Origin of the sequence: Maribacter sp. 1_MG-2023 (genome assembly GCF_030547005.1) — a bacterium.
Lineage (GTDB): Bacteria > Bacteroidota > Bacteroidia > Flavobacteriales > Flavobacteriaceae > Maribacter.
This window is the reverse complement of record NZ_JAUOPN010000011.1, coordinates 1-57,671: the sequence shown is the minus strand read 5'-3', so window position 1 is coordinate 57,671 and position 57,671 is coordinate 1. Positions and strand designations below refer to the sequence as shown.

Here is a 57,671-nt window from a genome sequence, read left to right as displayed (position 1 = left end):
TCTGTATAATCACTTAACCTTAAACTCAGTAAACTTTCTTCACCAACAATTAACGTGTCGTTGATAAAAAATTCCCAACCACCATTATCAATTTGGTATTGTGGTGTTAATATAGTTGCGGTACAGTCCGTTTCTGTCATTACCGTAATTTTCAGAGTAGCGGTACACCCATCTTGCGTTTGGAATTCGTAAATACCTTCTTGACCTTTATCTATTTCGCCTAAAGAATAGTCGCCGTTAACCACTGTACCATTTGGCAGTTTTATCGAAAATTGTTCTCCATTAGGTAAAATACTAAGCACAACCTTGTCTCCTTCATTAATTTCTATAGCACTTTTTCCACTTGCCCAAGTACCGTTAATTTGATATTCCTGGATTATTCCGCTGTTAGAACAATTAAATTTCTCTGACCATTTTGCTATATAATTAGAGGTCACATTGCCAACCGAAGTAAAATTACCTGCAACAAAAAGTGTTTCGCTGTCTGAAGTTAAACTAATAGCATTTACAATGTTATTTGAGCCAACTTGTAATTTTTCACCTAGTGGTTGCCATCCTACATCAAGACTCCAGCGCGCTAAATTGTTAACGATTACCGATTTTGAAACCTCATTACTGGCAAAAACAAAATTACCTCCTACATATACATTATCATTATCAATAGTAATATCATTAACATTACCACTTAGTCCATTCCCTAATTTCTCCCATTGAGATGATGACTTATTCCATCTTGCAATTCTATTAACCGTTTGTCCTGATGCTAAATTGAAATTACCTCCTACATAAACATAGTTATCCTTTATAGCTATGGCTTCTACAAATCCACTTGTACCTGAACCCAATGTACCCCAAGTGGTACCGTCCCAATGTGCAATTCTTGGAGCACTCTTACCACCAGCAGTATCAAAATTACCGCCAACATACACAATTCCTGTATCTGAAATTACAATCTCACGAACTTCATTATTAACACCTAATTGGGTAGAAGTTTGTTCTTTTAGAGATTTCCACCCATTGTTCCAAACCGCAATATTGTTTGCCAAAATACCATTTGCACTGGTAAAAGCGCCACCTACATATATTTTATTATTGTCAATAGCTATTTTTGCGACTGACCCATTTGTACCCGAACCCAAAGCTGACCAAGATGTACCGTTTAAAATGGCAATATTATTTGCATTAACTCCACTAACCTGACTAAAAGACCCACCGATTACCAGTTGGTTAGTTGTTGTAGTTGCAATTGTTTTCACCTCGCCATTTACCGAACCTAAGGAAGTTTCCCACCCAGATATTTTATTATAAACAGCAAAATTATTAGCTGCTGCATTTCCAGCTCTTGAAAATAATCCGCCAATGTAAATATTATCACCATCCTCTAAAAGACAGTTTATTACGCCATTAGTGCCGTTGGCAATTTCATCCCAATAGCCAATACCATTAATCTGTGTAGGCTCTGGAATAATTGGTTCTTGCCCTCCAGATATTTTATAAATTTTTGCAGTTGTACCATACCCGCTAAAATATAGCTCGCCAGACTCATCAAGACCAAAACTAGAAACATATTCACCTGACGTTCGAAATAACAGAGTGCTTGTTGCACTTTTGTTTGCATTATTATAATTAAGCGACCATACTCGACCTGACACATAATCCGCATAAATATATCTTCCTTTTAATAGCGTATTATTACTCAACCCATTGTAAACGTAACCGCCAGTTATGGATAAATCTCCGTTGGTATGTCCATATTCAAAAACTGGTTTTATATCTGGGTTGGTTATCAATGCAGTAGAACCGCTATAGGTGGCATTACCTTCAATCCTATTCCAACCATAATTACCTCCTTTTACTATATGGTTAATTTCCTCTACTTTATCTTGCCCAACATCAGCGCCCCACATAATATCGTTATCAAAAGAAAATTTCCATGTGTTTCTAATACCCCAAGCATACAATTCATCTAATCCACTAATACCAACTCGTGGGTTATCGCTAGGGATTTCATAATTACCATTTGGTAAATCTGGATTTGTCTCTAAAGGATTGCTACCATCCAAATCCACATCAATACGTAAAATACTCCCAAAAACATTATCTAGATTCTGAGCATTACGCATTGGGTCTCCACCACCACCACCATCACCTAAAGAGGCATATAAATAGCCATCTGGACCAAATCCTATTTTTCCGCCATTATGGTTAGAGGTACTTTGGTTCTTATCAAAACTGAAGACCTCAACTCTACTATTTTTATTAGCACGGTTTTTATTGACAGCATCAACAGTATATTTTGCCAGTACTATTTCAACACCTACATTGGCAACAGTACTTGCTTTGGTATGGTATACGAAAAAAGTTCCATTAGTTTTAAATTTTGGATGAAATGCCAAACCTAAAAGTCCTATTTCTTGACCAGATGAGAAGCTAACGATATCCTGAATGTCAAGAAATATATCTGCCTCTATTGTAGATTGATCATTATTAAGAACCTTAATAATTCCTTGCTGCTCTACAACAAAAATTCTATTAGAATCATCTGAAGCATTTTGTATTTCTACTGGAAACTGAAATGATAAATTTGGAAAAGCATCTTGATATGTTACTGCTTCTTGACTGAAACTATAAAAAACAAATATCAATAAAAATGAAAATGAAAGTAATTTTTTATACATAGGTTTTAGGTTAGGATTTGGAAGAAATTGTATTCATTATACGTTTAAGTACATATTAAATACGCCAAAATCATAACTTCAGACTTCGTTACAAGTAAATTCCATTATATATTCGATGAACTACCATTATTATTAACTTACTTAAATATTAAAAAGAATTTGAAATCAATTTTTAGTTAACCATTTAAATTTTGAATAATACTTAGATTATTGTGTTAATTACTCCATTCATTAAGAAAAAAATCCCTTCAACTGTAACAAACCGTAAATTTAATCATCTTTCAATAAAACCAATCACTTTTTGAGCCAACAAAGAGAACATATTGATGAGCTAGTGCAATTGTGCATGGCCGGTAAACAGAGTGCACAGCTAGAAGTGTACAATAGGTATTACAAGGCTATGTTCAATACATCTCTAAGAATCGTAAAAGACACTGCCCAAGCAGAAGACATTATGCAAGAATCGTTTCTAAGCGCATTTACGAAACTGCATACTTTTAAAGGGGAAGTAACTTTTGGATCTTGGTTGAAGCGCATTGTTATTAACAACAGCATACATCAATATAGAAAGCAACAAAAAAAGAATGAAGTTGCTTTAGATGAGGTATTGTACAAGGTCGAGGATAATGACGGAATTGCATCTGACCATGTGTTTACAGAACTAAAGGCTCAAAAAGTGATGGAAACCATGAAAGATTTAAAAGACAATTACAGAATTTCTTTGACCTTACATCTAATCGAAGGGTTCGATTATGATGAAATTAGTGAAATCATGAACATTAGTTATGCCAATTGCAGAACTACTGTTTCACGAGCTAAAGAAAGTCTTAGAAAAAAATTAATACTCGCAGTCTAATGAAGAAAGATAACATAGAAGAGCTTTTTAATGAGCTACAAGACAAAATAGATTATGCGGAACCCACCAGTGGGCACCAACAGCGGTTTTTAGAAAAATTAAACCAAAGTAAAGGTGTTGCAACACTTGCCCCAAAGAAAAAGAGTCCTTGGATGCTCTTTTTGTCTGTTGCCGCTTCTATTGCTATATTATTATCAGTTGGAATATTTCAACTTAATACTACTAGTAGCATTGGAGATCAGGTTGCCGATATTTCACCTGAAGCCTCTAAGACTCAATTTTATTTCGCGAATTTAATCGAACAGCAAATCAATGAACTGAACTCTGAAAAATCACCAGAGACAGAAAGAATAATTAACGATACCATGACTCAATTGAAAAAGCTTCAATTGAACTACACCAAAATGGAACAGGATCTTTTAAACGGTGGTAATAGCAAACTTATATTAAGTGCTATGATTACTAATTTCCAAACCAGAATAGACCTTTTAAACGAGGTAATGATACAAATTGAAAATATTAAATCAATTAAAAAATCGAATGATGAAAACTATACTATATAAATACACGTGGCTACTTTTACTTGCCTTTACCACTGTAACAACTGCAAATGACACTTCTTTTGATGGCAAGCATACTAAAGAAAAAACCATTAAAAAAGAGTTTAATGTTAATGCTAATGCGCTGCTGAAAATCAACAACTCTTACGGTAATTTAAATATTACTTCCTGGAACGAAAATAGGGTCGTTATCGAAGTTCACATTAAAACCAATGGTAATAACGAAGAAAAGGTTCAGAAAAAACTAGATGAAATATCTATCGATTTTGAAGCCAGTAACGAGCGTGTTTCTGCAGAAACTATATTCAATAAAAATAATAATGGCTGGGGATGGAGCTGGGGAAACAACAACAATGTTAACATGCAGATCAACTACACCATTAAAGTTCCTGTAAAAAACAATGTGGACCTAAGTAATGATTACGGCAATATTACCCTCGATAGAATTGATGGTCATGCTAGAATCAATTGTGACTACGGAAGATTGGATTTAGGAGAACTAAGAGGTCGTAATAATCGTTTAAATTTTGACTACACCTCAAAATCTACAATTGGGTATATCAATAGTGGAGAAATAAGAGCCGACTACTCAGGTTTTACCATAGAAAAAGCTGGTAATCTAGCTATAAACGCAGACTACACCAACGCAAGTATTGGTACTATGGATAATCTTGAATATACAAGCGACTATGGCAATATGGATATCGACGAACTAAAAAGCATTGATGGTAATGGCGATTATATTACTGTAAAATTAGGCACCGTACATGGTGATGTTTCTATTGTCGCTGACTATGGATCAATACGTATAAATGAACTTGCAGCTGATGCCGGTAATGTAAATATTAGAACAGATTATACGGGAATCAAAATTGGATACCATAGCGACTATCATTTCGATTTCGATATTTCGACTAGTTATTCTGGAGTTAGTGGAAAAGACGACTTTACTATTAATATCAGCACAGAAAAATCTTCTGATAAACACTATGAAGGCTTTTATGGCTCTAAAGGAAGTGGAAATAAAATGACACTATCAAGTGACTATGGCGGAATCAGTTTTACCAAAAAATAATCAATCAATCAATCAATTAAATATGAAAATCATGAGAAAATTAAGTGTATTAGTATTTGTGGGCCTATTATCTATATCCTGTTCTGCTCAATGGGGAAAGACCATAAAAGGAAATGGAAATAATGTTTCTATTGAAAGAACCACCGAAGATTATGACGGAGTAGCTGTTTCTGGCTGGTTCGATATCGATTTAGTTGCTGGCAGCGAAGGTGAGATTACTCTTGAAGGCGAAGAGAACCTATTAGAATATATCATTACAGAAGTTAAAGATGGCAAATTGATCATTAAAACAGAGAAAGGTGTCAATCTCAAATCTAGTAATTGGAAATCTGGAATTCACATTACGGTACCTGTAGAATCTATAAGTTCTGTGGCTATGTCTGGATCTGGAGATATCGTTGGAAAGACAAAAATTAAAGCGGAAAAATTCAGTACAGCAATGTCAGGATCTGGTGATATTACCTTAGACATTGAAACAAGCTCTATTTCTGCTACAATGTCTGGTTCTGGTGATATTACTTTAAGCGGAAGTACCACTGATTTTGAAGCAACTATTTCTGGCAGCGGCGATATAGAAGCGTATGACCTTGAAGCTGATAATGTTGAAGCCACTGTTTCTGGTTCTGCAGATATTCAGGTAACAGCAAACAAATCAATTAAAGCACGCGTATCTGGATCAGGTGATATCTCATACAGAGGAAACCCAGAAAAGGTGAATACTAAAACTTCAGGTTCTGGAGACATATCTAAAGGATAACATATAAAATCAAAATAGCGAACAATCAATTCAACGAAGCCTCTTTTATAGAGGCTTTTTTGATTCATCTACCCTAAATAACAATACAATACCGCCTAAAAAGAATACAAATAAAAACAAAATGGCATATCGCATATTACTTACCTGATCTATTATAGCAAAGAGTGCCATACCGATAACAATGCCTATTTTCTCAGCAACGTCATAAAAACTAAAATACGACGTAGTATCCTCTGTTTCGGGTAAAAATTTTGAATATGTAGATCTTCCTAAAGATTGCACTCCGCCCATTACCAAACCAACAAATCCTGCTGCGATGTAAAATTGAGTCGGTGTTACCATAAAATAAGCGTAAATACATAATAACATCCAAATAGCATTTACAGCTATTAAGGTTTTTATATTACCATATTTATCAGATGCCTTAGAGGTGATTATAGCACCAGCTATTGCAACCAATTGAATTACCAATACACTTATAATTAACCCTGTAGTTTTTTCACTTTCCGAAACCCAAGCAATTTCCTTTTCTCCGAAATAAACCGCTACTAGCATAATTGTCTGCACCGCCATACTGAATACAAAAAAGGCATACAGATAGCGCTTTAGTCTTTCATTTTCTTTCAATTGACCCCAAACCACCTTTAACTCTTTAAGACCATTAAAGAGAACGTCGCGAGTAATTTTGTGACCTTTACCTACCCCTTTTGGTAGTACCCAAAATGTATATTGACTAAAAAGCAACCACCATACCCCAACCGTTATAAAAGATATTCTCATCGCTTCTACTTTAGCTGCGTTTAGGGTATCTTCTGTTTCACCAATATCAAATCCGAACCATTCTGGTTTCATAACCATGGCTAAATTCAATAACAACAAAAGAACACTACCAAAATACCCTAAAGAAAATCCTTTTGCGCTAATACTATCTTGCTGATCTTCAAAAGCAATATCAGGTAAATAAGAATTATAAAAAACCAGACTTCCCCAATATCCTATTAATCCCATAAAATAGAACAGAAGACTTATATGAATTTGTTCTAAATCGAACCAATATAAACCCATACAGCCTATACTACCTGTGTAGCAGAAAAACTTCATGAACATTTTCTTATTACCAACATAATCTGCGATGCCCGATAATACGGGTGACAAAAATGCAACAACAAGAAAGGTAAAAGCAGTAACTATTGAAATGAGCACGGTTTGTTTCATATCGAAACCGAATGCCGAAACTAACTCATCTTTAGATGTAAAAAGTGAAGAATAATAGATAGGAAAAATAGAAGAGGCTATAGTTAGTGTATACACTGAATTTGCCCAATCATAAAAGGCCCATGCGTTCAATAATTTTTTACTTCCTTTTGCAACTAGTGTCTTCCCCATATATAAAAATAAAAAGCCGTTCATTTCTGAACGGCTTCAATATACAATAATCTTAAAGGTTTTAGTTAAATTTAGTTACTCCAAATTTAGCTGCTTCTGCCGCGGCATCTGGTGCCCAAACTGTTAGGTTATTTATTCTTGTGTCATTAGAAGGGTGTGTACTCATGAATTCTGGTGGCGCTTCTCCTCCACTGTTTGCCTTCATACGTTTCCATAATTCGGCAGCCTCGTAAGGATCGTAACCTGCAATAGCCATAATCTGTAAACCTATTCTATCGGCTTCTGTCTCATGACCTCTACTAAATGGCAACATACCTAAATACTGCGTACCTACACCATAAGCCTGATTGAACAAACCTAATGTTTGTTGATTTTTAATTGCAACATTACCCGCAACAGCACCTACTTGTTGTAACGTACCTGCACTCATACGTTGTGCACCGTGATCAGCAAGAGCATGAGCTACCTCATGACCCATTACCACTGCAACACCAGTTTCTGTCTGAGTAATTGGTAAAATACCTGTATAAAATACAATTTTACCACCCGGCATACACCAAGCGTTTACAGTTTCATCTTTTACCAAGTTATATTCCCACTTATAGTCTGCTAAGTAACCTGGGTGTCCGTTTGCAGTTAACCAGCGTTCTGCAGCAGAAGAAATACGTTGACCCACTCTAGTAATCATTTGAGAATCTGCTGTACCAGTGACAACATTATTCTCAGTTAAAAAAGTGTCGTATTGCGCAAAGGCAGAAGGGAACACCTGACTATTCGGATAAAAATTCAAAGTTTTCTGACCCGTAAACGGGTTTACTTTACAAGCTGAAACGCCTATAAATACAAATACTATTAATACTAATTTTTTCATATTTTTAATTTTAGTTAATGGTAATAAGCTACAAAGTTATTGTTTTCCTGATAAATGCAATAGCGTAAAGTTTTTGTCTATTCGCAAATCACTGTTTTCGTTAACCGCTATACTATCTAATGCTATTTTTTCATTGTCTATCATAACGCTATCAACCTCAAAAGGAAGTCCATGAAAATTAAGCTTTATCATTTCATATTCGGTATCGAAAGTTCCATCTTTAAATAACTGAATAGTCAATGAATTTTCTTTACCTGTTAACTTATAATTACTCAACGAATACCGCCCTTTCTTATAATCATACCCATCGTCTGAATCTTCATATACCTCAGATGCTTCTGTACCTTCTTTGTAATAAACTTCTAAAACTAATTCTTCTATCTTCTTTTCCCCTACGTATTGTTGAATAGGATATTTCGGAATTATAGCTCCGGCTTTTACAAAAATCGGAAGCATATCGATTTCTGCCGCTACCCATTTTTCTTTACCTCCGACAACATGTTCGTTAGTCCAAAAATCGTACCAATCTCCTCTAGGTATATACATTCTACGTCCTTGCGCATTGGGTTCTTGTATAGGGCAAACCAATATTTTTTCTCCAAAAATAAATTCATCAGTTCTAAAATGTGTCTGATTATCTTCTTGATCATAGAACACTAAAGACTGAATCATAGGTATATTCTCTTTCGTGTATTTATAGAACATGGTGTACAAATACGGTAACAATTGATAGCGTAGATTTATGAACTTTCTAACGATATCTGTTATCTCTGAACCAAATGACCATGGTTCTTGATCACCATGATCTCCACTTGAATGTACTCTACAAAATGGATGAAAAATACCTAATTGCACCCATCTGGCAAATAATTCGCCATCTGGTTGTTCGGCAAATCCGCCAATATCAGAACCTACAAAAGAATAGCCGCTTAAACACATACGCTGTACCTGCACGTTGGCTATCCATAGATGCTCCCAAGTAGCTACATTATCGCCTGTCCAAGTAGAAGAATATCGTTGTGTACCTGCAAATGCCGCTCTTGTTATTACAAATGGTCGTTTTGGATATACATACTTTTTAACACCTTCATAAGTTGCCCTTACCATTTGCATACCGTAAACGTTGTGTGCTTTTCGGTGTGTACATGGGTGTCCGTCGTAATTATGACGGGTATCTAAAGGTGCCGTTTTTGTAGGTACCTCCATAACTGCAGGTTCGTTCATATCATTCCAAACGGCATGAACTCCCAATTCTGACATAAATTCTTTATACAATTCTGCCCACCACTCTCGAACCGCAGGATTAGTGAAATCTGGAAAATTACATTCACCAGGCCACACCTTACCATGCATTAACGGCCCATCTCCCCTTTTACAGAAATAATCGTTTTCTAATGCTTCGTTATATATCCAATAATCACGATCCACTTTTATACCTGGATCAATCATCACTACAGTCTTGAAGCCATCTTCTTCCAATTCTGAAATCATTCTCTTTGGATCAGGAAAGTGCTCTTTATTCCAAGTAAAACACCTAAAGCCATCCATATAATCTATATCTAAATAGATGGCATCGCAAGGTATTTGTAGTCTTCTAAATTCGCTAGTAATATCTTTTACATTACTTTCTGGGTAATAGCTCCATTTCGATTGGTGAAAGCCTAATGCCCACATTGGCGGCAATTCGGGCGTACCGGTAAGACTTGAATATGAGCTCACAACTTTTGACATATCTGGCCCGAAAATGAAGTAATAATTCATTTCGCCACCATCTGCCCAAAAGCTCGTTATATTTCTTCGCTCTTGCGAAAAATCGAAACCTGTTCTAAAACTATTGTCAAAATAAATACCATATGCCTTGCCTTTATTTAAGCCAACGTAAAATGGTATCGCCTTGTAAAGCGGATCTTGCTCTTTTGCAAAAGCAAATTGATCGGTTACCCAATTTTCTACTCTTTTACCCTTAAGGTTACTATGCATGGCTTTATCGCCCATGCCATAAAAACTCTCGCCCGACTGGGTAATTTTACTCAATTTTACAGTATTACCACCATATTCATAGTTTTCTTCCCAATGAAAACCTAATTCATCTTCACTAATGATATTTCCCTCTAAATCTGAAATTTGGGTACGTAACGTCTTTTTATCTACTAAAATACTTAACCGCGCAGTAGCTACAACGTATTCTGTATCATTCTCTACAATTTCTAACTTACTATAACCCATGGTTGCATCTGGGTCAATGGCATATGAAAAATCTGGTTCGAAATTATAGTTGGTAGCATACCTAAAACGAATAATGCTACCTCTTAATATTGTTATTTGTAAAACAACACCGTTGTCTGTTGTGAAGTATAATTTATCTGAGTCTTGTGAAAATTCAACGATATGGTTTGGGTATAAATTACCTTTATACTCAAGCTCTGTATTTGTGATCATGAACTAATAAATTAAAAAATATCAATTATTACTCTCAAAGAAATTCTTTAAAGCAGACTAAAACAAAAACTACTTCAAATTATTTCAGTATTACTATACCTAAAGGCGGAATAGTAATTTCTATAGACTTTTTATGTCCGTGAGCCGGTTTGGTAGACGATTTTATTTTACTATTTAAATTTCCGCCGCCACCATATTTGGCATCATCACTATTTAAAACTTCTATTAATTTTCCTTTTTTAGGATTACCGATTCTATAATTCTCTCTTGGTACTGGCGTAAAATTACACGCTATAATTAAATCGTTCTTTTCATCATGACCTTTGCGTACATAGGTCAATACAGAATTTTCGTGATCGCCATAATCTATCCATTGAAAACCTTCTGGACTAAATTGCTTTTCATATAATGCCGGTGCGCTTTTGTATAGATGATTTAAATCTTTTACAAAGTCTTGAATTCCTTTATGACCATCATACTGCAATAAATGCCAATCTAAACTTTGCTCAAAATTCCACTCTGCCGTTTGACCAAATTCGCCACCCATAAACATTAATTTGGTACCTGGGTGGGTAAACATATACCCGAACAACAATCTTAAATTTGCAAACCGTTGCCATTCATCACCTGGCATTCTATATACTAATGACTGCTTGCCATACACTACCTCATCATGCGAAAAAGGCAACATAAAATTCTCGGTAAAAGCATAGGTCATACTAAATGTTAGATCATTCTGGTGGTGCTTTCTATAAATTGGTTCTTTTTGAAAAAACTGTAATGTATCGTGCATCCAGCCCATCATCCATTTCATACCAAAACCTAAGCCACCATGTTCAACTGGTTTTGAAACCCCTGAAAACGCTGTAGATTCTTCGGCAATAGTCTGTACACCATCGAAACTAGAATATACCGCTTCATTCAGTTCTCGAATAAAAGATATGGCTTCTAAATTCTCATTACTACCATATATATTTGGTTCCCACTCACCATCTTCTCTAGAATAATCTAAATATAACATAGATGCAACGGCGTCTACACGAAGACCATCTACATGAAATTGGTCTAACCAAAATATGGCATTACTTATCAGAAATGCTCTAACCTCATTTCTACCATAATTAAATATCAAACTCTTCCAATCGGTATGGTAGCCCTTTCTTCTATCTGGATGTTCATATAAATTAGAACCATCAAAGAAACCAAGACCATGTGCATCTTCTGGAAAATGAGAAGGTACCCAGTCTAAAATTACTCCTATATCGTTTTGATGGAAAGCGTCTACTAAAAACTTAAATTCTTCAGGAGAACCAAATCTTGATGTTGGCGCAAAATAACCTGTTAATTGGTACCCCCAAGAAGGATCATAAGGATACTCCATGATCGGCATAAATTCTACATGGGTATACCCCATTTCTTTTACATAGTTTACAAGATCTATTGCAAACTCTTTATAGGTTAAAAACTTATTCTCTAAATTTTTCTTCCATGACCCTAAATGCACTTCATAAACGGAGTATGGTTTATCTAATCCGTTTTTATCTTTTCTGTATCCCATCCAAGCATCATCTTTCCAATCATGCTCGGCTTTCCAAACAATAGATGCTGTATTTGGTGGGTGTTCGCAGTACCTTGCAAAAGGATCCGCTTTTTCTGTCCAGATGTCATTATTATTGGACTGTATCTTGTATTTATAAACTTCGCCCTTTCTTATTTTAGGAATAAAACCTTCCCAAATTCCGCTAGAATCCCAACGAACATTCAACTTGTGGTCATCTGAATCCCAAGAATTAAAATTACCAACTACAGAAACAGATTTTGCAGACGGTGCCCAAACGGCAAAGTATGTACCCGCTACACCGTCAACTTCTACCAAATGCGAACCCAACTTTTCATATAGTCGATAATGCTTACCTCCTTTAAAAAGGTCTATGTCAAAATCAGTAAAAAGTGAGTGAACTTGTACGTTAGGCATATAGAGTGTTTATTTTTGTAAAGCTAATCATCTTTTAAAGACGGTCGACTTCAATTCATTTATGTTGAAAATATAGCAGTTAATATCCGATTTAAATATCTAAATACCAAAAATGGAACGCTTTTTGAAACAACTATTCAAAATAAAAACTCAAACCGAAAAAATATAACATTATGAGAAAACTGAATTTATTTATTGGAGCACTTGCAACACTATTTTTTATTTCATGTGAAGGACCACAGGGACCTGCTGGTTTTGATGGATTTGATGGTGAAAGAGGTCCTGCCGGACAAGATGGCGTAGATGCAATTCAAGCACAGGTGTTTGAATTAGAAGGGGTTAATTTCACTTATAATGCCACTGATAATCTTTATGATAATTTGATTACATTTTCAGATTTTACCAGTTTTGAGACTTTTAAAGAAGATGTGGTTTTAATTTATCGATATGATGGACCGGTGGAATTTGGTGACGGAGCTGTAGAAGATTCATGGGGACTCTTACCTCAAAATTATTTTTTTGATGAAGGAATAATACAATATGTTTTTTCACATACTTTATTTGACACACAAGTTTTCATTGATGGCAATTTCGACTTAAGTACTTTAGATACAGATTATACGGATAATCAAATTTTACGTGTAGTTATTATTCCTGGAGAAATAGCAACAACCGGTAAGTTAGACACCTCTAACATCAATTCTGTAATGGCACATTTAGGTATCACGGAAGATAGCATTCAAAAAGTAAAATTAGATTAACACCCCATGTAGTTAACCTATTTAATCTAAAGCCTTTGAATGATAATCAAAGGCTTTTTTTATTTACTTTGTTTAGAACTTTAACCTAAAATGTTACGTAGATACAGTACATTGAAAGGAATGTATAATTTTATCGACAGAACTAAAAAATTGAAAAGATGAAAATAAATATTGTAATTGCACTACTCATACTTTTTGTAAGCTGTAAAGGCACTTCTCAAGAAAAAGAGATGGCTACTAGCTCAAAAACTTATGAGAAAAAAGAATTCGCCGTTCAAAAAACGAATAGCGAATGGAAAAAGGAGTTGACCGATTCTCAATATTACGTACTTCGTGAAGCCGCTACTGAAAACCCATTTACTAGCGAACTATTAAAAAATAAAGAAAAAGGTACATACGTTTGTGCTGCATGTGCTACTCCCCTATTTAAAAGTTATACCAAATTCGATTCTGGTACAGGGTGGCCTAGTTTCTATGAAGAAATTGAAGGTAATGTAGCTTATGATGTAGATTATAAAATTGGTTATAAAAGAACCGAAGAGCATTGTGCCACATGTGGCGGACATTTAGGTCATGTTTTTGAAGATGGACCAGACCCAACCGGTTTGCGCCATTGTGTTAACGGTGTTGCACTAAATTTTGTGCCTGCCAAATAACATTTAAATTAGAATTTATAATTGCAAGAGGTCTTTTTAGACCTCTTCTTTTTTTCTATAAGACTCATACTAAAGCAGCTAGGTGAATTTCTTAAATATCACAATTTCATATTAAAGGTCATATTTTAAAAACCTACAATTAATTTCAATAAGGTTTTGTATTTTTGCAGCTCAATTCAATCTACAAAAAATCAAAATATGAGCACTTTCGATATTATTGTTTTAGGTAGTGGTCCTGGTGGATATGTAACCGCTATTAGGGCTGCACAATTAGGGTTTAAGACTGCCATTATTGAAAAAGAAAGTTTAGGAGGTGTTTGCTTAAATTGGGGTTGTATACCTACTAAAGCATTGTTGAAATCTGCACAAGTATTTGAATACTTGAAACATGCAGAAGATTATGGTTTAAAAATTAATGGTGCCGATAAAGATTTTGATGCCGTAGTAAAAAGAAGCCGTGGCGTTGCCGAAGGAATGAGCAAAGGTGTTCAATTCTTGATGAAAAAGAATAAAATAGCAGTTATTAAAGGTTACGGAACATTAAAAGCCGGAAAGAAAGTTTCTGTTAAGGCCGAAGATGGTTCTACCACCGAATACAGTGCAAACAATATTATCATTGCTACAGGTGCAAGAAGTCGCGAACTACCTAGCTTACCACAAGATGGTAAGAAAATTATTGGGTACAGACAAGCAATGACCTTAGAAAAACAACCTAAGAAAATGATTGTTGTTGGTAGTGGTGCCATTGGTATCGAGTTCGCTTACTTCTACAACTCCATGGGAACTGAGGTTACCGTTGTTGAATATTTACCGAATATAGTACCAGTTGAAGATGAAGACGTTTCTAAACAATTAGAAAGAAGCTTCAAAAAAGCGGGTGTTAAAATTATGACATCTGCAGAAGTTACTTCTGTCGACACTTCTGGCGGTGGTGTAAAAGCTACCGTAAAAACCGCTAAAGGCGAACAAGTTTTAGAAGCTGATATCGTATTATCTGCTGTTGGTATTAAAACCAATATTGAAAATATAGGATTAGAAGATGTTGGTATCGCTACCGACAGAGATAAGATTTTGGTTAATGATTATTACCAAACGAACATACCAGGATATTTCGCGATTGGTGATGTTACACCGGGTCCAGCACTTGCCCACGTTGCATCTGCAGAAGGTATTTTATGTGTAGAGAAATTAGCAGAAATGCATGTTGAGCCTCTAGATTATGGTAACATACCAGGTTGTACATACTGTTCTCCTGAAATCGCTTCTGTTGGTTTAACCGAAAAACAAGCTAGAGAAAAAGGTATCGACATTAAAGTTGGTAAATTTCCTTTCTCTGCAAGTGGTAAAGCACAAGCTTCTGGTGCATCTGAAGGATTCGTTAAAGTTATATATGATGCCAAGTACGGCGAATGGTTAGGTTGCCATATGATTGGTGCAGGTGTTACAGATATGATTGCTGAAGCGGTTCTTGGTCGTAAACTAGAAACTACTGGTCATGAAGTATTAAAAGCTATTCACCCACACCCAACCATGAGCGAAGCTGTTATGGAAGCTACTGCAGCAGCTTATGACGAGGTAATTCACTTATAATTAAATACAAAATAGTATAGCATGTTAAAATTATTTCGAGCAACGGCAATTTTAGAAGGAATCTCCTATTTGGCGTTGTTCGGGGTAACCATGCCATTAAAATATTGGGCAGAAATACCAGAACCAAATAAATTGGTCGGCTACGCTCACGGTTTCTTGTTCATCGCCTTTATAGCTCTCACACTTATAGTAGGCTTTAAACACAAATGGAGCTTTAAAAAAGTCTTTATTTTTGGTATAGCCTCCCTTCTACCCTTTGCTACATTTTACGTAGAAGAGAAATATTTAAGAACAGAAGATAACGGTTAAGGCAAATTTATCTCGAACACCTTTAGTTCATAAATATATAAATCAAGAACTTATTCTTAATTAAACACTGGTATTCATACCTAAAAAAGTGTCCTGAGTAAATCAAAATGGTTTTATTTTTTTAAAACAAAAAGCTCGCGATAGCAAGATCATAGCTTTTTAAACCAAAACCAAGTATAACACCATTTGCAGCAGGCGATATATAAGATACATGCCTATATTCTTCGCGCTGGTGGGTATTTGATATATGAACTTCAATTACGGGAGTTTCTACCGCTTTTACAGCATCACCAATACCCACAGAAGTATGTGTATAAGCTGCTGCATTGAGCACAATACCATCATATGAAAAGCCTGTATCTTGAATTTTAGAAATTAGCTCACCCTCAATATTCGATTGAAAATATTCTAATTCAACATCTTTAAATTTGAATTGTAATTTTGAAAAGTAATCTTCAAAAGTTTCAGAACCGTAAACGTCTGGCTCCCTTTTTCCTAATAGATTTAGGTTGGGACCATTTATAATGATAATCTTCATACATCAAAAATAATGAATGTTACTTTACAATGAATTAGAAATGTTTGTCGTTAACAATACTTAAATAAAGTAAAGTCTAGCGACGGGTTCTGTACTTTGGCTCGAAATTATAAACGATACCCAATGTCAAAGTTGACCAAGTAGTTTCTTCGATATCTATACCTGTATAAGAAAAATTAACCTCAACACTTGAACTCATTAAATAAGCAATTGTAGGTCTGTAATACAAACCGCCTTCATTACCATCACTTAAACCCATCGCATAACCTATATTTCCACCAAATGAGAAATCATTTGATGTCCAAAAACGAACGCCTGCAGACAACGGCAAAAACTGAATAGATTCTTGTTCTTCTCTAATAATCGTTGTTTGAAAGGTTTCTGCAAAACCATGTATAAAACCTACTGCCGGCCCCACATCCACTACTTCACCTAAAGGATACATGTATGAGAAATCTGCTCCAAGCACAATACTTACAGCTTCGTTATAATCATCTAGTGGAATACCTCCTTGTATACCAAATTTGAAGCCTTCTTGAGCGAAAATTCCGGTTGAAAGACATAATGCAAATAATAAAATGAAATACTTATTCATGGTTTGGTCGGTTTATTTCTTACAAAAATAGAAGTAAGACTAAGCTTAAAAGCATCTTTGTTGTGAATACCATTAAAGTAGTGGTACAACTAACTTTTAGATAGGTCATATTAATTTACTGCATCTAAATACAACCCACATTACTACATTATCATATTCATAATTAATGGATTCTTTATCTTTAAACCATGAATTGGAAACATGCATTAAAAGATTACACAGTATATCTTAAGCTTGAACGAGGGTTATCAAAAAACTCTATACAGAGTTATACTATGGATATCGAGAAATTGATGACTTTTCTTGATAACCATGCCATTACTACCACCCCAATACTTATTGACAAAAACACGGTTCAGCAATTCATCTATGAAATTGCCAAAGTGGTCAACCCTAGATCACAAGCACGAATTATATCGGGACTCAAAAGTTTTTTCAACTATTTAATATTTGAAGATTACAGAAAAGACAATCCCTTAGATTTAATCGAATCTCCGAAGATTGGACGAAAACTACCTGATACACTTTCTGAAAATGAAATAGACAAATTAATCGGCGCCATAGATTTGAGTTCTGCAGAAGGAGAACGTAACCGCGCTATGCTAGAAACTTTATATGGCTGCGGATTAAGAGTATCTGAACTTATCGGATTAAAAATATCTGATCTTTTTTTTGAGGAAGATTTTATAAAGGTAACCGGCAAAGGAGACAAACAACGCTTTGTACCCATTAGCACTGTAAACAAGACATACATTGATATTTATAGAAATGAAATTAGGGTACATTTAAATATTCAAGAAGGTTTTCAAGATATCCTATTTCTTAATCGACGTGGTAAGCAACTTACCCGAGCTATGATATTTACTATAGTAAAAAACTTAGCTGTAACCATCGGATTGCAGAAAAGTATAAGTCCGCATACATTTAGGCATTCTTTTGCTACTCATTTACTTGAAAATGGTGCTGATTTACGATCTATTCAACAAATGCTTGGGCATGAAAGTATTACTACCACAGAAATATACATGCATGTAGACCGATCTCACTTAGCTGAAGTCATGAATACGTATCACCCTAGAAAGAGTCATTAAAATTTCCACTTACTACCTAATGTAAGTGCAGCGGGCATTACTACGTGCTTTTCACCAAATGCACCCATACTCGGATTATTCATTTGAATATTAGCCTTCAACTCAATCATTAAATTAGGATCGACATCATATCCTATCCCAGTAACAAAACCAATACGATATGGTGTTTGTCCAACACCTGCATTTTCTGTAGCTATCTCTGCTTCTACCCCACCAAGTAAATATAATCGTTCATTCAAGTACACTTTAGCTAATACACTGGATCTAAATCTTTCACTTAAAATATACGTATCATAAAAACCTTGAAGTTCTAATTGTAACGATTTTGAAACTCCGTATTGCACCATAAAAGACTTATGAACATCACCAATTGCAGAAGTAGGATATGCGTGCCCGGTTATAAACAATCCGTTTAATGAAGAAGGTAGGTTTGATACTGGTGGTTCTTCTATTGTCTGCCCTCTAGTAGTAATTACGAAAAAGAAAAGAAAAGAACTTATCAGAACTTTCATAGGTAAAATATCGTTTATTGATATAAATTCCTACAAAAGATATTCTAAAAATAAGAACCACCGAAATACTTTGCAAAAATTTAACTGCCAAGTATTTAGAACGCTTTAATTATAAATACCTAAATTGAAGTATTCTTAATCTTTAAACTGACTGTAATCTCTTTTAAATGGACGGATGATTAATCGTGCTTCACGATCAAATCGAATATAGTTATATACCCAATTGATAAATACTACCATTCTATTTCTAAAACCGATTAAGAAAAACAGGTGTACGAACATCCAAACGAACCAAGCAAAAATACCCTGAAATCTGAATTTCTTAATATCACAGACCGCTTTATTTCTACCAATAGTTGCCATGCTACCTTTATCATTATAGACAAATGGCTTCATGGGCTTATTTTCCAATAAATTTACTAAATTTTCACCCAGTAGTTTACCCTGCTGTATTGCAGGTTGTGCTACCATTGGGTGCCCACGAGGATTATCTGGAGTAGCCATACACGCAATATCGCCTATTGCAAATATAAAAGGATGACCTATTACCTGATTGAATTCATTGACATTTATTCTATTGCCACCAACAATTACGCCTTCAGCATCTAAACCTTTAATACCGGCACCTTTTACCCCGGCAGCCCAAACCACAGTAGCTGCATCGAATTTTAAATCTGTTTTTGTTGTAACCGTTTTACCATTATACCCGGTAACCCGAACTCCTTTCCAAACTTGGACACCTAACTTTTCTAAGAAATCTTCAGCCTTTTTTGATGCTTGCGCACTAAAGCCCGGAAGTAAACAATCGCCACCTTGTACAAGATTAATCTGTGCTCTTCTAGTATCTAAATCTGGGTAATCTTTTGGTAAAATACCTTTCTTAATTTCTGCCAAAGCACCAGACAACTCTACCCCTGTTGGTCCACCACCTACAATTACGAAATTCATCAAAGCATCTCTTTCATGATAATCATCTGTAAGAAGGGCCTGCTCAAAGTTCTCTAAAATTAAACTACGCAGATTTAATGATTGCGGAATCGACTTCATAGACATCGCGTTCTTTTCTATCTCCTCATTTCCAAAGAAATTAGTTTCAGAACCTGTTGCGACTACTAAATAATCAAAACTTATATCTCCAATATTTGTATTCAACTTTTTACCGTTAGTATCTATATGCTCAACTTCAGCTAAGCGGAAATAAAAATTATCATACCCTATTAAAACTTTACGTAGCGGGTATGCTATAGAATCTGGTTCAAGACCACCTGTAGATACTTGATATAATAAGGGTTGAAAAGTATGGTAATTGTTCTTATCGATAAGAACTACCTGTACTTCTTGCTTACTCAATTTTTTAGCCAGAGAGACTCCGCCAAAACCACCACCTATAATTACAATTCTAGGATAGCTCGAAAGTGGTATGTTCATAGTATGAATACTTAAATGCGAAATTAAACAAATGGATTTCTACTTTAAAATAATTATGTGTTTTCAGTATCTTTAAGGTCTAACTCAAACAAACAACAAAATGCGTAAAACCCTTATTTTATTAGCAGTACTCGGTACTTCCTTTTATTCGATGAATGCTCAAAAGAGCGAAAAAGACATTATTAAAAATTTAGAGCAAAAAAGTGCCGATTACGGAATTATAGCTCAAAATATTTGGGAGTTCGCAGAAATGGGATATCAAGAAGAACAAAGTTCTGGTCTTCTGCAACAGACATTAAAAGATGCTGGTTTCACCATTAAAAAAGGTGTTGCAGACATACCAACAGCTTTCATTGCAGAATATGGTAGTGGAAGCCCGGTAATTGCCATTATGGGTGAATTTGATGCCTTACCTGGTCTTTCTCAAAAAGCGGTCTCTGAAAAAGAATCTGCTGGCGCAGCTGCAGGTCACGCATGCGGACACCATTTATTTGGTACAGCTTCTACAGCTGCTGCAATTTCAACAAAAGAATGGTTAGAGGCAAACAAATCTAAAGGCACTATTCGTTTCTACGGCACACCCGCAGAAGAAGGTGGTTCTGGTAAAGTTTATATGGTTCGTGAAGGACTTTTTAATGATGTTGATATTGCCTTACACTGGCACCCAGGAGCTCAAAATGCTGCAAGTGCTGGCGCGGCCTTAGCAAATAAATCTGCTAAATTTAGATTTCATGGTATTTCTGCACATGCAGCTGCTTCGCCAGACAAAGGTCGTTCTGCTTTAGATGGTGTTGAAGCTATGGATATGATGATCAATATGATGCGTGAGCACATACCTCAAGAAGCCAGAATTCATTATGTAATTACAGATGGTGGTAAAGCACCGAACGTTATTCCTGATTTTGCAGAAGTGTATTACTATGCTCGCCATAATAGACGCGACGTAGTTATTGAAATTTTTGACCGTATGGTAAAAGCTGCCGAAGGTGCTGCTTTAGGCACAGGTACAACGATGGATTATGAAATGATCGGTGGTACGCATGAGTTACTACCAAATCTTACTTTACAGAAAGTGATGCATGAAAACCTATCTGAAGTTGGCGGAATGGAATATACAGCAAAAGAAAAGGCTTTTGCCGATAAAATTGCAAAAACATTAGGTCAAGAAAAAGCAGATCTTGCTACTGCAAAAAATGTACAACCGTACAAGACCGAAGCTAAAGCATTTGGTTCTACCGATGTTGGTGATGTTAGCTTCACCGTACCAACAGTTGGCTTTAGCGCTGCTACTTGGGTGCCAGGTACACCGGCGCATAGCTGGCAAGCAGTTGCTGCGGGCGGAACTTCTATTGGCAATAAAGGGATGATGATTGCCGCAAAAACATTAACAATGACTGCAATAGATTTGTTCAAGGATAAAAAACTGATTGAAACTGCAAAGAAAGAATTCATTGAAAAAAGAGGTGCACATTTTAAATACATTCCTCTTTTAGGGGATAGAGCACCTGCTTTAGATTACAGAAAATAGTCATAGATTACTATAGATTAAAAAGTGCCAAAGTATACTTTGGCACTTTTTTTTTATGTATTTGTAGATTTATTGTAACAAAAGAAACTATTGATAGACTAACGTGATAAGAATAACCAACCAATAGTGAATAAAGAACTTGAACACAAATTTGTGACCGAGCTGCAGGACAATCAAAATATTGTCCATAAAGTGTGTACCCTATATACAAATGACCGCGACTCTCACAACGATTTGTTTCAAGAAATAACTATTCAATTATGGAAAGCTTATCCCAAATTTAGGGGTGAAGCTAAGTTTAGCACGTGGATGTATCGTGTGGCATTGAACACCGCCATCACCTTATATCGAAAAAATAAAAGAAGAATTGATACTGCTGATTATGAGTCTATAATTTTTAAAATCAAGGCAGATGAGTATGATGAAACCGAAGAATTGCAATTGAAGTTGATGTACAAAGCGGTAAAGCAGTTGAATGATGTTGACAAAGCATTGGTTTTTTTATATCTGGAGGATAAAAATTACACTGAAATCTCAGAAACTTTGGGAATTACCGAAGTAAATGCACGAGTGAAGATGAATCGTATCAAAACAAAATTAAGAACCATTTTGAATCCATAAGCATATGACGGACGAACTGGAATTATTAAAGAAAGACTGGCAGAAGAAGGAATTTAATGTTCCTAAACTGAGCTATGAAGATATTCACAAAATGATATGGAAGAAATCTTCCTCTATTGTTAAATGGATATTGATTATTAGTATTTTAGAATTCACCTTACCCCATCTTTTGTACCTATTACCTTCTATGCGTGAAGGAATGGAAATCTATGATAAAATTGGCGTATCTAAATACCTACTGATTATTTCTGTATTTACGTATGCAGTTGCATTTTACTTTATATTTCAATTCTATAAACGATTTAAAGAAATATCAGTTTTAGATAATTCTAAAAACTTGATGAAGAAAATTATAAAGACAAGAAAAACAGTAAAGCACTACGTCATTTTTTCATTATCAATGATAATGGTTACCATTATCATTATGATAATCGGTGTTTATTTGAACGATAATATTATTTCAGCTTTCCCTGAATTAAAAGGTAGTCTAGAAAACATATCACAAGAAAAGTTGAAAATCACCGTAATGCTATCCATTGGTATTTTTGGAGTAATCTTAACTTTATTAATGGGAGTAATTTACTTTTTACTTTACGGTCTACTACTAAGAAAACTAAAGAAAAATTATAGTGAATTAAGGCACTTAGCAGTTTAAGAATTTCTCCACTTACGCTGCTTGTTTTCCTCTTCTACAGCCATTAAATCTTTTTTAGATATAACCTTTAAAAATGATGGATGTTGCTCTATGGCGTATTCTAACTTTTCAATTATAGATTCAGAAGATTCATTCTCATAATCTATTTGTAATGGCTCTTTAATAACCATAGATTGAAGAATTCCTTTTTTCTTGACACGTAGTCCTTTTTTATCAAAAGAACGTCTAAAGCCATCAATTACTACAGGTACAACTACTGGTTTGTATTTTTTAATAATATGTGCCGTACCCTTTCTTAAAGGTTTCCATGGTGTCGTCGTGCCTTGAGGAAAAGTAATAACCCAACCATCGTTTAAAGCTAAACCAATGCTAGAGATATCGCTCATTTTTACTTGACGCTTTACATCTTTACCTTCAGAACGCCATGTTCTCTCTACACTTACAGAACCTGCATAGGCCATAATTTTCGTCAACAGACTTTTTCTCATGGTTTCTGCAGCCGCAACATAATACATGTTCAATTTAGGCTGCCATATATAACCTAAGTTCTTTATAGAATCTTCTCTGCCACTTAAGCTAGCATTGAATACATGAAACATAGCCACTACATCAGCAAAGTAAGTTTGATGGTTACTTACAAATAGTACATTTCTATCTGGCAGGCTTCTAATAATATCAGAGCCTTCAATTTCTAACGTATTAAATCCTTTATAGCGCTGATGCGAAAGCAAGGCCAAAATACGAATTAGCCATTTTTTAATATATACATTATGCCCGAAAGGGTTTTTATCGAATAATCCCATAGAATGCTAAAATAAATAAATATGCCTTACAACACCTGCTTTAATAACTCTTTAATCTCATTCAACATCATTGCCGTAGCACCCCAAACTATATAACCGTTTAATTTAAAGGCAGGTACTTCAATATCTACAGCATAAGAGGTTGTTATTTTTTTGGATACAATTTTTGATTCGTCTAAAAAATCTACAATTGGAACTTCTAGAATCAATTCTACTTCTGATTCTTGTTTTACAAAAGGTTTCGGTTCTTTATATAGCCCTATAAATGGCTGAACAATAAAATTACTTGGAGGAATAAAAATTTCTGAAATTTCTTTCACCAAGGTTACATCTTTGGGGTCTACCCCTACTTCTTCATAAGTTTCGCGTAACGCTGTAGTAAGCAATCCGTTATCTGATTTTTCTACTTTACCGCCTGGAAAACCTACTTGGTTCGAGTGTACACCTTTATATGTTTTTCTCAGAATCAACAATAGATTGGTATTTTGATTTAACGTTGGATAAAATAATGCCATAACTGCCGCTTTCCTCGGATTCTTCTTCGCCTGATTAATTCGCTGCAACTCTTCTATACGAATTTCTGGAGCCATTTTATACTGCGAAGCTTCTCCCGGTAGCGGTAGATCCTTTATTTTTGATATTTGTTGTTCAAAAAATTTAAAATCCATGCGTTCACTTAAATTCTATATATTCCTTTTTGTTGCTATTGTAGCTTTAGCTGGCTGTAAAGATACTTCTAAGAAAGTTGACACTACAATTTCTACGGCCCAGACAATTATAGACTCTACTAAAATTACAGAAAAAGAAATTATAAATGACGAGCAAGAAGAAGCTTTTGAACTCACCGAAGACAATGCCATTGATTTCTTTTTCAATTATGAAAAAACTTTAAAATCCAATAAGGTTAAAATCACTACTAATCTAGGCAGTTTTACCATAGAGCTATTTGAAAATGTACCTTATCACCGAGCCAATTTCATTTACCTTACCGAAAAGGGTTATTTTGATTATACGCAATTTCATAGAGTCGTGAAAAATTTCATTATCCAAGGTGGTAATTCTGATGACGAGAAAACAGGAAAGAAGAGAAATGACATAGGCAGGTATTTATTACCACCAGATACTCGAAAAGGTCATAAGCATCATAGAGGCACAGTTTCTATGCCTAGTAGTGAAATGGACAACCCTCATATGCTAGCATCTCCTTTTGAATTTTTCATAGTTGTTACCGACCCTGGATCGTATCATTTAGATAATGAATACACTCCTTTTGGCAGAATTATAGAAGGTATGAATGTGGTTGATAAAATTAACAATGTACCCGTTGAAAAAGGAGATTGGCCTTTGCAAAATATCTACATCGAAAAGGCTGAAGTACTAGAGTAGTTTTTGACTTTTGGTTGTTGGTTGTTGGTTGTTGGTTGTTGGTTGTTGGTTGTTGGTTGTTGGTTGTTGGTTGTTGGTTGTTGGTTGTTATAAAAATCAAATGATTTTTATAACAACCATATTGAATTTCAATATTTTCTTAAAATCTGTTTCATACTAAACGACAGCATATAATCAAAAATCGACTACATTTCAACTTCATACTTTTTACTTTGTACTTAAAAAAAACACTACTCAATCTTTACAATCAACTTACCCATCACTTTTCTATTCGTCATTTCTTCCAATGCTTTTGATGTATCTTCCAAATTGTAAATGGCGTGAATATGTGGTTTCAATTTTCCCTGGGCATGCCATTTCATTAAAGTCATTGTATTTTCCATATTTGCTTTAGAATCTTTCATTGCAAAAGCTCCCCAAAAAACACCAACAATAGAAGCCTCTTTTAATAAAGGAAGGTTCAATGGTATTTTCGGAATATCACCAGCGGCAAATCCAACCACCAAATACCTACCGTTTCTGGCCATACCACGAAATGCCGCTTCTGAATATGCACCACCTACCGGATCATATATGACATCTACACCTTTACCTTCTGTCAGAACTTTAATTGATTCTTTTAAATCTTGTGTGGTGTAGTTTATAGTTGCGTCAGCTCCATATTCTTGGCATAAGGATAGTTTTTCATCTGTTGAAGCTGCTGCAATAACTTTTGCTCCCATTAACTTACCTAACTCAACAGCTGCCAACCCTACGCCACCAGATGCCCCCAGTACTAAAAGAGTTTCCTCTTCTACCAATACACCTCTATCTTTTAATGCATGGTAAGAAGTACCGTACGCCATTAAAAATGACGCTGCTGTCGGAAAATCCATTTGTGGTGGTTTTGGAAAACAGGCATTTGCAGGTACGATAACTTCTTCTGCCAAACCGCCGTGAGCTACAAAACCAAATACTTCTTGACCCACTTTCAAATGAGTTATACCTTCGCCTACTTCCTTCACAACTCCTGCTACATCACTACCTGGTGTAAAAGGTAATTCTGGTTTAAATTGATACAACCCTTGTATTATAAGTGTATCAGGGAAATTAAGTCCGCATGCTTTTACCGCTACTAAAACCTCCTTCGCCTTTGGTTTTAAATTATCAACTTCTTCCAATACCAAAGAAGATGGAGGACCGTATTTATTACATCGTATTGCTTTCATTTTTTTAGCTTTGTGCTCATCGCTCATCGCATATTCTGCTTGAGAAGTGATGCGTTTGGCATTCTGCGGTTAGTTATATTTATTCTATCACCTTCAAAACCAATTTCCCCATTTTATCTCCTGAGAAAAGTCGGTTGTAGGTCTGTGGAAAATTTTCAATTCCTTCGTAAATATCTTCACGGCTCTTTATTTTTCCTTGTGCCATCCATATGCCTAATTGTTCAGCTCCTTCTTTATATCTATCTGCCCAATCAAAAACAACGATACCTGTCATGCTGGCTCTATTGACCAAAAGTGATAGATAATTACTTGGGCCTTTTACCGCCTCTTTATTGTTATACTGAGAAATGGCACCACAAATAACAATTCTTGCATGAAGTCTTAATCTGCCTAGAACGGCATCTAAAATTTCACCACCTACATTATCAAAATAAACATCTAATCCCTTTGGGCATTCTTCTTTCAAACGTGCTTTGATATCCTCATTTTTGTAGTCGATACAAGCGTCAAAACCAAGTTCGTCAACTACATATTTACATTTATCTGCGCCACCGGCTATACCTACCACATGGCAACCTTTTATTTTGGCAATTTGACCAACGATACTCCCAACAGCTCCTGCAGCACCTGAAACCACAACGATATCGCCTGCTTTAATCTTCCCTACTTCTTGAATTCCGAAAAAAGCTGTCATTCCTGGCATACCTAAAGAACCTATATAAGTGGGTAACGGAGCTAATTTTGGATCTACAGGATAAAATCCTGTTCCGTCAGTTACGGCATATTGTTGAACTCCACCGGTACCAGCAACATATTGTCCTACTTTAAATTTTGGGTTTTTAGAGGCTACTACCTCGCCAACAGAACCCGCTCTCATGACCGAACCAATTTCCATTGGTGCTATATATGATCTTGCATCATTCATCCACCCGCGCATAGCAGGATCTAGTGATACATAATGTTGTTTTACCAAAAATTGACCTTCCTCTATTTCAGGTGTTGGAGTCGTTACTAGCGACCATGTAGAAGCATCTGCTTCACCTTGTGGTCTTTTTACAAATAATAATTGTTTATTCATGTTTCTTTTATCTTTTAAATTCCTGCTAAAGGAAATCTGTTTAATTTGAACCTTATAATTTTAATTTCGAACCCCTTACTTTACTTCTTCTTGCTCGAAAAACTTTCGACGTAAGCTTTCATTTTGGCTCGAATTTCTGGTTTCCACCAAAGCTCTGATGCTTCTTTCAATGAAGTTTCGGCATTTAAGTCTAGTTTATCTAAAAGGTGCTTTCTAAGTTTTGCCTTTGTATTCATAAGAATTTCTTGGTCTGCCCTCATATATATTTTCATCTGCTTTTCAGCACGTTCCAATACATTTTCTAAAGGCACTAACTCATCTACCAGTCCGGCTGCCAATGCTTCTTTTCCAGATAGTAATTTTCCTTCTAGAATATATCTACTTGCCAAACCATCGCCCATCCAAAATGCATATGCTTCTGTTAGGTTTTGACTTATTTGAATGTTAACGGCTACCTCATTTAAGCCTATAACATACTTGTCTCCTTCTGCCATATACCGATTATCACTTGCCACTGCCAATACACAACCTCCTGCCGGAGAATGACCGGTAATTGCTGAGATGAATGGTTTTTTAAACTGGACTAATTGAAGATATAAAGCACCAAATACTGTGAAAAAATGAGTGATTTGTTCTTGTTCATATTGATACAATTCAATTAAATCTAAACCTGCAGAAAAGTAATGGGGCTGACCTGTTAGAATTACCCCCTTTACCGCTATATTTTTTTCTAAGTCACGAAACGTAGTCGATAATTCATTTACCATTTCGGCATTAATCGCGTTTACCTTACCACGGTTCATTTGAACTATAGCATAATCACCTTTATATGTTATTTCTAATGTTTTCATATTTGCTTATAATGAAGTTCCACCGTCTAATGTTATGGTCTGACCTGTAATAAATTTAGAATTATCAGAAGCCAACCAGCAGATTGCCTCTGCAATTTCATCTGCTTCACCAAAGCGCCCCATTGGTATAAAGCGTTTAAGTTTAGAGCCCATATCAGGACTTACGGACAATAATTGTTCTAATAGTGCTGAGTGTGTAAATCCAGGACAAACGGCATTGACACGGATATTTTTTCTGCCATATTCTAAGGCGGCGGACTTTGTCATACCTACCACTGCAAATTTGCTTGCGCTATACGACAAGTTATTTCCTGATGCTTTCAAACCTGCAAGCGATGCTACGTTTACTATATTCCCTTTTCCTTGAGAGAGCATTTGCTTTATGGCCGCCTGCATACAATAAAATACGCCAGTTTGGTTCACGGCTATTACATTATGCCAATCATCATGCGTATGATCTGCAGTTTTTGCTTGGTGCTTTCCACCAATACCCGCATTATTTACCATGACATCAAGACTACCGTATTTTGAAACTGTGCCTGTTATTAAGCTTTCAACTTCTTCAAACTTGGTTACATCGGTTTTAACTGCCGATGCCGTGCCACCTGCGCTTTTTATTTCTTCAACTACCTTATTCGCGTTCTCTACGTTAATATCAGAAACAATAACGTTTGCACCATGTGTTCCAAAAAGTTTTGCCGTTGCTGCGCCAATACCACTACCTGCACCTGTTATAATTACAATTTTGTCTTTTAAATTCATTTGTTCCTTTTTAAACTTTTAGTGTTACCAGATTCTTGACTGTGTTGGTTTTGGCAAAAAAGATTGATTAACTATCTAACTACTGCCTGGTTATTTTTTCAATTTATATTCCTGCTATTCAGCTACAATGAATTAACCGAGAATCTTCCAATGCTTGATTTCTTAAATGAGAAGGATAACCTTCGGCTTGTATCATTTCTAAAAAATCTGAAATCGTTTTATATTTTATGAGTAAAATTTTATCCCATAATTCTTCGTCTTCCGGTCCTATTAACATGGTGGTTTCTTTTCCCATAAATAAGATTTCTGCTTCTGCTTTTATGAAAAAAGGAGTCGCTTTTTTCATATATTCTTTATAAGAATCAGCTCCCGACAAGCCTGTTTCTGTCACCAATTCTTTAAATTTCAATAAATTAAGCATCACTACAGAAGTATCCTTGGGAAATTTTACAAATGCCTTAAATTGTTCTTCATTGATTTCTAGAAATGCTTCTTTTTTCATACCCTTAAAATAAATTATCAATTTGATTTTTCTGAATGGCTTGCCACGCTGTATTACAACATAATTCTGAAGCTTTATTCAAGTTAGCAAATTTTGGGTCACTAGTATGCCCGTGCTTGTACCTGTAATATATTTGCTGCGCGATAACCGCTATTTTAAAAAGTCCGTACGTATAATAAAATGTAAGGTTATCTATATTTCTACCACTCTTCAGTCCATATTGCTGAACGATTTCTGTTCTAGATGGGTTGCCTTCCATTACCGTTGGCGATTGCAAACCTTGCTTCATAAAATCGGGATCGGCAGCAGTGGTCCAATAGCCTAAAGAAGTACCTAAATCCATTAAAGGATCACCTAGCGTGCACATTTCCCAATCTAGAATAGCCGTAATCTCTTTCCACGTATCATCTTTAAAAACGACATTGTCATACTTAAAATCGTTATGTATTAAAGTATGATCGTATTCTTTCGGCTGATTATCTTGCATCCATGCCATTACCTTTTCAGCGGTAGGCACGTCATCGGTAGCGGCTGCTAAATATTGTTTACCCCAATTGGTAACTTGTCTTTCAACATACCCTACAGGTCTGCCTAAATTATCTAATCCTGCTGCCTTGTAATCGACATTATGAAATTCTACGAAAGTATCGAGCCAGGTATTTGAAATTGTTTTGAATTCTGAAGGAGAAACCTGTCTTGTTCTTGCTTCTTTTGCAGTTAAAATTTCACCTAAAACCTTACTCATTATATAAAATGGGGCACCAATTACATCGACATCTTCTGTATAGGCAAATGCCATTGGTGCCTTATCGAATACCTTATTCAAGTTGTGAATTACTTTATATTCCCTTCCCATATCATGACCTCTCTTCGGAGCGGCAAATGGAGGGCGACGTAATACATATTCTTTATCTTCTATATGTAATAGATATGTTAGATTTGAAAAACCATTGGAGAATTGACCAACCTGCAGCTCGCTTTTGGCGTCTGTAATAAGGTTATGCTCAAACAAGAATTTCTTAAGTTTGACGTCGTTTAATTCTTCACCTTCTCTGACTGGTTTTAAATTCATCTTCTTTATTATCAGTTGCTCTTTATTCTTTCTAGTTTACAATCATTCTTAAACCAATACACTTTTTGTATACTTAAGTTTTCGACAAGTTCGAAATGACATCTAAGTCTCCCTTTACCATATACTTAGTGCTAGTTTATTCTTATTCTGTTGTTACTTCGAGTACTGCTTTATAACATTCTTACCCAATTGGCTCATATGAACCTCATCTGGTCCATCAGCTAATCTGAGCATTCTGGCAGCAGCAAAAAAATGTGCCAATGGTACATCGCTGCTTACACCCAATCCACCTAAAATTTGCATTGCCCTATCTACTACTCTCAGTGTCATATTTGGCGTTACAATTTTAATCATGGCAATTAAATCTTTGGCTTCTTTGTTGCCTAGTTTATCCATTTTATCGGCTGCAGAGAGTACCAGAAGTCTTGTTTGCTCTATCTCACAAGCTGAATTTGCAATATCTTGACGAACACTACTGTAGGTATCTAAAGTTCTTCCAAAAGGTTTGCGTTGCGTTGTACGTTGCGACATAATTTCTAGCGAGCGTTGCGCCATACCTATCAATCGCATGCAGTGATGTATTCTACCAGGACCTAATCTACCCTGAGCAATTGCAAACCCCTGACCTTCGCCAACCAATAAGTTTTCTTTGGGTACGCGAACATTATCTAAAAGAATTTCTGCATGACCCTCTGGAGAATCGTTGTAACCAAAAACTGTTAACGGTCTAATCACTTTTAGACCCGGTGTGTCCATAGGAACCAAAATCATACTTTGTTGCACATGTCTGGGAGCATCAAAATCTGTTTTTCCCATGACAATGGCAATCTTACAATTAGGATCCATTGCACCCGATGACCACCATTTACGACCATTAATTACGTATTCATCACCATCGGCTACGATAGATGTTTCTATATTGGTAGCATCTGATGAAGCGACGTCAGGTTCTGTCATTAAAAATGCAGAACGAATGTCGCCATTCATCAATGGTTTTAACCATTTTTCTTGCTGTTTTGGAGTACCATATTTTGATAATACTTCCATATTACCGGTATCTGGTGCGCTGCAATTGAATACTTCTGATGACCATAACGTGCGCCCCATAATCTCTGCCAATGGAGCATATTCCATATTGGTCAAACCCGGACTTAAATCACCATATGTTTTTGGAAGGAAAAGATTCCATAAACCTGCATTTTTTGCTTTTTGTTTTAATCCTTCTAAACCTGGCCACTTTGTCCATGCATTTGCCGGGTCTTTATGAAAAGCCTCTACTTCTTTTTCAACAGGAGCCAAATTTTGAGATACAAACTGCTTTAGCTTTTCTTGAAGTTCTTTGGATTTTTCTGAATATTCAAAATTCATTTTTTCTCGTTTTCGTTGATAGTGTTTAGAATGTATTTTTGGATTTGGATTTGAATTTTAGTTGATAAGCTTTACCCCCTTAGGATAGCATAACTCTTAACCAAAATCGAATACAGATTTTTATCCTGAAATTAAATATCCACCGTCTGCTGCGTAAACACCACCGGTCATATACGAACCTGCATCTGATGCCAAGAGCATTACGATGCCTGCCATTTCATCTGGTTCTGCCATTCTTTTTAATGGCACGGTCTGATTGTAACCTTCAACTAATTTATCATTGGACCAAAGACTTTGACTGAACTTTGTTTTAATGAGTCCGGGACAAACTACATTAGAACGAATACCGTATCTACCCCACTCTTTAGCCTGATTTTTTGTAAGCATAATTAAGGCAGATTTGGTCATACTATACAATCCTAATCTAAACCCTGGATGAATACCCTCTACAGACGAAATATTAATAATACTACCGCTGCCATTCTCTTTCATAAATGGTTGCACCAGGTTTGAGAGTAACCAAGGTGCTTTTACGTTAACATTCATTATTTTATCAAAAACCTCTTCTTCAGCACTTTCTATGGGACCATAAAAAGGATTGATCGCTGCATTATTTACCAATATATCTATTCGTCCATATTTTTCAACCGTCTTTGCTAGCAGTGCTTCTCTCTGTTCTGCATCACCAATATGACAGGCAATACCAATAGCATCAAAACCAGCTTCATTAAATTCAGCTGCAACAGCATCAACAGCTTCTTGATTTCGACTACTGATAACCAACTTGGCTCCGTTCTCCGCTAAACCACGCGCAATAGATAAGCCTATTCCTTTACTAGAACCTGTAACGATTGCCACTTTTCCTGTAAGATCAAATTTTTGTTTTATGCTATTCATATGTTTATATCTCGTTTTTCTGTGCTAGTTTTTATATCAAGAAATGACAAAACCTGCGTTATATTCTAAATGTGAATTTATTTTAAACTTTTTCTTGTGAACGAAACATTCCTATTCTCGTGTTTTCACCCTAAGTTAGAAAACTCCTCCCTTCAATTGAAAGGAGGAAATTCTACCTATTTTAATTAATGCCTTAAAAAGTTTAAAACATCTGTATCAATCTCTTTTCAAGGTAACAAATAGTACTATTCTTTCTTATTAAATAAAGACTTCTTTATCTGTACCGATGGTTAAAGCTTTCTCATTATCCATAAGTATTTCTGCTAGTCCCGAAGTTTTTGGAAGTTCGTATTTGAAATAGAATTCCATGGCATGAATTTTACTTTCATAGAATTCTGTACTGTGATCATTATTACCCATTACTAAGGCATTTTGAGCTTCAAGACCTATATTTAGCCATAACCAACTTTGTACTATTGTACTAAAGAATTCCATAAACGGAGTAGCATCTGCTAAGAAACGCTGGTAATCGCCCTTCATGGCAAAGCCCATTAAGCTTTGTAATACCTGTTGTGTCAATTCTAATTTACCTCCTAATTTATTTGCATATGGTTTTAAAGAATCGTGAACCATACTCGCTTTTATGGTGTTTGTGATTTCTTCGGATAATAGCTGTAAAGCCTTCCCGTTATCCATCGTTACTTTTCTACCTAATAAATCTTGAGATTGAATACCCGTTGTACCTTCATAGATAGCTGAAATACGGATATCTCTTAAATATTGTTGTAATATATATTCGGAACAAAACCCATATCCACCTAAAACCTGAACACCATTATTTACCGAAACAATACCCGCTTCAGACGGATATGTTTTTACTAAAGGTGTCATAATCTCTAATAGCAATCTATATTTTTCGCGTTCTTCTACTGTTGCACTTGCTATAGAAAGGTCATGATATTTTGCAGTCAACAGTACTAAACTTTGAGCACCTTCGGTAATTACTTTTTGCAACAATAACATTCTACGAACATCTGCATGGTTAATAATTAAGGTCTGCTCTTGGTTTGCATCTTTTTTACCTGTGCTTGTTAATTTACGCCCTTGTGGTCTTTCGTTCGCATAGTTCAAAGAAGCTTGGTATGCTGCCGAAGCTATCGCCGCTGCACCTCTACCAACCCCGATTCTCGCGCCATTCATCATTAAAAACATATATTTTAACCCTTGATTAGCCTCACCTACAAGCCAACCTTCACAATTTTCTTTATCACCAAAAAATAAGTGCGTTGTACAATAGCCACGTTGTCCCATTTTTTCAAAATCGGCAACTACGGTTACATCATTAGGTGTTAAACCACCATTGGCAGTTGGTTTATTTTTAGGCACCACAAATAAAGATATTCCTTTTGTGCCCGCTGGTGCACCTTTTATTCTTGCCAAAACCAAATGCACAATATTCTCTGCACCTTGGTAATCACCACCTGATATAAATATTTTCTGTCCGTTAATTTTATAGGTATCGCCATCGGGCGTAGCAGATGTTGTAATATCTGAAAGTGAACTACCTGCCTGTGGTTCAGTTAAACACATAGTACCGCCCCATTTTCCAGAAAGCATATTAGACAAGTAAATATCTTTAAGCTCTTGACTACCAAAATGGGCAATCAATTCTGCAGAACCCACCGTTAAACCAATATAACCTTGTAAATGATTGTTAGCTGCATCTTGTATAAATGCCGAAGCATGTGCCGCCATGGCAGGCATTTGCATACCACCATGCTCATATGAAAATGAACTTGCAATCAGCCCCATTTCTCCACCAGCTTTCATAAATTTTAACACCTGAGGATGCACTACAATCTCACCATCTTTAAAATGTGCTGGCTTCTCATCCATCTCCCTGAAATAAGGGTAAAGCTCTTTGTCAGAAAAATCTTTAACCGAATTCAGCATCATTTCTACCGATTCTTGATCATATTCTGCATAGCGCTCTTGGTCAAGAACATCTTGCAGATTATTTACTTTATATAATAAGAATTTGAGCGTTTCTAAGTCTACATATTGATTTGCCATTGCGTTGTATTTTATGAAACATCAAGTTAGTAGATATTTTACCCAAACTCATTAAACTAGTTTAATAAAAGAATGAAACCAACGATTATCACAGTCAAATCTTCTATATTTAGAACTATCTCTCTAAACCTTAGCATTTTATGGATAATATTTCTAACGCAATTCTTGCTATTTCCCTAATCATCATCATGTTCGGCATGGGTTTATCTTTAGAGATCAAAGATTTCGTTCGAATATTCAGTAAACCTAAAGCCATATTAATTGGTCTATGCTGTCAATTAATCAATCTTCTCATAGTTGGCTTCATCCTCATACGAATCTTCAACTTATCGCCAGAAATTGCGATTGGCGTCATCATTATTTCTGCCTGCCCTGGCGGACCAACTTCAAACTTAATTACACATTTAGCAAATGTCGATACTGCACTTTCAGTTTCACTAACCGCAATAAGTAGCTTAATAACCTTGGTATCGATTCCTTTTATTATCAATTTAGGTTTGCAAGAAGTTTTGGGTGAAGGCACAACTATTCAACTCAATATAGCCCAAACCATTTTACAAGTATTCATCATCGTAATTTTACCTGTTGGCTTAGGGATGATACTAAAATATAAAAGCCCAAGCTTTGCTTTGAAAATGGAAAAACCAGTAAAAAAAGCATCGGGTATATTCTTTGTCATTGTTTTGGTGGCAATTCTTATTAAAGAACGGGCGCTGCTAATAAACAATATTCAAGAAGCCGGTCTTGTAACTTTAACTCTTAATGTTATTACCATGTCTATTGGATATATCTTAGGATATATTTTCAGCCTACCCCTTAAACAACGTATTTCTGTAGCTATAGAAGGTGGAATACAAAATGGAACATTGGGTATAAGTATTGCAACGATTCTACTTAACAATACCGCTTATGCCATAGCACCAGCTATTTATGGAACTCTAATGTTTTTTACTGCAGGTATTTTTATTTACTGGAGCAATAAACAGATTAAAAAACAAATTATTTAAACACAATCGCTTTCTCTTTGACCCACACGCTTTCGAATTTTAGAGAGCCCGACAGGTGTCAAACCTAAATATGATGCTATTAAATACTGTGGTAGACGCTGAAATAAATCGGGCCTTTTCTCCAATAACCTCAAATAACGCTCTTCATTTGTACGACTGTTCATACGTTCTACACGACTGTATGATTTTAAAAAAGCTTCTTGCATTGACAATCTGCCAAATCTTTCTAATTGATGCGAATTATCAAAAGACATTTCTGCATTCGATTTTTTTATTGCAAAGACTGTGGATTCTTCAGTTGCCGTTAAAAAATATCTTGAAGGCGAACCTTTTACATAGGCTGGTAGATCGGTAAAGAAAATATCTTCGGTATAAAACTCCAAAACTTTGGTCTCCCCATCTTGAACTTTATAATAATAGATACAACCAGCATCTAAATAATAAAAATAGTTAACCATTTGACCTGAAGAAATCAGTGCTTCGCCTTTCTTCAATTCAATTCTTTCATACAGTGACAACCAATAATCTAAAACATCGTCATCTACTTTATTGTAAGAGAGAATTTTATTCTTAAGATTTTGCAGAGAAGTCACTTTTAGGTTGTTTTATAATTAGTATAATCGATTTAGGATGATTATAAATATAGGCAATTTCAAAAAATAGAGCACAAAATATTACCATATTCTACCAACCGCACTTATAATTTTAAGAATATAAAAAAATAGCCGCTCAAGAAAAATAGAGCAATACCACTGCTTTCCCTTTTACAACATGATGTATTCTGTCAAAATCAGTAGTTATCAGAACCTCTTTTACTGTTTTTCATGAAGCTTTTAGCGTAAATTTCTAGTTATATACTTGGACGCATTAACCCTTCTTGCGCTACAGAAGCAACCAACACTCCAGTTCTGTCATATACACTACCTCTTGAAAATCCTCGAGAGTTAGAAGCACTTGGACTATCCATACTATATAACAACCATTTTTGGATATCAAAATCGCGATGAAACCATATAGCATGATCTAAGCTGGCATAAAAAGTCTCGCCTTTATTCAATACTTCTCTGTGTGGTAATGTCGCCGTGGTCAGTAAATTATAATCAGATGCGTAAGCCAATAATTGTTGTTGCATCGGCAAAGCGATTTCAGCTTTATCAGAAGTGCGTAACCAAGTATTAAAAAATGGAGAACCATTTTCGATTAGTTGCGTTGTAAATTTTTCTACTGGTTTAAATTCAAATACTTTAGGCTGGACCGCTTTTAATCTTTTATATGCACCAGGGTACAGATACTTAATCTCTTCTAACTGCTCGAGACTGGTAGTTAGTTTCTCTGGCGGAATTAAATTAGGCATCGGAAATTGATGGTTAACTCCATCGGACTTTACCTGAAATGATGCGGCCATATTGAAAATTGCTTTTCCGTTTTGTTTTGCCACTACCCTTCTTGTAGTAAAGCTGCCTCCATTTCTAATGGTATCGACCTCGTAGCGAATCGGATACTTTAAATCTCCGCCCAAAATAAAATAACCATGTAGCGAATGTGCAATACGATCTTCTGGCACCGTTTGATAGGCTGCATGTAAAGATTGTGCTAATACTTGCCCGCCAAAAACCCTACCCCAAGGGGCATTGTAGTTTTCCCCTTCAAATATGGTTTCATCTATTCTTTTAAGAGTTATCAACTCTATCAGTTCTTTAATTGTTTGCATTTAAGGATACCTATTTTTTTTGGAATCTAAAAGTACAGTTTTAGAGATGAAACAAAAACCACTTTACCATTATTCAGATAAATAACAACTTCATTAAACCAAGCAATACACTTTAAGTAAAATGACGTAATCTCATTTCAGAATCATTACAACACAAAATTCGTTAACTGTCAAGTATGAATAAGAATTGCAGAAAATGTAGCTCTAATGTTATTTAACGAACAATATTTGAGAAATGTTTAGTAAATAATAAGTCGAGTGTGAAAATAAATTGCGCTGAAGACAATGTAATTTGAGAAAAACTTACTTAGCATTAAAACCAAATCGATGACATGTACTATTTTAATCTTATTTTTTAGCTCCCATTTTTTAACAACATAAAAGGTTCTGTATTTGTACAAAACGACATTTTCGTTGTGTTTGTATTTTGGCTGACTTTCTAATAACCAAAGATTCAATTTTTATGATAATTTTTAACGTCTATCTTCACCAAATACTCCGTAATATTTTGTCAGAATAATCTTCATACTGTTTTAAATTATTATCATTTCAGGACAGCAAAGCACTATTCTATAAATAGTAATATGTATCAAAAACCATTTTAGTAATTTGAAAATAAATTGTTAAATACAATAATTATGAAAAAGTTATTCCTATTATTTCTCGCTGGATTGGTACTACAATCTTGTAAAAGTTCATACTTAAATCAATCGACCAATGTTAGTGGTCAAAAAAAACAGTATGATAAAATATTGGTAGTAAGTAGAACTTCTGATATTACCACTAGAATTAGTTCTGAAAAGAGCATTGTAAGTGCACTATCTCAAAACGGCATAAACGCAGAAGCTTCATCAAATGTTATTGAAACTAAAACATTTATTACCAAGCCTACAGTTGATGAGCTTAATGAAATGGTTACACGATTAATTGAGCAGGGCTACAACGGCGTAATAATCACAAACCTTATTGACTCAAGTGAATATACCGATGTAATACCAGGTAATTCAGTTGGTTATGGAGCAATGCCCGTTAGATATGGTCGATTTGGAAGATATTATGGAGCTTACCCAATATCTACATGGGAACCCGACAGAATTAGTACAGGAGTCCAATATATTCTTGAAAGTTGCCTTTATGACTTACGAACAAAAAGCGGCGACAACCTTCAATGGGTAGGTAGGTTTAAAATTAAAGACCCAAGTAATCTTTCAAAGACAACTGACAATTATTCAAGAGAACTGTCTGAGGCATTGATAGAAAACAGCATTTCTAAATAGAGAACTATACATAGCCGTTATCTATATCAAAGAAACAGATATGTGAATTAAAAAAAGTATGATCCTTAGCATATGAAAAAAATAATAATTTTCTTGATTATTTTAATTTGGTTCGATGGTAGGGCTCAAAACTTCAATTTCAAAGACTATTTACTTTTAGGAGTTGACCAAGCCGAAAAATTGGCTACTGGCTATGTCGAACCCCTAAGCGAGGGCTTGCTTTACGGTTTAACCGGTGGATGGTATAATACAGCACAAGTTAAAAATAAATGGGAATTGGAATTATCATTGGTCACCAATGGTTCTTTTGTACCTAAAGATAAATTATTTCGTGAGTACAATGTAGGTGAGTTTGAGAATCTGAGTTTAGCCAATGGCGGTAATGTTATAAAAATACCAACAATTCTAGGAAGCAATGACTCTCGAGTCGGTCTAATCGCTACTTTAGATGGTCAAGAATTCGAATTTGATGCACCTACAGGTATCGGTCTGCTTTCAACCAATTTACTACCAAACGCTATGCTTCAGGCTAGCATTGGTTTGCCTGGTAATTCTGAATTGGGGTTTCGCTACGTTCCAAAAATGAATATAAATGGTGCCAATATAGGTGTTACCGGTATTAGCATAAAACATGAACTAACAGAGAGTATTAGAAATTGGCAAAAATGGCCAGTTTCAATTTCAGCTTTTGCAGCTTTTACCAGATTAGATATTCGATATGACTTTCAAACTGATGGATTTTTAACTGGACAATCACAAAGGTTAGAGAGCTATTTGAATAGTTTCTCTGCAGAAATTTTGGCATCGACTAAACACCCAGTATGGAACACTTATGGAGCAATTGGATTTGTAAAAGGAAAAGCCAACTATGATTTAAAAGGAATTTATACCATAGAAACACAATCAAGAACAATTTCTTACCAAGACCCTTTTAATATTAAAAACGAAATATCTGGTTTTAAGATCAATATAGGTGGAAAAGTAAATATTAAGAGATTCAGCATTAACTTAGATTACACCTTTCAAGGTTACAATAATTTAAGCTTACGCCTAAACTACATTGTTTTAACTGGTAATTCTAATAATTAACCAACACTGTAACAGAACAGTTTTCTTTTTGCCTATTGTTTTTTTTGGTAAACACTCTATCTGAACATATTATTATTCTAAATGACTTTACCATTAAATCTATACTTTACATAAAGCCCTAAAGAATTATCGATATACACTTTGAATACTCAATAAAACAAAACCTTAAATTACTGAATGAGTTTGAACAGGCTTATATTTTTTTTACAAAATAGTTTAATACTATTTCTGGTTTCTATCGCAACATCTCAAGAAAAGAAAGAATTAAAGTATGCCGCTACTATCAACTCAGATAATGATGCGTTTATATTTTGGCAAAATTCAGATCGCTTTTATTCATTTGGACTTGGACTAAAAGTCGCTATAAAACCAGAAAAATTTTTAGGTTTTGAAAAAAAAATTATCAATAAAAAGGATTTCTTTATTGATTTTGAAATCAAGTCTGAAGGTTATACAGCATCAAATCCGGAAATTAGTTTAGAATCAATTTTAAATGACAGCATTGTTTTTGACAGACCTTTTGCCGGTCTTTTGTTCAGCAAAACTGGTATAACTTACTCGTTCGAAAGATTATTTTTTAGAGGAGAATTGCTTTTAGGCGTTATGGGACCTTCGGCATTTACAAGAGAAATTCAAGATTGGGTACACAAAAAAATTACTGGAGATGGTGTTTTGAGTGGTTGGGATTTTCAGATACCAGACCAAATAATATTCAACACCAATTTCAAGGGGCTTTATGACCTAACGCCAAGCTATAATGGATTTGATGTTTATTCTGGTCTAGAAGCACGAGTTGGAAATTTATACATTGATACCACCCCATTAGTAGGAATTAGAATCGGTAAATTTGGACCACTCGCTTCATCAACGGCTTTTGGAAATACGCTGTTGGGCTCAACTTCTCTAAGAGAAATCTATATTAAAAGTTCGTTATCAGCAACCGTAAATTGGTACGACGCAACTGCACAAGGAAACATTTTTAATCGTGATTATGAATATGCAGTAAAAGACCTTAATCATCTACACACCTCAATGACCCATGGCGTCTACATCAGAACAAAACGTCTTTCAATTGGGTTCGACCACATTTTTACCTACGGTAAAATCATCAAAGGAGAACGACATGTATTTGGAAGATTTGAATTCACTTATTTGTTTTAAATGATAATTCATTACCAAAGCATAACAACAAAAGAGGCACCGGCTGAAATGGAATTAAAAGTACCATTTAATGGTCTTTGAGTATATTCGACCGTAAGATCTGGATCAAATTCTTTTATATACGCTAGCGTGCTTTTGAGATTGGTTGCATTATAATCAAGATATAGACTTAATGCAGTTCTATCACTTATTAAAAATCTATGATAAATACCTGCAGTCCAAGCAAAATTGGAAACAGGACGTATTTGAGCATAAACAATATCATCTGTTTCACTACGATTATCTATTACAATATCTTGAAGAAATAGTTTTGTATCGGCTATTTGAGCTGTACCAAACAAGGTTTTCACTCCTATTGAATATTTTTTATTAAGGTCTAATTGAAGATGAGGACCTATAAGATATTTAGTACTCCCCACCGGCTGAAAAATAAGATTATAACCCATTTCTTGAAATTTTTCCTGAATACTTTCATTAATCTGTATTGGAAAACTTTGAAACCCTACTTCAGCACCTATTCCAAAATTTCTGTTTAAGAACCAAGCACCATCTACAGACATAGAAAATCCGTTTTTAGCTTCAAAACCAGCATCGGGCGCCACAAATGATTTAGTCAAAGACGCATACCCAACCTTAACAGCTAAATATGATGGTTTTTGGCGATTGGGTAGGCTTTTAGAAGTTGAGATTATATTTATTCCTTCATCCTTATAAATTTTTTCATTAAGAAAATAAGAAAATTCGGCTATCGAAATTCCTAAACCTGCACCAACAAGTACATCTGAAACCCAATGGCGATCATTTAGTTGCCGAAACATACCTGTTATCGTTGCCATTAAATACCCACCTATGCTATAATAGACACTTCGATCACCATATTCTTTGTGAAAAATATGTGCACCCATAAAAGCTGTGGCAGTATGACCAGATGGAAATGAGTTACTTGTAGACCCATCAGGTCTTTTTTCGTCTATACCATATTTCATACCTTGAATAACCAATAACGATGTAAGCACCCCAGTGGCAATAGTAGTCGTTTTTCTCTTTAACTTGTGCTTACTTTTGACCCCAAAGGCATCTAAAGCAAAGGTCGCGGCATATGGTGTGTATTGTAAATAATCGTCTAATGGATTTGAAAAATCAGGCAAATATCGATTAATGCCGTTTTTAACAGTTACCCTATTTAAAAAACCTTCATCCTTATAAGTATAAAGCCCTAAGCCTACAAGCGCTCCTGAAGCAATCAGTGCTCGCCCCGTATCAGTTTGATGCCATTTTAAAACTGGCGTAGTAATTTGAAAAACCAAACTTGGCGAAATTTGTAAAGACTCGTAATTCAAATCTATTATCGAGGGTTGAAAAGCCGCATAGTCAACATCAACAATAGAATCTAAATCTTTGTTTAAAGAAAATTTCAATGAATTACTCATAGTTGTTTGAGCACTTATATGACCAAAGAATAGAAATAAAAATACAGAATAAAGTAACTTCATTTTCTAAAAATATTATTAACTAATCTTAGTTAAATACCACTCGTTAAATTGGTAAGACATTTAAAATAAAAAAACTTTTGTTTTTAGGCTATCATCTACCTTAAAAAAATATGCATTCCCATTAAACCTTAGAGTAATCCACCGAATAAAAACCAAGCTTAAAACTAAAATTATAAGGCAAAATTTTCAAGCTATAAAACTACTAAACATAATTACAATCTCACCATAATTTATAAATTCAGGTAAAAAATGAAATTTTTCTAACCAACTTATATCTATTTAATTAATTAAAAAAATCGTTTTATCCCTGAAAAAAAAATCTAATTTATTGACGGATAATGAATTAAAAAAAAACAATAAATTGAATACACACAATTAAATTAGTGGACCATTCATAAAAGAACTAACATTAAACAAGTAGACCAAAATAAAGAATATATAACTACATAAAATACAAGGAATTTTGAATTGAATTTTGTAACTTAAAACTGTTTTTTTTTTAAAAATATTTGTAGAGTTAAGTACCCATATTTGGAAGATTTTCTATAAAAAGTATTATGAAAGATAAATTACACATATATAATTGTGCTTTATTCACGGGTTTTTTTAAAAATTTAGAAGAATCGGGTTTCTGTCTTAAACAAATTAATGAGAGATACGGTCTAAAAAACCATCTGTTTAAAAAAGACACTTTTATACCTACGGCTACAATGCATGATGTCTTACAAGAAGTATGGGTTGCTCTAGGTAAGCGCAGTTTCGTAGCTTATTATGGTAGGTCACTTTCTATTTATGATCTTATTGATTTTGAATTGCTCCAAGATATGGTTATTGACCTTGAAACCGTTTTGGAAATATTCGTACTTAAAGCAAATGAATTTAAAAGTAATGCTAAGGTTGAAATCAACATTACCCCCCAACAGTTAGAAATTACTTTTAATTTTCCAGATAATCTTTGCCTTGGCAGAAGAATCGCTGAACAGATTTGGTTAATCTTTCTATTGGATTTAATCAAAGAGTTTCGAGGAGATGAATGGTTGCCAAAAGCACTACACGTAATGAGCCCAAGTTTAGAAAGCTTAAGGGAATTAGAACTAATCGAAGAATACCCTATTTTATATGGACAGTCTTGTTATCGACTGCTTCTTGAGCCAACCTACTCTTCTAGCTCGATTGAAAACAATATAACGAGTCTCAAAAACAATCATGCAGAAAACACTATAGATACTATTTCATCTATAGAAAAAATACTTCAAAGTTTCGAGCCTAATCATAGACCAAGACTTGTAGAATTATCATCTCTATTCAAGACATCTGCCAGAAGTATAAAGCGACATTTAGAAATCGAACGAACTACTTTTTCAAAAGTATTGTCAACCAGTATATTAAAAGATGCACTTATAATGTTATGCGATAATGACACCTCCATAATAGAGATAAGCGAAAAACTTGGATATTCAGATAGCTCAAATTTTGTACGTTCGTTCAAACGTTGGACAGGATTACCGCCACACACTTTTAAAGACACTTATTTTAGCTTAAACCATTTTTCTTCTAGGTCTCTTATTCTTGACTAATTAATGAAATAACACAAGAAAATTACTTTATTGGCAAATTGACTTCATTTTCAAAGTAATTACTCACTTGTCCTAAACTGATAAACCTAACCATTACTATAATGGTTAATTTAGTTACTCTAAGTAGAAATAGTTTTACATAAACAATATACTTAGTTTGAATTATGATTAAAACAATAAAAGAAAAAAAATGATCCGTTCAATTTTATTATGCTTTTTTTTAGCTCCTTTAATAATAGGTGCACAATCTGTTAAAGAGGAAGTAGAACTTTATCAATCGCTATACGGCATGGAAAAGAAGAAAGCAGCTGCCCAAGTTTTTCAACCAGAAAAACAATTTAACCAAGACTTTTGGTTTTTGTATGACGAATATGAAGACAAGCGAAAAGCCATAGGTCAACAACGGATATCAAACATTTTCAACTATGTTAATAATTATACTACTTTAAACAATGAACAATTAGATTATCTAGTTTTATCTTCAATTAAACAAAGGGGACAATTAGATAAACTAATAAAAAATTATCATAAAAAAATAAAAAAGATTTCAGATTCAAAAACTGCGGCTCAATTTGTACAATTAGAGTTGTTTTTTTTAAGCGCTACCCGCACAGAATTAATGGCTAATCTACCATTTATTGGCGCACTTGACGAATAGCCCTTTGTTTCAACAAATAGAGATATTATATATATTGTTTAAAAAGTTTATTAAATTTTTTAAACAATATATACTATAAGGATAAAAGTTGAAGCGTGGGCTTTTTTTAAATTACTTAAATAATGTGTAACACACTTAAAGTCTTTCAATATCAATACCTGAATGGCATAAATTCTTTTTCAACACCAAAATAGAAACATTCATTTTAAAATCTTTAAATGCTTTTTCTAGCTTAATTATTTTAGAGTTATAGCTCTGATCTACATTACTTTCATCAGCTTGAAATTCTTCATTTTTTTCAAGCAATTCATTCACCTTACATTCTATCTTGTCAAGATAATCTTCGCAAAGAGGTTTTATATTTTCGATATTGAAAATCTCATTATTATCAAAATCAAGTTCGCTAATGTTTTTAGATAATAAAATTGCTGACAATCTCACACGAGATTCAATTTCATCGATTGGAAATAACAATTGCTCCTTTAGAAGATTATACCTTTCGCTTGCCTCCTCTTTTATATGTTGAAATTTAAAATTCCCCATAGCACTAATTTTAATTTGGCTAGAATAAATTTTTAAATGGTATAACCAATTTTTCGGAAACCAAAACTTAATCTTTAAACAACTGAATTATCATTATAAGACAGATTTAACTTACAATCTTATCGAAATTAGATATAATTCTATGAACTACAACAATTATTATTTAATTTTTCTGCATTACCAAACGTAATTCAAACGAAAATAAGTAATTATTGTCTAATTTTTAAGTATACTAGTTAAACAAAATATATGCTTACACTCTAATTTAATCTACACAATCTTTTTATAAAAACGTAAAACAATTATAACCAGTTAATTAAAATTATATTACTAAACAAAAAAAACTTCACTTTAACACAAAATTAAGAGGCTATAATTATTTAAAAATTCAAGATAACACTGCTGCTTTTAAATATTATTTAACAGAAACTGACTATATTTCTAACAATAAACAAAATATTGCTAATCTACTTTTTATAAAATTTATTGTTAAAATTTCGTTGTAAACAAAGACAAGACAAAAGAACTCCAATAAAAAAAGAAAACCCATAGAGCAAAGGGTATAATTCTAAAAAACGTGATCCTGAAATTTAGGTTTAAAAACCTAACATGGAGAAAACTATATAGATAAAATACAGTTACTAATTATCTGAAATTTATATTGTCGCTTCTTAAATGTTCAGAAAACTTATACCATATGATTATTTAATAATTAATTCTATTTCAATTATCACTAAACAAATAAAAAATAAAAATATTTATAAAACAGTTCATATAAAGGTCGTATCCAGACAAACTTTAAAAGCATAAACTATTTGTAATACACTTTATATCGTATTATTAAAGGTAAAAACTAAATACAATTAAGTGGAATTTTGAGCAATAATCTGTAGTCAAATTTTTTAATCAAATTAAAGATACCAAAGCTGTAAGAATCATAAAACATTTAGACTATTTAGTACAATTTAATTTGCCAGAAATACTTAAAAAGCTTCTCCAATTCTGAAATTAATACCCCAGTCATCTTTACCCAATGCTGCATCGACACCAATATTGAATTTAAACGCCTTAAAAGCCCTGTACCTAAACCCTACACCACCCCCTGGTAATAACTTACCATCAAAAGCTTCATTATCGGCACCATACAGGGTCGCCGCACCTAAAAAACCTACAACACCCATACGCTCAGCAAAATTGAGTCGATATTCGGCTTGTAACGCCACCACCGTATTACCACGATATTTTCCTTCAGAATAACCTCTTATATCTTTACCACCAACTGTAGTTTGCTGCTCAAATGCTATATCACCTAAACCAAACACGCCCGAGAAACGGGCGGCAAAAACATCTTTGTTATTTCTTACTGAAAAGTATTTATTAAATGAAGTATTGATTTTATTAGCTTCGACCTCATTACCAAACCATTCGCCATAATTAATCCACCTTGCTCTAATCATATTTCCAGAAGTCGGATAATAAACATTATCTCTTGTATCAAATAGCGTATTTAACTCTAAGCCATTTGTAACCGTATTCGATTCATCAACAATACCATCTTCAAATATTGTATTATAATTTGCATAAGTATAAGTTAACCCACCGTAAAGGTTAGACTTCAATTTTCGTTGGACTCCTATACTGAAAATCTTGGCATTGGTAGCATAATTATAGAAATCTGCATCTTCTAGTTCTCCACCAAAAAATTGGGAGTTTATATCACCTAAAGCCATGAAAAATGTACCGCGCCACTTATCTTCATTAAAATAAAATTTATTAAAGAAACCGACAAAATAAGAATTATTGGTAGTGTATACAGCAGTTACCCCAGAAAGTGATTTCGGAGAAATTGTATCGCGTGGGTTTAATTTATACATAACCATTGGTACCGCGCCAAGCATGAACTTTAGGTTATTATTATAACTCACAAACGGCATTACTGTAAACTCCATATTTTTCTCCTCAAGCTGATTCGTTGTCAAACTATCGGCTTCACTTTGCTGGGAAAGCGTACTACTACAATACAATAACAATATTAGTAAACAAGAAAAATTTTTCATGCACAAGGTTTTCTTAAAATTAATCACAATACTTTACCGAAAAACATAGAAACATGTGACCTTACAACAAGTTTTAATTGTTAAACAAATTTTTAAGCGTTGCTTGCTAAAAATACTGGTTTTTTAAATTATAACCTATTACTATCTTGGAATATTATTTGTACAAATAATTAATTCTTATTGGGTTTACATAAAAGCCAAAAATTAATTTAAAATCCCCTCCTAAAATATTCACCCTTGAATTGATTTCTTTTTTACTACAAAACAACTCTAAAAAAAATCTAAATATCGTGAGGTATATTTTCAGTATTACAACCTTTAAATTTTTAGGCATAACAGTACTAATAACCAAAGGCATATTGATACTTAATATAACATCTCACTGAACAATAAAATAATCTAGACAAATAGATAGAAACAGTCTAACTAAGGTTTAACAGAATACTATTCAAAATGCAAACATTTATAAATTAATGTAGTTTCATCAATTATTATAAAGAGATATTGAAATTGAATCAACCAAAATTGTTACATGTCCTAAAAAGATAATAATACCTACGATCTTAGTAAGTACATTTACTTAAGATTACGTATACTAATGCGTAAGCCTTTAATTAGTTTAGTATAGAATTTTTTAGTGGTATTTGAATTGTTTAGTATTTCGAAAGTGATTTCATCATTAAAATTAAATAACAGAATATTAATTACATTAAAATTGTACAAAATGAAAAATATAAAGAATGTGTTTTTACTGATGGCTTGTCTAGTATTGACAACGGTAACAGTCGACGCAAATGAAATCAAAACTACCAATGGGGCTATTGAAATACTTCAAGAACCTATAGTTTTGCCTATTGGTACTATTTTATTTTTGAAGTCTACCAAAACTATTTCTGCAAAAAATTTCAGCGCAGGGGATCACTTTTTTGTAGAACTTGACAAAGATGTTACAAGCAAAGGAAAAGTGCTTATACCTAAAGGTACCATTGTACAAATGGAGGTATTGGTTTCTGAAAATAAAAAGCGTAGGGCCAGTGAATTTGGTGTTACAGTAGGCGGGTTTATCATTGATAATTATTTGCAACAGGTAAAAACGGAGGCAAAATTGATTACTACCGAAGATACAGCAGGTGGAACAATTAAAAAAGCAGCAATCGGCGCCGGTATAGGTGCTGCTTTCGATGGCGGTAAGGGTGCAGGACGTGGTGCTGCTATAGGTGGTGCTGCTGGTTTATTACGACCAGGACAGAGTATTCAATTTCCCGCAGGAACAGAAGCACAATTTCAACTAGAACAACCTTTAAAAATAAATTGGTAATTGTTATAATATTTGAAAATCTAAAATTTTAATCTTAGAGGTCAAATGTTAATAAAATAGAATAAGTACCCCCTTAAGTTATTGGTAGCTTTAAATATTTAACAAAAATAAATAATCCTAAAATTTGAAACTATGAAAATGAAGCATTTTTTTACAACTTGTCTTGTTTTTTCTATGACCATAGGGGTCTATAGTCAAAAGAAACCCAATATTGTGGTAATATGGGGCGATGATATCGGTTGATTTAACCCCAGCTGCTATAATAATGGTATGATGGGCTATAAAACCCCTAATATAGATCATATTGCAAAAGAAGGAGCACTTTTTACTGATTGGTACGGTCAACAAAGTTGTACTGCGGGCCGATCGGCATTTGTTACAGGTCAAAGCCCTTTTAGAACAGGCTTATTAAAGGTTGGCTTACCAGGTGCTAAAGAGGGTATAAGTGAAAAAGATCCTACTGTAGCCGAATTATTAAAAAATCACGGCTATAAAACCGCACAATATGGTAAAATCATTTAGGTGATTTAGATGAGCACTTACCTACCAACCATGGTTTTGATGAATTCTTTGGAAATCTATATCATTTAAATGCAGAAGAAGAACCAGAACATCCAGACTATCCTAAAGTTCCAGGTTTTGCAGAAAATTTTGGACCAAGAGGTGTTATTAAATCTTCTGCTGATGGAAAGACTGAAGATACGGGTCCATTAACCAAAAAACGTATGGAAACAATAGATGACGAAGTTACTGCTGGTGCAATTGACTTTATGGAAAGATCTAAAAGTGAAGACAAACCTTTCTTCTTATGGTACAATACTACAAGAATGCATGTAAATACGCATCTTAAACCAGAATCAGATGGTGTAACCGGGCTTGGTATTTATGCCGATGGTATGGTAGAACATGATAGACATGTTGGTCAAATATTAGACAAACTAGATGAGCTAGGTATTGCAGACAATACAATAATCATGTATTCATCAGATAATGGTGCTGAGGTTTTCACATGGCCTGATGGTGGTATGACACCTTTTAGAAATGAAAAAAACTCTAACTGGGAAGGTGGTTACCGTGTACCTACAGTTATAAAATGGCCTGGTGTTATAGCGCCAGGAACTGTTTATAATGATGTTTTTTCACATGAAGATATGTTGCCAACTATATTAGCAGCTGCTGGTGAAGGCAATGTAAAAGAAAAACTTCTTAAAGGGCATTCTGCAAATGGACGAAACTTTAAGGTACATTTAGATGGTTACAACTTATTACCATATTTTAAAGGTGATGTTAAAGAAGCGCCAAGAAAAGAGTTCTTTTATTGGACAGATGATGGGCAATTAGCAAATTTACGCTACGGTCGTTGGAAAATGGTATTTATGGAACAACGTGCCCATGGTTTCGATGTTTGGTCAGAACCTATGGTAACCCTTAGATTGCCGAAATTATTAGATATGCTTGGAGACCCTTTTGAAAGAGCCGATCATGAAGCGGAGACGTATAATATTTGGAGGTTTGATAGAGCTTTCATGGTTTTACCTGCAGTAGGTTATGTTTCAAAACACCTTGAAACATACGAAGAATTTCCACCTAGACAAAAACCGGGTAGTTTTAATTTAGATCAAGTTTTGGCTAAACTGCAACAAAATCCTAACTAGATAAGAGGTAATTATTCTGAAATTGGTAGTATTTAATGGTCTTTACATTTTATACTACCAATTTTCTTTAATTAAAGTAAAATGAAAATTGTAGTACAGTACCTTCTAATTTTATTCATTGTTGTAGCCTGTAAAGAAAGTACAGTTACAAAACAAGATACTGCGTCTATTGTTGTTAAAAACACAGAACCATTACCTTCATGGAAAGAAGGTGAAACAAAAGATGCAATTATAAATTATGTGAATACAGTAACCACAGAAGGTGTTGATTTCATACCTGTAAGCGAGCGTGTTGCTGTTTTTGATAATGATGGAACATTATGGTCAGAGCAACCAGCTTATTTTCAATTGTTTTTTGCAATAGATAGAATAAAAGCCCTCGCACAAGAAAATCCAGAATGGAAAAATACTCAACCCTTTCAAGCAGTTCTTGAAAATGACATGAAAAAACTTATGACCTATGGTGAGCATGGTCTTATAGAAATTGTAATGGCATCTCACGCAGGAAATACAGTTGATGAATTTGAACAAATTGTAAAAGATTGGCTTGCAACCGCAAAACACCCACGCTTTGATAGACCTTATACCGATTTGGTTTATCAACCTATGCTTGAGTTATTAAACTATTTAAAAGAAAATGATTTCAAAACCTACATTGTATCTGGTGGCGGCATAGAATTTATGAGGCCATGGGTAGAAAGTGTTTATGGAATATCAAAAGATCACGTAATTGGCAGTAGTATAAAAACTGAATTTGTTATAACAGACGGTATTACACAAATAAAGCGTTCTGCAGCATTAGACTTTATTAATGACAAAGCAGGAAAACCTGTTGGTATTAATCGTTTTATAGGTAGAAAACCAGTATTTGCAGCTGGAAATTCTGATGGCGATTTACAAATGTTACAATGGACGGACTCTAACACATACCCATCTTTTCAAATATACATACACCACACCGATGCAGGGAGAGAATGGGCATACGACCGTGAATCTTCTATTGGAAGATTAGACAAGGGTCTTACCGAGTCAAACGAAAAAGGTTGGACTGTAGCAAATATGAAAACCGATTGGAACGTAGTTTATCCATTCGAGTTAAATAAGTAAGGCATATAGCTTATAATAATAAAAAACCAAATCAAATTTGTAATAATCACTACTATATATGAAGCAAATTTATATCATATGTATAGTATTTTTGACCATTCTACATCATGCAATAGCGCAAGACAGTATTGTTGATCAAGATGTAAAAATAAACAGTCAAATTTGGCTAGATTATAATTTCTCTAAAATTTTTAATGAAAACCAAAACCTATCAACACTGATTGGATTTCGTAAAATTACCCCAGAAATTTATAATAGAGTTTTAGGTATATCAACATTAAATATCAAAAACACTAAAAAACTGATAAATTTAAGAGAAAAACCATTGATAAACTCTTACCACATTGGTGGTGGTTTAATTTACACTCAAAACTATAATACTAGTGATAATATAGAAATACGTTTAATACAAGGTTTTAGATTTGAAATTCCGACTATAAAACTAATCACCTTATATAATTATGTTAGGCTAGAAGAACGTTTACAAAATTCTTTTGCCAACTCAGGTTGGACGGCTGGTTTTAGGTTGCGATATCAACTATCTACCATTCTAAGTTGGAAAAAGCATTATTTGTCGTTCGCTGAAGGCTTGTATATTCCTATACAAACTGAAGTTTTTTTTAATTTAAAAAGGGCAGAAAGATTTAATGATCTTATTAGAATATCACCAGGTATTGGGTATAGATTTAAAAACGACTGGAGGTTTGAATTATATGGTATATTTAATAGAACTAAAAATATTACCGAAACAAACGATAAATCTAGTGAATTTGTTTTGAGGCTAAGGGTATATAAAGGAAACCCTAAAAAACAAGTATTACATATTAACGAAGAAGATGGATTTTAATCTATTAATAGAACCATATAACTCTTTTACAAATGTTATGAACTTATAAATAATACCCAATAACAAAGCTATTTTGACCATTAAATTTAGAAAGAAAATTCAATTTAAAGGAGAATTAACAGAAAAATGTATTATACTACAAAAAAATCAATATGTTTTTCTAGATTTAGTGTGTAACCTTATTAATTATTCAATATTAATAATCTGCTATTTATTAAAATTAAAAATATGAAACAAAGTATTATTTTCTTTTTAGCCACCCTTCTGGGTATCATAAATTTATCTGGCCAATCACAAAGCAGCTGGCCTAAAGAAATTCCTGTCAATAAAGAATATACTATAAGTCTTTACTCGCCAGAGAATTCTTCTTATCTAGATAATAAATTAGAATCAAATTTGGCTTTTTCAGTTAAAAAAAATGAAGAACCACCAGTTTTTGGCATGATTTGGCTAACCTCTTTGCTTGATATCGATCGTCAGTCAAGAGTAGCTTCTCTTGTTACTGTCAAGATAAATGAAATTCGTTTTAGTGAAGAAGTATCAGAAGACAAAAAACAGAAATTTCAAGACTTAATAAATTCAGAAATTCCCAAATGGAATGTAGAGTTTTCCATAGACGATTTAATCTCTTCTTTAGATGAAGTAACCGCAGACCAAGATTTATTAAAGAACGAACCACCAACTTTTTTGTTCGCCAAAGAGCCCACTGTTTTAATCTTAATAGATGGGGAACCTAAATTTAAAGAGGCAGAAAATGGTTACGAGGTAATTATTAATAGTAGCGCCCTTATTATAAAAGAAACAAAGTCGAACTCTTATTTCTTAAAAGGTGGTGATATTTGGTACAGTAGCAAAAATATTAACGATTCTTGGACAGTAATCAATAAAGCACCTTCATCGGTTAGAAAAATCGCAAAAAAAGCAGAACCAAAAGAAGATACAGAACTTGAAGAAAAAGATGAATTCGATATTAAAAATCCTCCAAAAATCATTGTTTCAACATCCGTAGCCGAGTTAATCACTTTCGATGGAGAACCAGATTACGCGCCAATTCAGAACACCCAGTTGCTATATGCAAAAAATTCACAAAATGATATTTTTATACATATAAAAGATCAAGTATACTATACTTTGGTATCTGGTAGATGGTTTAAAACAAAAGACTTAAAAGGATCCTGGTCTTACGTGGAGCCTGACAACCTCATCGAAGATTTTGCCAATATCCCAAAGGATAGTGATAAGTCGAATGTATTAAGCAGTGTTCCAGGTACTTCAGAAGCTAAAAATGCGGTCTATGATGCCCAATTACCACAAACTGCAAGCGTAAGTAGAGATACCAAAGCTACCGAAGTTGTATATAACGGAACTCCAGAATTTGAAAAAATAAAAGATTTACAACTAGAATTTGCAGTAAATACCGAAAGTGACGTATTTAAAGACAAAAACGATTTTTATCTATGTGATAATGCAATTTGGTTTAAATCGAATAATGCAAATGGTCCATGGAAAGTAGCGGACGAAAGACCATTTGAAGTTGAAAAAATACCTGCCGATAATCCAAAATACAATACCAAGTATGTTTATATCTATGAAACGTCACCACAAGTTGTATATGTAGGCTACACACCTGGTTATTATGGATCCTATATTTATGGGCCCGTAATGGTTTATGGAACAGGCTATCATTATAACCCATGGTATCATGGTCATTATTACCATCACCATTATACTTATGGTTTTTCTGTTAGATACAACCCTTGGTACGGATGGAGCGTAGGTTTCAGATTCGGTTCGCCCCATGCTTGGTATGGTTTTTCTTATTGGGGACCTGGCTATCATCATTGGGGACCTAGATATTATCGTCCTCCATATTATAGAAGAGGTTACTATGGTCGTCCTTCACACCCAATCTATAGAGGTAGAAAAGGAATTAGCCATTATAAGCGACCAGCTAGACCCGCAAATAGGCCAAATACAAGACCAAATACAAGACCATCCAACCCTAATAATAGACCAAGTACAAGACCTACTAGCCCAAGTACAAGGCCTTCTACACCAAATATCAATAGACCTAGTACTAAGCCAACAACACCTAGTACACGACCAACTCGACCTGCAACTAGACCCAGTACAAGGCCAACAGTTCCGAACTCTAGACCGGCTACACCAAGTACAAGACCAAGTACAAGACCTAGTACAAGGCCTTCTACCCCCAATATGAACAGACCAAGCACGAGACCAAGTTCGCGCCCAAGCAATCGACCTACGGCCCAACCGTCTAGAGCAAACGTAAGAAGCAGAAGATGATTTTACGAATCGCCAAAAACTAAAAAATTAAACTATGGGTTTGATAGTCTAAAGAACAATAATTAACGTTGCAGCAAAATCTACTTTCTTGAAAAAATTTTTCGTATAAAATCATACTTGGTTTTGGAAAGTAAAATAGAAATTGGATTTTAGCAATATTGAAAATAAAATATCTCAATATTAATTTAGATGAAATTAAAAATATGATAAAGAATAAGTTCTGCAATTTACTAATAGTCTTTTTTTTGCTTAATGGCGATAAATTTACAAGGGCAAGTTTTTGCTGATATGGAGCTAAAAAAAGGACATCTAAACGATTCAATTAATACCGAATACCCTTACTTATTACCGATTTTCGGTCAAAAAGTAAAAGACCTTGGTTTCAAACTGCCTTTACCGTCGGGCATGAGCATTAATTATGTATATCAAAAAGCCGATATCAATATTAGAAACTTAAATGTTGGCTTTAATGGTGGCGAATTGTTTTACCTAGATGATATAGTAAGGTTTAATAGCGCTGTAGCACAATCGAATATAGTAAATATACGACCCGATATTTGGGTTTTTCCTTTTTTAAATGTGTACGGTATTTTTGCTTCATCGAGTACATCTACAGCGGTAGATGTTTCTGTTTATGTACCAAACCAAGAAACATCTAAAGAAGTCTTGAACTTAAGCACAAAAGCTGAATTTGAAGGTTTCTCCGCCGGATTCGGAATTACACCAACTATTGGGATTGGTGGTGGATGGTTAGCTTTAGATATGAATTTTACTTGGACTGACCTTGAAGGAATAGAAGATCCTGCCTTTGCCTTGGTATTTGACCCAAGAATTGGAAAAACATTTAAATTTTCAGAAACAAGTAATTTATCGATTTGGACAGGTGGTTTTCGAGTTAAACTAAATACCGACACTAAAGGAAACTTACCCATTAATAGTCTTATTAATCTAGATGGTATTAATACAAAATTAGATAATGCAGCTACCGGCATTTCAGATACAAGAACCGAATTAGATACTTGGTATGATAGCCTCACCCCTTTAGAACAGGCCCAAAATTTAATAAAATATCAAGGAGCAAGTGCTGTATTGAATAAAGCAGATAATTTTGTCGATAATTTATCAAACGCTGTTTCTACCGTAGAGAATTCAACAGTGCAGTACAATATAGAAAAGAGTCAAAAAAAGGCTTGGAATTTCGTTTTAGGTAGCCAATATCAAATAACAGATAGCTTCATGCTTAGGGCTGAAGTAGGTTTTTTGGGTACTAGAACCCATGTAATAACCGGACTACAATATAGGTTTGGGTTTTAATTATATAAAAAAAATGAGAAAAGTAGTTTTACATTTAGCGCTTATTATTTGTTTTACTTCAACAGTCAATGCACAAGCAGCCCTTTTTGCTTTAGTATTTGGGGATAAAGTGGCTACAGAAAATTTTAATATTGGTTTAGAAATAGGATTTCCCTACAACTCGATATCATCTATTGATGATTCTTCGCCTAAACTTGGCTTGAATTTTGGAATTTCTGGTAACATTAAACTTTCAGAAAATTGGATAATGAGTCCAAATATTTATTTTTTAAGTAGAAGAAATTTAAAGACAGATAGCTTTTCTTTAACCTCAAATAATTCAACCTTAAATGACCAATTTATAAATGTGCCTACTGAATTTTCTTTAAATTATATTGATGTACCAATTTTTTTCAACTATATTTTTACTGAAAAATCAATAAAATTAGGTTTAGCGCCCCAAATTTCTTTTAGAACAGATGCTAATGGTCTTTTCTCAAATGAAGATGGTGAATTTGATTTCAATATAAAAAATCAAACAGAAGAAATAGATTACGGTTTTTTAGCTCAGTTAGGCTATATTTTAGGTAAAGATGGTCAAGGCAAAGAAATACATCTACAACTTCGTTATTATCAAGGCTTAGCAAATGTATTTAAGACTAACTATATAAACGGTTCTAACAAAGTAAGTTTTCTTAGTTTACATATAAGTGTACCTTTTATAAAAAGTGCAGAGTAATTATATTAGCTACCATAAATTTATATGAATAATAAGTACTATTTTCTTTTGTAATGGTACAAAAAATAACAAGAAATGAAAAAAATACTTACAATATTGATTCTAACTAATCTAATGTTCTCATGGCACAATAGTTATTCACAAAGTATTGAGATTACACCATCTTATGGGTATCAATTTGGCACTAAGGTAAACTATGGACCAAGTTATTTGAAGATTAATGATAGTGACCAATTCGGTCTAACTATTGGTGTTGAAACCTATAATAATACTATGGCCGAAGTATCTTATTTTCATCAAGGTTCTGAATTATTGATTCGAGATAGAATTCTTAGCCCAACAGAGGCTAGATTATCCGACATTGCCGGAGATTGGATTTTAGTTGGAATGACAAAATACTTGCCAAAAGGAAAACTACGACCTTTCGCAGGTGGTGCCTTAGGTATTGTAATAATAAGTACTAGTAATGAAAACAGGGAAATTGTTGATAATTCATTGAGTAACAGAACAAAATTCGGTTTTACGTTTAAAGCCGGATTGAATTATATGATATCAGAAAGGGTCGGGTTGAATTTTCAAGGAAATATGATGTTTCCAGTGCAGTGGAGCAGCGTTTATATAGGCGCTGGTCTTGATGGTGCTTCTGGTGGCGTTTCATTATCAAGCACTTCGCTAATTGGTGGCTTTAGTGCTGGTTTAGTATTCAAAATTGATAACTAATTAAAATAGAAATTGCCAATAATCTTTTCTAAATATATTTAAATTTAGTCTGCCTCTACCCCTAACCCAGAAACAATAATAATTATAGATTTTACTTTCTTTATAATGCTTGTAATCAAATTTCGTCTATAAATATTTTGGTGTAGACCCATACTGTAGGCTTCCCCTTCTTAGGACACCTCTAAATTCGATAAATAATTATTATTTAGGTCAGATTTGATGAAGAATTTA

General features: G+C 34.2%; 52 protein-coding genes and 1 pseudogene (1 of these 53 running past the window's edge). 28 read left to right on the top strand and 25 right to left on the bottom strand.

Annotated elements, in window-relative coordinates:
• Positions 1 to 2,678, bottom strand: the 5' portion of a protein-coding gene (locus Q4500_RS13015; protein WP_303600084.1) for a PQQ-dependent sugar dehydrogenase. The gene continues 1,633 nt to the left of window position 1, outside the view; only the first 2,678 of its 4,311 coding nucleotides appear in the window; it begins with the start codon at positions 2,676 to 2,678; its stop codon lies off the left edge, out of view.
• A 301-nt stretch (positions 2,679 to 2,979) separates the two neighbouring features.
• Between Q4500_RS13015 and Q4500_RS13010 the strand changes: the two genes are divergently transcribed.
• From Q4500_RS13010 to Q4500_RS12995, 4 genes are read left to right on the top strand one after another with little or no spacing between them, the layout of a single operon-like run.
• Positions 2,980 to 3,534 carry an RNA polymerase sigma factor gene (locus Q4500_RS13010; protein ID WP_073245660.1) on the top strand — a complete coding sequence of 185 codons (555 nt, stop codon included), beginning with the start codon at positions 2,980 to 2,982 and terminating at the stop codon, positions 3,532 to 3,534.
• Entirely contained in the window at positions 3,534 to 4,097 is a 564-nt protein-coding gene (locus Q4500_RS13005; RefSeq protein WP_303600083.1) for a hypothetical protein, read from the top strand. The genes Q4500_RS13010 and Q4500_RS13005 overlap by 1 nt, the downstream gene beginning before the upstream one ends.
• Positions 4,078 to 5,169 carry a hypothetical protein gene (locus tag Q4500_RS13000; RefSeq protein WP_303600082.1) on the top strand — a complete coding sequence of 364 codons (1,092 nt, stop codon included), beginning with the start codon at positions 4,078 to 4,080 and terminating at the stop codon, positions 5,167 to 5,169. The genes Q4500_RS13005 and Q4500_RS13000 overlap by 20 nt, the downstream gene beginning before the upstream one ends.
• A gap of 31 nt (positions 5,170 to 5,200) precedes the next feature.
• On the top strand, positions 5,201 to 5,926 hold the full coding sequence (locus Q4500_RS12995) for a head GIN domain-containing protein (protein ID WP_303600081.1): 726 nt from the start codon (positions 5,201 to 5,203) through the stop codon (positions 5,924 to 5,926).
• A 45-nt stretch (positions 5,927 to 5,971) separates the two neighbouring features.
• Here the strand turns inward: Q4500_RS12995 and Q4500_RS12990 are convergent, their stop codons facing one another.
• From Q4500_RS12990 to glgB, 4 genes are all read right to left on the bottom strand, one after another.
• A complete protein-coding gene (locus Q4500_RS12990) occupies positions 5,972 to 7,312 on the bottom strand; it encodes an MFS transporter (protein WP_303600080.1) in 1,341 nt (446 codons plus the stop codon).
• Between the two features lie 61 nt (positions 7,313 to 7,373).
• Entirely contained in the window at positions 7,374 to 8,183 is an 810-nt protein-coding gene (locus Q4500_RS12985) for a M48 family metallopeptidase (RefSeq protein ID WP_303600079.1), read from the bottom strand.
• Positions 8,184 to 8,219: 36 nt separating this feature from the next.
• The gene (locus Q4500_RS12980) at positions 8,220 to 10,622 is read right to left on the bottom strand and encodes a glycoside hydrolase family 31 protein (RefSeq protein WP_303600078.1); all 2,403 of its coding nucleotides are present in this window, start codon (positions 10,620 to 10,622) and stop codon (positions 8,220 to 8,222) included.
• Between the two features lie 79 nt (positions 10,623 to 10,701).
• A complete protein-coding gene (gene glgB, locus Q4500_RS12975) occupies positions 10,702 to 12,597 on the bottom strand; it encodes a 1,4-alpha-glucan branching protein GlgB (protein WP_303600077.1) in 1,896 nt (631 codons plus the stop codon).
• Between the two features lie 173 nt (positions 12,598 to 12,770).
• On the opposite strand from glgB, the gene Q4500_RS12970 reads away from it, so the two are divergent.
• From Q4500_RS12970 to Q4500_RS12955, 4 genes are all read left to right on the top strand, one after another.
• Positions 12,771 to 13,358, top strand: coding sequence for a collagen-like protein (locus Q4500_RS12970; protein ID WP_303600076.1), 588 nt, complete (start codon positions 12,771 to 12,773; stop codon positions 13,356 to 13,358).
• A gap of 158 nt (positions 13,359 to 13,516) precedes the next feature.
• Positions 13,517 to 14,014, top strand: coding sequence for a peptide-methionine (R)-S-oxide reductase MsrB (gene msrB / locus Q4500_RS12965; RefSeq protein WP_303600075.1), 498 nt, complete (start codon positions 13,517 to 13,519; stop codon positions 14,012 to 14,014).
• 198 nt (positions 14,015 to 14,212) lie between these two features.
• Positions 14,213 to 15,604: a dihydrolipoyl dehydrogenase gene (gene lpdA / locus Q4500_RS12960; RefSeq protein ID WP_303600074.1), complete on the top strand. Its 1,392-nt coding sequence runs from the start codon at positions 14,213 to 14,215 to the stop codon at positions 15,602 to 15,604.
• A gap of 21 nt (positions 15,605 to 15,625) precedes the next feature.
• Positions 15,626 to 15,913, top strand: a complete 288-nt coding sequence (locus Q4500_RS12955; RefSeq protein WP_303600073.1) for a DUF3817 domain-containing protein — start codon at positions 15,626 to 15,628, stop codon at positions 15,911 to 15,913.
• A 121-nt stretch (positions 15,914 to 16,034) separates the two neighbouring features.
• Here Q4500_RS12955 and aroQ read toward each other — a convergent pair whose 3' ends face one another.
• Both aroQ and Q4500_RS12945 read right to left on the bottom strand, forming a co-directional pair.
• The gene (aroQ, locus tag Q4500_RS12950; RefSeq protein WP_303600072.1) at positions 16,035 to 16,451 is read right to left on the bottom strand and encodes a type II 3-dehydroquinate dehydratase; all 417 of its coding nucleotides are present in this window, start codon (positions 16,449 to 16,451) and stop codon (positions 16,035 to 16,037) included.
• 76 nt (positions 16,452 to 16,527) lie between these two features.
• Positions 16,528 to 17,046 (bottom strand): outer membrane beta-barrel protein, encoded by a 519-nt coding sequence (locus Q4500_RS12945; RefSeq protein ID WP_303600071.1) that lies wholly within the window; start codon positions 17,044 to 17,046, stop codon positions 16,528 to 16,530.
• Positions 17,047 to 17,234: 188 nt separating this feature from the next.
• Between Q4500_RS12945 and xerD the strand changes: the two genes are divergently transcribed.
• Positions 17,235 to 18,137, top strand: coding sequence for a site-specific tyrosine recombinase XerD (xerD, locus tag Q4500_RS12940; protein WP_303600070.1), 903 nt, complete (start codon positions 17,235 to 17,237; stop codon positions 18,135 to 18,137).
• On the opposite strand, the gene Q4500_RS12935 is transcribed toward xerD, so the two are convergent.
• Both Q4500_RS12935 and Q4500_RS12930 read right to left on the bottom strand, forming a co-directional pair.
• Positions 18,134 to 18,649 (bottom strand): hypothetical protein, encoded by a 516-nt coding sequence (locus Q4500_RS12935; protein ID WP_303600069.1) that lies wholly within the window; start codon positions 18,647 to 18,649, stop codon positions 18,134 to 18,136. The two genes, xerD and Q4500_RS12935, sit on opposite strands and share 4 nt — an antisense overlap.
• A 135-nt stretch (positions 18,650 to 18,784) precedes the next feature.
• Positions 18,785 to 20,077, bottom strand: a complete 1,293-nt coding sequence (locus Q4500_RS12930) for an NAD(P)/FAD-dependent oxidoreductase (RefSeq protein WP_303600068.1) — start codon at positions 20,075 to 20,077, stop codon at positions 18,785 to 18,787.
• Between the two features lie 100 nt (positions 20,078 to 20,177).
• Between Q4500_RS12930 and Q4500_RS12925 the strand changes: the two genes are divergently transcribed.
• The 3 genes from Q4500_RS12925 to Q4500_RS12915 all read left to right on the top strand — a co-directional run bounded on the left by Q4500_RS12925 (position 20,178) and on the right by Q4500_RS12915 (position 22,881).
• Positions 20,178 to 21,605, top strand: a complete 1,428-nt coding sequence (locus Q4500_RS12925) for an amidohydrolase (protein ID WP_303600067.1) — start codon at positions 20,178 to 20,180, stop codon at positions 21,603 to 21,605.
• A gap of 126 nt (positions 21,606 to 21,731) precedes the next feature.
• Positions 21,732 to 22,226, top strand: coding sequence for an RNA polymerase sigma factor (locus Q4500_RS12920; protein WP_073245699.1), 495 nt, complete (start codon positions 21,732 to 21,734; stop codon positions 22,224 to 22,226).
• Positions 22,227 to 22,230: 4 nt separating this feature from the next.
• Complete coding sequence (locus Q4500_RS12915) at positions 22,231 to 22,881, top strand: hypothetical protein (RefSeq protein ID WP_303600066.1); 651 nt, start codon at positions 22,231 to 22,233, stop codon at positions 22,879 to 22,881.
• Here the strand turns inward: Q4500_RS12915 and Q4500_RS12910 are convergent.
• Positions 22,878 to 23,684 carry a 1-acyl-sn-glycerol-3-phosphate acyltransferase gene (locus tag Q4500_RS12910; protein ID WP_303600065.1) on the bottom strand — a complete coding sequence of 269 codons (807 nt, stop codon included), beginning with the start codon at positions 23,682 to 23,684 and terminating at the stop codon, positions 22,878 to 22,880. The genes Q4500_RS12915 and Q4500_RS12910 overlap by 4 nt on opposite strands.
• A 26-nt stretch (positions 23,685 to 23,710) precedes the next feature.
• The gene (locus Q4500_RS12905; protein ID WP_303600064.1) at positions 23,711 to 24,352 is read right to left on the bottom strand and encodes a CoA pyrophosphatase; all 642 of its coding nucleotides are present in this window, start codon (positions 24,350 to 24,352) and stop codon (positions 23,711 to 23,713) included.
• Between Q4500_RS12905 and Q4500_RS12900 the strand changes: the two genes are divergently transcribed.
• Positions 24,351 to 25,070 (top strand): peptidylprolyl isomerase, encoded by a 720-nt coding sequence (locus Q4500_RS12900; protein WP_303600063.1) that lies wholly within the window; start codon positions 24,351 to 24,353, stop codon positions 25,068 to 25,070. The genes Q4500_RS12905 and Q4500_RS12900 overlap by 2 nt on opposite strands.
• Positions 25,071 to 25,300: 230 nt before the next feature.
• Here Q4500_RS12900 and Q4500_RS12895 read toward each other — a convergent pair whose 3' ends face one another.
• The 9 genes from Q4500_RS12895 to Q4500_RS12855 all read right to left on the bottom strand — a co-directional run bounded on the left by Q4500_RS12895 (position 25,301) and on the right by Q4500_RS12855 (position 34,881).
• A complete protein-coding gene (locus tag Q4500_RS12895; protein WP_303600062.1) occupies positions 25,301 to 26,278 on the bottom strand; it encodes an NADPH:quinone oxidoreductase family protein in 978 nt (325 codons plus the stop codon).
• Between the two features lie 79 nt (positions 26,279 to 26,357).
• Entirely contained in the window at positions 26,358 to 27,356 is a 999-nt protein-coding gene (locus tag Q4500_RS12890; protein ID WP_303600061.1) for an NADP-dependent oxidoreductase, read from the bottom strand.
• A gap of 80 nt (positions 27,357 to 27,436) precedes the next feature.
• On the bottom strand, positions 27,437 to 28,207 hold the full coding sequence (locus tag Q4500_RS12885) for an enoyl-CoA hydratase/isomerase family protein (RefSeq protein ID WP_303600060.1): 771 nt from the start codon (positions 28,205 to 28,207) through the stop codon (positions 27,437 to 27,439).
• A 6-nt stretch (positions 28,208 to 28,213) separates the two neighbouring features.
• Positions 28,214 to 28,969, bottom strand: coding sequence for an SDR family NAD(P)-dependent oxidoreductase (locus Q4500_RS12880; protein WP_303600059.1), 756 nt, complete (start codon positions 28,967 to 28,969; stop codon positions 28,214 to 28,216).
• Positions 28,970 to 29,087: 118 nt separating this feature from the next.
• Positions 29,088 to 29,471 carry a DUF1330 domain-containing protein gene (locus Q4500_RS12875; protein WP_303600058.1) on the bottom strand — a complete coding sequence of 128 codons (384 nt, stop codon included), beginning with the start codon at positions 29,469 to 29,471 and terminating at the stop codon, positions 29,088 to 29,090.
• A 4-nt stretch (positions 29,472 to 29,475) separates the two neighbouring features.
• Positions 29,476 to 30,543 carry a phosphotransferase family protein gene (locus tag Q4500_RS12870; RefSeq protein ID WP_303600057.1) on the bottom strand — a complete coding sequence of 356 codons (1,068 nt, stop codon included), beginning with the start codon at positions 30,541 to 30,543 and terminating at the stop codon, positions 29,476 to 29,478.
• 153 nt (positions 30,544 to 30,696) lie between these two features.
• Complete coding sequence (locus tag Q4500_RS12865) at positions 30,697 to 31,911, bottom strand: acyl-CoA dehydrogenase family protein (RefSeq protein ID WP_303600056.1); 1,215 nt, start codon at positions 31,909 to 31,911, stop codon at positions 30,697 to 30,699.
• 120 nt (positions 31,912 to 32,031) lie between these two features.
• Positions 32,032 to 32,808, bottom strand: coding sequence for a glucose 1-dehydrogenase (locus Q4500_RS12860; RefSeq protein WP_303600055.1), 777 nt, complete (start codon positions 32,806 to 32,808; stop codon positions 32,032 to 32,034).
• A 258-nt stretch (positions 32,809 to 33,066) separates the two neighbouring features.
• Positions 33,067 to 34,881 carry an acyl-CoA dehydrogenase gene (locus Q4500_RS12855; RefSeq protein ID WP_303600054.1) on the bottom strand — a complete coding sequence of 605 codons (1,815 nt, stop codon included), beginning with the start codon at positions 34,879 to 34,881 and terminating at the stop codon, positions 33,067 to 33,069.
• Positions 34,882 to 35,021: 140 nt separating this feature from the next.
• Here Q4500_RS12855 and Q4500_RS12850 point away from each other — a divergent pair, with 140 nt between their 5' ends.
• Positions 35,022 to 35,888 (top strand): bile acid:sodium symporter family protein, encoded by an 867-nt coding sequence (locus tag Q4500_RS12850; protein WP_303600053.1) that lies wholly within the window; start codon positions 35,022 to 35,024, stop codon positions 35,886 to 35,888.
• Here the strand turns inward: Q4500_RS12850 and Q4500_RS12845 are convergent.
• Together Q4500_RS12845 and Q4500_RS12840 are read right to left on the bottom strand one after the other, a co-directional pair.
• The gene (locus Q4500_RS12845; RefSeq protein ID WP_303600052.1) at positions 35,885 to 36,481 is read right to left on the bottom strand and encodes a Crp/Fnr family transcriptional regulator; all 597 of its coding nucleotides are present in this window, start codon (positions 36,479 to 36,481) and stop codon (positions 35,885 to 35,887) included. The genes Q4500_RS12850 and Q4500_RS12845 overlap by 4 nt on opposite strands.
• Before the next feature lie 257 nt (positions 36,482 to 36,738).
• Entirely contained in the window at positions 36,739 to 37,599 is an 861-nt protein-coding gene (locus Q4500_RS12840; RefSeq protein ID WP_303600051.1) for an acyl-CoA thioesterase II, read from the bottom strand.
• 638 nt (positions 37,600 to 38,237) lie between these two features.
• Between Q4500_RS12840 and Q4500_RS12835 the strand changes: the two genes are divergently transcribed.
• From Q4500_RS12835 to Q4500_RS12825, 3 genes are all read left to right on the top strand, one after another.
• A complete protein-coding gene (locus Q4500_RS12835; RefSeq protein ID WP_303600050.1) occupies positions 38,238 to 38,876 on the top strand; it encodes a hypothetical protein in 639 nt (212 codons plus the stop codon).
• A 72-nt stretch (positions 38,877 to 38,948) separates the two neighbouring features.
• Positions 38,949 to 39,965, top strand: a complete 1,017-nt coding sequence (locus Q4500_RS12830) for a DUF6588 family protein (protein ID WP_303600049.1) — start codon at positions 38,949 to 38,951, stop codon at positions 39,963 to 39,965.
• Positions 39,966 to 40,142: 177 nt separating this feature from the next.
• Positions 40,143 to 41,126: a lipid A-modifier LpxR family protein gene (locus Q4500_RS12825; RefSeq protein ID WP_303600048.1), complete on the top strand. Its 984-nt coding sequence runs from the start codon at positions 40,143 to 40,145 to the stop codon at positions 41,124 to 41,126.
• Between the two features lie 11 nt (positions 41,127 to 41,137).
• Here Q4500_RS12825 and Q4500_RS12820 read toward each other — a convergent pair whose 3' ends face one another.
• Positions 41,138 to 42,619 carry a phosphatase PAP2 family protein gene (locus Q4500_RS12820; RefSeq protein WP_303600047.1) on the bottom strand — a complete coding sequence of 494 codons (1,482 nt, stop codon included), beginning with the start codon at positions 42,617 to 42,619 and terminating at the stop codon, positions 41,138 to 41,140.
• Positions 42,620 to 43,176: 557 nt separating this feature from the next.
• Between Q4500_RS12820 and Q4500_RS12815 the strand changes: the two genes are divergently transcribed.
• Together Q4500_RS12815 and Q4500_RS12810 are read left to right on the top strand one after the other, a co-directional pair.
• Positions 43,177 to 44,196, top strand: coding sequence for a helix-turn-helix domain-containing protein (locus Q4500_RS12815; RefSeq protein ID WP_303600046.1), 1,020 nt, complete (start codon positions 43,177 to 43,179; stop codon positions 44,194 to 44,196).
• Positions 44,197 to 44,386: 190 nt separating this feature from the next.
• A complete protein-coding gene (locus Q4500_RS12810) occupies positions 44,387 to 44,854 on the top strand; it encodes a hypothetical protein (protein WP_303600045.1) in 468 nt (155 codons plus the stop codon).
• Between the two features lie 135 nt (positions 44,855 to 44,989).
• On the opposite strand, the gene Q4500_RS12805 is transcribed toward Q4500_RS12810, so the two are convergent.
• Together Q4500_RS12805 and Q4500_RS12800 are read right to left on the bottom strand one after the other, a co-directional pair.
• The gene (locus Q4500_RS12805) at positions 44,990 to 45,397 is read right to left on the bottom strand and encodes a hypothetical protein (protein WP_303600044.1); all 408 of its coding nucleotides are present in this window, start codon (positions 45,395 to 45,397) and stop codon (positions 44,990 to 44,992) included.
• A gap of 983 nt (positions 45,398 to 46,380) precedes the next feature.
• Positions 46,381 to 47,454 carry a BamA/TamA family outer membrane protein gene (locus tag Q4500_RS12800; RefSeq protein ID WP_303600043.1) on the bottom strand — a complete coding sequence of 358 codons (1,074 nt, stop codon included), beginning with the start codon at positions 47,452 to 47,454 and terminating at the stop codon, positions 46,381 to 46,383.
• Positions 47,455 to 48,178: 724 nt separating this feature from the next.
• Here Q4500_RS12800 and Q4500_RS12795 point away from each other — a divergent pair.
• The 9 genes and pseudogenes from Q4500_RS12795 (at position 48,179) to Q4500_RS12755 (ending at position 57,440) form a co-directional block, all read left to right on the top strand.
• Positions 48,179 to 48,772, top strand: a complete 594-nt coding sequence (locus Q4500_RS12795; RefSeq protein ID WP_303600042.1) for a hypothetical protein — start codon at positions 48,179 to 48,181, stop codon at positions 48,770 to 48,772.
• 270 nt (positions 48,773 to 49,042) lie between these two features.
• Positions 49,043 to 49,294 (top strand): sulfatase-like hydrolase/transferase, encoded by a 252-nt coding sequence (locus Q4500_RS12790; protein WP_303600041.1) that lies wholly within the window; start codon positions 49,043 to 49,045, stop codon positions 49,292 to 49,294.
• Between the two features lie 83 nt (positions 49,295 to 49,377).
• Positions 49,378 to 50,427 (top strand): annotated as a pseudogene (locus tag Q4500_RS12785) (sulfatase-like hydrolase/transferase); the annotation flags it as partial.
• 81 nt (positions 50,428 to 50,508) lie between these two features.
• Positions 50,509 to 51,534: an HAD family phosphatase gene (locus Q4500_RS12780; RefSeq protein WP_303600040.1), complete on the top strand. Its 1,026-nt coding sequence runs from the start codon at positions 50,509 to 50,511 to the stop codon at positions 51,532 to 51,534.
• Positions 51,535 to 51,592: 58 nt separating this feature from the next.
• On the top strand, positions 51,593 to 52,381 hold the full coding sequence (locus Q4500_RS12775) for a DUF2490 domain-containing protein (RefSeq protein ID WP_303600039.1): 789 nt from the start codon (positions 51,593 to 51,595) through the stop codon (positions 52,379 to 52,381).
• A 228-nt stretch (positions 52,382 to 52,609) separates the two neighbouring features.
• A complete protein-coding gene (locus Q4500_RS12770; RefSeq protein ID WP_303600038.1) occupies positions 52,610 to 54,688 on the top strand; it encodes a hypothetical protein in 2,079 nt (692 codons plus the stop codon).
• Between the two features lie 252 nt (positions 54,689 to 54,940).
• Entirely contained in the window at positions 54,941 to 56,002 is a 1,062-nt protein-coding gene (locus tag Q4500_RS12765) for a hypothetical protein (RefSeq protein WP_303600037.1), read from the top strand.
• Positions 55,992 to 56,720 carry a porin family protein gene (locus Q4500_RS12760; RefSeq protein WP_303600036.1) on the top strand — a complete coding sequence of 243 codons (729 nt, stop codon included), beginning with the start codon at positions 55,992 to 55,994 and terminating at the stop codon, positions 56,718 to 56,720. The genes Q4500_RS12765 and Q4500_RS12760 overlap by 11 nt, the downstream gene beginning before the upstream one ends.
• Positions 56,721 to 56,795: 75 nt before the next feature.
• A complete protein-coding gene (locus Q4500_RS12755) occupies positions 56,796 to 57,440 on the top strand; it encodes a hypothetical protein (protein WP_303600035.1) in 645 nt (214 codons plus the stop codon).
• Positions 57,441 to 57,671 lie beyond the last annotated feature (231 nt).

What these genes read in the sequence shown, in the direction of transcription:
- Q4500_RS13005 (WP_303600083.1), top strand. Translation starts at nt 3,534, where the DNA reads ATGAAGAAAGATAACATAGAAGAGCTTTTTAATGAGCTACAAGACAAA.
- Q4500_RS13000 (WP_303600082.1), top strand. Translation starts at nt 4,078, where the DNA reads ATGAAAACTATACTATATAAATACACGTGGCTACTTTTACTTGCCTTT.
- Q4500_RS12995 (WP_303600081.1), top strand. Translation starts at nt 5,201, where the DNA reads ATGAGAAAATTAAGTGTATTAGTATTTGTGGGCCTATTATCTATATCC.
- Q4500_RS12990 (WP_303600080.1), bottom strand. Translation starts at nt 7,312, where the DNA reads ATGGGGAAGACACTAGTTGCAAAAGGAAGTAAAAAATTATTGAACGCA.
- Q4500_RS12985 (WP_303600079.1), bottom strand. Translation starts at nt 8,183, where the DNA reads ATGAAAAAATTAGTATTAATAGTATTTGTATTTATAGGCGTTTCAGCT.
- Q4500_RS12980 (WP_303600078.1), bottom strand. Translation starts at nt 10,622, where the DNA reads ATGATCACAAATACAGAGCTTGAGTATAAAGGTAATTTATACCCAAAC.
- glgB (WP_303600077.1), bottom strand. Translation starts at nt 12,597, where the DNA reads ATGCCTAACGTACAAGTTCACTCACTTTTTACTGATTTTGACATAGAC.
- Q4500_RS12970 (WP_303600076.1), top strand. Translation starts at nt 12,771, where the DNA reads ATGAGAAAACTGAATTTATTTATTGGAGCACTTGCAACACTATTTTTT.
- msrB (WP_303600075.1), top strand. Translation starts at nt 13,517, where the DNA reads ATGAAAATAAATATTGTAATTGCACTACTCATACTTTTTGTAAGCTGT.
- lpdA (WP_303600074.1), top strand. Translation starts at nt 14,213, where the DNA reads ATGAGCACTTTCGATATTATTGTTTTAGGTAGTGGTCCTGGTGGATAT.
- Q4500_RS12955 (WP_303600073.1), top strand. Translation starts at nt 15,626, where the DNA reads ATGTTAAAATTATTTCGAGCAACGGCAATTTTAGAAGGAATCTCCTAT.
- aroQ (WP_303600072.1), bottom strand. Translation starts at nt 16,451, where the DNA reads ATGAAGATTATCATTATAAATGGTCCCAACCTAAATCTATTAGGAAAA.
- Q4500_RS12945 (WP_303600071.1), bottom strand. Translation starts at nt 17,046, where the DNA reads ATGAATAAGTATTTCATTTTATTATTTGCATTATGTCTTTCAACCGGA.
- xerD (WP_303600070.1), top strand. Translation starts at nt 17,235, where the DNA reads ATGAATTGGAAACATGCATTAAAAGATTACACAGTATATCTTAAGCTT.
- Q4500_RS12935 (WP_303600069.1), bottom strand. Translation starts at nt 18,649, where the DNA reads ATGAAAGTTCTGATAAGTTCTTTTCTTTTCTTTTTCGTAATTACTACT.
- Q4500_RS12930 (WP_303600068.1), bottom strand. Translation starts at nt 20,077, where the DNA reads ATGAACATACCACTTTCGAGCTATCCTAGAATTGTAATTATAGGTGGT.
- Q4500_RS12925 (WP_303600067.1), top strand. Translation starts at nt 20,178, where the DNA reads ATGCGTAAAACCCTTATTTTATTAGCAGTACTCGGTACTTCCTTTTAT.
- Q4500_RS12915 (WP_303600066.1), top strand. Translation starts at nt 22,231, where the DNA reads ATGACGGACGAACTGGAATTATTAAAGAAAGACTGGCAGAAGAAGGAA.
- Q4500_RS12910 (WP_303600065.1), bottom strand. Translation starts at nt 23,684, where the DNA reads ATGGGATTATTCGATAAAAACCCTTTCGGGCATAATGTATATATTAAA.
- Q4500_RS12900 (WP_303600063.1), top strand. Translation starts at nt 24,351, where the DNA reads ATGCGTTCACTTAAATTCTATATATTCCTTTTTGTTGCTATTGTAGCT.
- Q4500_RS12905 (WP_303600064.1), bottom strand. Translation starts at nt 24,352, where the DNA reads ATGGATTTTAAATTTTTTGAACAACAAATATCAAAAATAAAGGATCTA.
- Q4500_RS12895 (WP_303600062.1), bottom strand. Translation starts at nt 26,278, where the DNA reads ATGAAAGCAATACGATGTAATAAATACGGTCCTCCATCTTCTTTGGTA.
- Q4500_RS12890 (WP_303600061.1), bottom strand. Translation starts at nt 27,356, where the DNA reads ATGAATAAACAATTATTATTTGTAAAAAGACCACAAGGTGAAGCAGAT.
- Q4500_RS12885 (WP_303600060.1), bottom strand. Translation starts at nt 28,207, where the DNA reads ATGAAAACATTAGAAATAACATATAAAGGTGATTATGCTATAGTTCAA.
- Q4500_RS12880 (WP_303600059.1), bottom strand. Translation starts at nt 28,969, where the DNA reads ATGAATTTAAAAGACAAAATTGTAATTATAACAGGTGCAGGTAGTGGT.
- Q4500_RS12875 (WP_303600058.1), bottom strand. Translation starts at nt 29,471, where the DNA reads ATGAAAAAAGAAGCATTTCTAGAAATCAATGAAGAACAATTTAAGGCA.
- Q4500_RS12870 (WP_303600057.1), bottom strand. Translation starts at nt 30,543, where the DNA reads ATGAATTTAAAACCAGTCAGAGAAGGTGAAGAATTAAACGACGTCAAA.
- Q4500_RS12865 (WP_303600056.1), bottom strand. Translation starts at nt 31,911, where the DNA reads ATGAATTTTGAATATTCAGAAAAATCCAAAGAACTTCAAGAAAAGCTA.
- Q4500_RS12860 (WP_303600055.1), bottom strand. Translation starts at nt 32,808, where the DNA reads ATGAATAGCATAAAACAAAAATTTGATCTTACAGGAAAAGTGGCAATC.
- Q4500_RS12855 (WP_303600054.1), bottom strand. Translation starts at nt 34,881, where the DNA reads ATGGCAAATCAATATGTAGACTTAGAAACGCTCAAATTCTTATTATAT.
- Q4500_RS12850 (WP_303600053.1), top strand. Translation starts at nt 35,022, where the DNA reads ATGGATAATATTTCTAACGCAATTCTTGCTATTTCCCTAATCATCATC.
- Q4500_RS12840 (WP_303600051.1), bottom strand. Translation starts at nt 37,599, where the DNA reads ATGCAAACAATTAAAGAACTGATAGAGTTGATAACTCTTAAAAGAATA.
- Q4500_RS12835 (WP_303600050.1), top strand. Translation starts at nt 38,238, where the DNA reads ATGAAAAAGTTATTCCTATTATTTCTCGCTGGATTGGTACTACAATCT.
- Q4500_RS12830 (WP_303600049.1), top strand. Translation starts at nt 38,949, where the DNA reads ATGAAAAAAATAATAATTTTCTTGATTATTTTAATTTGGTTCGATGGT.
- Q4500_RS12825 (WP_303600048.1), top strand. Translation starts at nt 40,143, where the DNA reads ATGAGTTTGAACAGGCTTATATTTTTTTTACAAAATAGTTTAATACTA.
- Q4500_RS12820 (WP_303600047.1), bottom strand. Translation starts at nt 42,619, where the DNA reads ATGAAGTTACTTTATTCTGTATTTTTATTTCTATTCTTTGGTCATATA.
- Q4500_RS12815 (WP_303600046.1), top strand. Translation starts at nt 43,177, where the DNA reads ATGAAAGATAAATTACACATATATAATTGTGCTTTATTCACGGGTTTT.
- Q4500_RS12810 (WP_303600045.1), top strand. Translation starts at nt 44,387, where the DNA reads ATGATCCGTTCAATTTTATTATGCTTTTTTTTAGCTCCTTTAATAATA.
- Q4500_RS12805 (WP_303600044.1), bottom strand. Translation starts at nt 45,397, where the DNA reads ATGGGGAATTTTAAATTTCAACATATAAAAGAGGAGGCAAGCGAAAGG.
- Q4500_RS12800 (WP_303600043.1), bottom strand. Translation starts at nt 47,454, where the DNA reads ATGAAAAATTTTTCTTGTTTACTAATATTGTTATTGTATTGTAGTAGT.
- Q4500_RS12795 (WP_303600042.1), top strand. Translation starts at nt 48,179, where the DNA reads ATGAAAAATATAAAGAATGTGTTTTTACTGATGGCTTGTCTAGTATTG.
- Q4500_RS12790 (WP_303600041.1), top strand. Translation starts at nt 49,043, where the DNA reads ATGATGGGCTATAAAACCCCTAATATAGATCATATTGCAAAAGAAGGA.
- Q4500_RS12780 (WP_303600040.1), top strand. Translation starts at nt 50,509, where the DNA reads ATGAAAATTGTAGTACAGTACCTTCTAATTTTATTCATTGTTGTAGCC.
- Q4500_RS12775 (WP_303600039.1), top strand. Translation starts at nt 51,593, where the DNA reads ATGAAGCAAATTTATATCATATGTATAGTATTTTTGACCATTCTACAT.
- Q4500_RS12770 (WP_303600038.1), top strand. Translation starts at nt 52,610, where the DNA reads ATGAAACAAAGTATTATTTTCTTTTTAGCCACCCTTCTGGGTATCATA.
- Q4500_RS12765 (WP_303600037.1), top strand. Translation starts at nt 54,941, where the DNA reads ATGGCGATAAATTTACAAGGGCAAGTTTTTGCTGATATGGAGCTAAAA.
- Q4500_RS12755 (WP_303600035.1), top strand. Translation starts at nt 56,796, where the DNA reads ATGAAAAAAATACTTACAATATTGATTCTAACTAATCTAATGTTCTCA.